This window comes from Aeromonas crassostreae, assembly GCF_054052445.1.
On sequence record NZ_JBSTYM010000007.1, the window covers coordinates 56,875 to 112,348 of the forward strand.

Sequence of the window (55,474 nt, forward strand, 5' to 3'; positions counted from 1 at the left end):
GGACAGCCGGATCATGGCGGCCAGGCCACCGAGCTGGTTGTGGGTCAGGGCCGCATCGGCGGTCTCGAGCGCCACGTCGGTGCCGCCTCCCATGGCGATGCCGATGCTGGCTCGCTTCATGGCGGGGGCGTCGTTGATGCCATCTCCTATCATGGCCACCTTCTGCTGTTCGGCCAGCTTGGCAATCTCTTCCACCTTGCCCTCAGGCAGCAGGCCGGCGCGCCACTCCATGCCGAGCTCGTTGGCGATCGCCTCGGCGGCGTTGGGGTTGTCCCCGGTCAGCATGATGCTGCTCAGTCCCAGCCCCTTGAGCTCCGCCAAGGCGGCTGCCGCTTCGGGCCGGATCTGATCCCGCAGGGCCAGCAGGGCAGCCGGCGCTGCGCACGGCTGACCGAGCACCACCACCGTCTTGCCCTGGCGCTCCAGGGTGGCGACCTGGGCCCGTGTTGCGTCATCCAGAGTGGTGACCCGGCTCGGGGCCAGCAGTTGCCAGAGGGCGCCGTCGATGTGCCCCTCCACCCCCATGCCGGGCAGGGCGCGCAGATCCCGGGCGTTGGCCAGGGTCAGCCCCTGCTCGCTCGCGGCAGCCACCACGGCGCGGGCCAGGGGGTGGTGGGAGCCCTGTTCTATGGCGGCTGCCAGGGCCAGCAGCGTGTCCTGTGGCCGGCCATCCAGGCTTGTCAGCTCGGTCAGTTGCGGTTGGCCCAGGGTCAGGGTGCCTGTCTTGTCAAAGGCGACGGTATCGATGTGGGCGAGGCGCTCCAGCGCGGCGCCCCCCTTGATCAATGCCCCTTGCCGGGTGGCCGCCGCCAGCGCCGAGGTGACCGCCGCCGGGGTAGAGATCACCAGGGCGCAGGGGCAACCGATGAGCAGCAGCGCCAGGGCCCGGTAGATCCACTCGTCCCAGCCCTGGCCGAAGGCGAGCGGGGGCACCAGCATCACCAGCAGGGCGACCAGCATCATGGCCGGGGTGTACCAGCGGCTGAAGCGGTCGATGAAGCGCTCTATGGGGGCGCGCTGGCTCTCGGCCTCCTCGATGAGGTGCAGGATGCGGTCGATGGCATTGTTGCCGGGCTCTGAGACCACCTCGAGGCGCAGCACCCGATCCGCCGCCAGACTGCCGGCGGGCACCTTGTCACCCTGGCGGCGCTCCACCGGGATGGACTCGCCGGTCAGGGCGCTCTCGTCAAAGGCCCCGAGGGGGTCGAGCAGACGGGCGTCGGCTGGCAGACGGGCGCCGGGGGCGATTTCGATGATGTCGCCCGGGCGCAGCGCGTCGGCGGCCACCTCTTCCCGTATTTCACCTTCTGCGGTGGTACGAATGCGCAGCGCCTTGTCGGGCACCAGGGCCATCAGGGCGGTGACCCCGGCGCGGGCACGGCCGGCGGCGTAGGCCTCCAGTTGTTCCCCCAGCATGAAGAGCAGCAGCACCATGGCCGCCTCGGCGGTCTCCCCGAGGAAGAGGGCGCCGAGCGCCGCCACCGTCATCAGGGTCTCGATGGCGAAGGGGGAGCCGCTTCTGGTCAATGCCCAGGCCTTGCGGGCGACGGGCCAGAGCCCCCAGAGGGTGGCCAGGGTAAAGAGCGGCTGGCCTAGCTGGCTCGGCAGCAGGGCGGCCACCAACATCAGGGCGGCGAGCGACAGGGGTTGCCCATACTTGCCAAACAGGTTGCCCAGTGTCGTCAGCCAGGGGATGCGATGCTTGTCATCGGCGGCCTTGGCACTGGCCTCGCCCTTGAGCCGGAAGCCAGCGGCCAGCACGGCGGCGGTGACGGGGTCGGGGGAGAGGCCGGGGGCGAGATCCACCACCAGCTTCTCGGTGGCAAACAGCACCCGCGCCTGGGTGACGCCCTCCACCCGGCTGACGGCCGTCTCTATCTTGCGGGCGCAGCTGGGGCAATCCATCCCCAGCACCTGCCAGCTGTGGCGGCGGCTGTCCCGGGTCGGGGAGGGCAGGGGACCGTCGGCCGCCTTTCCATGGGGGTGATGGTCATGGCCGTGAGGGTGAGCCGGCTCGGCGTCACGACCCCTGGGGGGGTCTTCATCCCGGGAGCCCTCGTCGCCCCCCTGCGCCTGGTGATCCTGGGGCGCCGGGCTGGCACAGTCACTGGCCTGGGCCTTGTTGTCACAGCAGTGGCTGTCGTGCTCGTGCCGATGGGGGGCGGCCTTGTCGATGGCCTTGATGGGGGCGGCATGGGAATGGCTGCAGCAGGATTTGCTCATGATGAGTCCCTCTTGAGTGGATCCCGCCCCTGCGGGATCGCCTATGTCTGAGGCCAGTGTAAACCTTGGTGTTAAGTCCAAGGTCAAGCCCCTCTTTGCACCATCTCAGCGGGACGGGCGAGACAGGGCGGCAACAAATCCCTCTTGTTAGCGGGTGTTTGTCCCCCGCCGCTGGGCCTATACTGGGAACCCTGGATCCCCCATCGATAATCAAGGACCTAACATGAGCAATACCGTCACCCTGCAAGGCAACCCCGTCTCCGTCTCCGGCCACTTCCCCGTTGCCGGTGAGCAGGCCAAGCCCTTCTCCCTGGTTGCTGGCGATCTGTCCGATGCGACCCTGGCGACCTTCGCCGGCAAGCGCAAGATCCTGAACATCTTCCCGAGCGTCGATACCCCGACCTGCGCCACCTCCGTGCGCAAGTTCAACGAGCAGGCCAGCGCCCTGAACAACACTGTGGTGCTGTGCATCTCCGCCGATCTGCCGTTCGCCCAGGCCCGCTTCTGCGGCGCCGAAGGCCTGGACAAGGTGGTGAACCTCTCCACCCTGCGTGGCGTCTCCTTCCTGCAGGACTACGGCGTGGCCTTCTCCTCCGGTCCCCTGGTGGGCCTGGCTGCCCGTGCCATCGTGGTGCTGGATGAAAACGACAAGGTGCTGCACAGCGAGCTGGTGGCCGAAGTGGCCGACGAGCCGAACTACGCCGCCGCCCTGGCCGCCCTGTAAGTTTCGTCTTGCCCTGATTGCCGACGGCCTGCCGATGCAGGCCGTTTTTATTTCAGGCGCCGCGGCCTTTTACTTATGGGGTGGCGCTGGCTAGACTTCGCCTCCCACTTCTTCTTGCCGCGTAGCACCATGACCTTTGACGAACTCTCCCTGGCTCCCGCCCTGCTGGTCGCCTTGCCGGCCGAACTGCACACCCCGACCCGCATCCAGCAGCTGGCCATTCCGGCGGCGCTGACGGGCCAGGATCTGCTGGCCCTGGCCCAGACCGGCAGCGGCAAGACACTGGCCTTCGGCCTGCCGCTGTTGCAGGGGCTGGATGGGGCCTCCGACCGGGTGCAGGGGCTGGTGTTGGTGCCGACCCGGGAGCTGGCGACCCAGGTGAGCGCCGCGCTGCTGGGCGGTGCCGAGGCGCTGGGGCTGCGTCTCCTGACCCTGTGCGGCGGCGTGCCCCAGGTGCAGCAAGAGGCAGAGCTGGCCCTGGGGCCCCAGCTGCTGGTGGCGACCCCGGGGCGGCTGCGGGACCTGCTGGCCCAGCGGCTGCTGGGACTGAGCCACCTGCGCGCCCTGGTGCTGGATGAGGCGGATCGCCTGCTGGAGATGGGCTTCTGGCCCGATATCCAGTGGCTGTTGAACGCCATGCCGACCGAGCGGCAGACCCTGCTGTTCTCCGCCACCCTGCCAACCGAGCTCGAGACCCTGGCCACCGAGCTGCTGAAGGATCCGGTGCGCATCGAGGCAAATCCCCTCAACAGCCTGGTGAGCGAGATCGAGGAGCGGCTCCATCTGGTCAACAAGAGCAGCAAGGTGCCGGCGCTCATCAGCCTGCTCAAGGCGCAGGCCTGGCCCCAGGTGCTGGTGTTTATCAGCGCCAGGGACGATGCCGACGCCGTGGCCAGAAAGCTCGCCAAGGCGGGCATAGCGGTGGCGGCCCTGCACGGCGAGAAGGAACAAGGGGTGCGGGAGCAGGCGCTTGCCGATTTCAAGGCGGGCAAGGTGCGGGTGCTGGTGGCCACGGATCTGATGGCGCGCGGCATCCACGTGGAGGCGCTGCCCGTGGTGATCAACCTGGACTTGCCCGCCAATGCCCCCGTCTATGTGCATCGCATCGGCCGCACCGCCCGCGCCGGGCAGAGAGGCCTCGCCCTCTCCCTGGTCTGCCATGGGGAGGCCGAGACCCTCGCCGCCATCCGCACCCTGACCGGTCGCGCCCTGCCTCTGGCCGAGCTTGAAGGCTTCCCGGTCACCGACCAGCCTGCGAGCGGGGAGGGCAAGCGCCCCCCGCGGGACAAGCAGGCGAATCGCCGCACCCAGGCCAAGCGCAGCGTCAAGCAGTTCAAGGGCAAGTAACCCAGGGTACTCCAAGCAGGTTTGCTCGGTGACCCGTCAGGCTGCGCGCGCCGCAGCCAGGCCAAGGGCCGCGTCATAGGGAGCAGGGGTCGCCATCAAGACAGGGGCAGAGGGCGCCGGGGATCAGCGGTTGGCCAGGGGGTAGGTGAACAGGGCCAGGTGGGCGAAGTTGAACAGGAAATGGAGGACGATGGCGACGGCGAGGCGGCCACTCAGCTGGAACGCCAGACCGTAGCAGGCCCCCGCCAGGGCGGCAAACAGCATCAGCAGCGGGCCACCGGCCAAGTGCGCGGCGCCAAACAGCAGGCTGGCGACCAGCACGCCGAGCCAAACCCGGCTGCGTGCCGCTATCCCCTGCTGGATCAGGCCGCGAAACAGCGCCTCTTCCGCCACGCAGGTGAACAGCAGGTTGTTGAACGCGAACAGCCACCACCAGTGGGGCAGCCCCACTTCGGGCTTGAGGGCCCCCAGTTGCCAGGCGGTGATCAGCAGGGCCGCCAGCGGCAGGGCGAGCAGAGTCAGGGGACGCCAGCGAACCGCGCCGCCCGGGCCGAGCAGGCCGGGGAAGGCCAGCAGCAGGGCGAAGAAGATGAGCGGCTTGTCCAGATTGAGGTAGAGGGTGAAGGGGACGCTGGCGGGGCCGGCCAGTACTCGATCCAGCACCTTGAGATTGGCAAAGCCGGGCACCAGATGCAGCATCAGGGCCAGGGACCAGGCCACGACCAGTGCCAGTGCAGGGCCGCGCCAGGGGGAGGGTAGGGCAGGGGTGCGCCAGGCCAGCACCAGGCCCGCCAGGGTAAACAGCAGGGCCGGGGGCGTGATGTGTTCCAGCCAGAGGGCCAGCAGCAGCGATACCCCCAGCAGCATGAGGCCGGGCAGGCGCTGGCGGACGAGGCAGAGCAGCACGGCCAGCCCCAGGGCGCCCCAGATGAGAGTGTCAGGTAGTGGCAGCATTGAGTCTCCTTGTGCGAGGGGCGCACCTTAGCGATCCTTCGCCCCCGGCACAAGGCGGGAGGAACTGGTCGGATCCCTTTTCGCCTCTCGTCTGCTCCCGGCGGCGCGCGCCGGGCAATAAAAAGCCGGAGCTGAGGCTCCGGCTTTGGGATCGGGTCTGGCTCGCGAGGAGCCTGGCGATGGTATCGGCCCGCCCGGAGGCTTATCGGCCGGACTCGGCGATGACCCGGGCGATGGTATCGATGCGCTTGCAGGCTACCGGTTCGTCCAGGTGCTTATGGCCCGGAGGCTTATCGGCCGGACTCGGCGATGACCCGGGCGATGATGTCGGCACGCTTGCTGGCTTCCAGCTCCCCCAGGGCGATGAGGCCGGCCTTGAAGATGACGTTCTTCGGCAGGCTGACATCGTCCAGGGTGGTGATGGCTTCGACGTGCAGGCCGTTGAGGCGGCTGGCATCGCGCGGGCTCAGGTTCACCTGGGTGTTCATCACCTGCTTGCCCTTCTTCTTGGCAGGCACGGCGGCTTTCTGGCTGGATTCCTGTTCTTCGTCTTCCGGCAGTTCGTCGTCAAAATCGTAAATGGACATGGTCAATCCTGTTGGTTGCGATGGGCACTGGGCCCGAAATGTGTCAGCCCATATCCTCGTTGCGGATAAAGGCACGCCAGGAGGTCAGTACCTGGGCAAAGTCTTCCAGCCCGCACATGGCCAGCTGTTCATCATCGTAGTAGGCGAGATCGTCGAGATCCTCATCCAACGCTATGTTGAGCACGTTGGCCTTGACCTCGGCCTCTTCTACCGTCAGCAGCAGCGAATAGTCGCCCCCCAGCAGCCTGTACTCCGCCAGGCTGCGATTGGATAGCTGGTCGATGACACCGAACAGCTCGTCGAGCTTCTCCTCGTCCTTGCCCACCTCGTCGATCAGCCACTGGCCGATGGCCTCATGGCCCATGGAGAAGCGGGCGCGATAGCCACCGAAGGGATCGCGGCGAAATTCATAATCCATAGAGGTGTTCTCGCGGCTGGATGCCCGCTCGACAGGAGCGGGCTCCCCAGGGGACGGCGCGGATACCGATTCCGGCGTCACTTGGAGTAAAGTGGCCTATTCTAGCGATCCCCTCCTCGCTTGTCTTGATGATGTGACGCTCAGTGTGGCGAGGCGAACAGGGGACGCGTCACAGGAGTCCAATGTGCAGCTCAATGAACAGCTCGCCAGGCAGATAGTGAACCGGGCGATGAAGATACTGTCGTTCTCGGTGAACGTCATGGACGAACGGGGGCTTATCATCGCCTCCGGCAACCCGGAGCGGCTCCATCAGCGCCATGAGGGGGCCGTGCTGGCCCTGACCGAGAACCGGGTGGTGGAGATAAGCGAGGCCACCGCCCGGGAGCTCAAGGGGGTGAGGCCCGGCATCAACCTGCCCATCGCCTATCAGGGGGATCTGCTCGGGGTCATCGGCATCTCGGGGGATCCGGACATAGTGCGTGCCTACGCCGAGCTGGTGCGGATGACTGCCGAGCTCATCCTGGAGCAGGCGGCGCTCACCGAGCAGCTGCAATGGGACAAGCGCCACAAGGAGGAGCTGGTGTTGCAGCTCATCCGCGGCGAGGGGCGGGTGGATCGGCTGCAACAGGCGGCCCGCTTCCTCGGGCTGGACCTCGCCCAGCCCAGGGTGGTGGCCGTGCTGGCGCTGGAGGAGGCCGAGCCCGCCCGCCTGCGGGAGCTGGTGGAGCTGCTGGAAAATCCGCAGCGGGACAACCTGGTGGCCATCAACGGCCTGGACGAGATAGTGGTGCTCAAGCCGGCCCAGCTGGAGCAGGGAGTCTGGCAATCGTCCCAGGAGCGCAGCCGCATCCGGCAGCTGCTGGCCCGCATCCCCCACTTCAAGGTGCGTATCGGGGTGGGTGATTACTTCGCCGGGATCGAAGGGCTGGCGCTCTCCTACCAGACGGCGCGGGATACCCTGCGCCGTGGCATGGGCCAGGCGCCGCGCAAGCAGGTCTACTTCTTCGAGGATTACCGTCTGCCGGTGCTGCTCGGCAGCCTGGCGGACTCCTGGCAGGCGGATCAGCTGCGGGCGCCGCTGCAAAAACTGGCGCAGGCGGACAGCAAGGGGGTGCTGCAAAAGACGCTGCGCCACTATTTCTTGCAAGATTGTGATCTGCATCCCTGCGCCGAGGCGCTCTTCATCCACCCCAATACCCTGCGCTATCGACTGAGCCGGATAGAACAGATAACTGGGTTGTATTTCAACAAGTTAGACGACAAGTTCCTGCTCTATCTCGGGCTCAATCTCGGCGACTGACTTGTCTGTTCAGACAAAAAACCATCCTTTCACAGCTGGTTTTTTTGGCATTTATTACAAAGCTTTCCCGCGCCGGATCCCGATAATGGCGACCATCTTCACAGCTCAAGGTGCTCGTCATGATCCCGGTTACCGCCCTTGGTGCCCTCGCGGCACTCTCCATCGCCATCTTCCTCATCCTGAAGAAGGTCCCACCCGCCTACGGCATGATAGTCGGCGCCCTGGCCGGCGGCCTGATCGGCGGCGCCGATCTGACCCAGACCGTCGCCCTGATGATCGGCGGCGCCCAGGGGATCACCACGGCGGTGATGAGGATCCTGGCGGCCGGGGTGCTGGCGGGCGTCTTGATTGAATCGGGTGCCGCCACCACCATCGCCGAGACCATAGTCCGCAAACTCGGTGAGACCCGGGCCCTGCTGGCCCTGGCCCTGGCCACCCTGATCCTGACCGCGGTTGGCGTCTTCGTGGACGTGGCCGTCATCACGGTCGCCCCCATCGCGCTCGCCATCGCCCGGCGCGCCGATCTCTCCAAACCGGCCATATTGCTGGCCATGATTGGGGGCGGCAAGGCGGGCAACGTCATGTCGCCCAATCCCAACGCCATCGCGGCGGCGGATGCCTTCCACCTGCCCCTCACCTCGGTGATGGCGGCCGGCATCATCCCGGGTCTGTTCGGGCTGGTGATGGCCTACTGGCTCGCCAAGCGCCTCAACAGCCGGGGCAGCAAGGTGGCCGCCGACGAGGTGGTGAGCTTCAATGGCAGCAAGCTGCCGGGCTTTGCCGCCGCCATCAGCGCCCCCCTGGTGGCCATACTGCTGCTGGCCCTGCGCCCGGTGGCTGGCATAGTGGTGGACCCGCTCATCGCCCTGCCCCTCGGCGGCCTGGTCGGCGCCCTGATGATGGGCAAGTTTCGCAAGGTGAACCAGTTTGCGGTATCGGGTCTGGCCCGCATGGCGCCGGTTGCCATCATGCTGCTGGGGACGGGTACCCTGGCGGGCATCATCGCCAACTCGGGCCTGAAGGATGTGCTCATCAGCGGCCTGACCGCTTCCGGTCTGCCCTCCTACCTGCTGGCCCCCATCTCGGGCGCCCTGATGTCGCTGGCCACCGCCTCGACCACGGCCGGTACCGTGGTGGCGTCCAACGTCTTCAGCACTACCCTGATGGAGCTGGGGGTGAGCGGTCTGGCGGGGGCCGCCATGATCCATGCCGGTGCCACCGTGTTCGACCACATGCCCCACGGCTCCTTCTTCCACGCCACCGGGGGCAGCGTCCACATGGGGGTGGGCGAGCGCCTCAAGCTCATTCCCTACGAAACCGCGGTCGGTCTGACCATTGCCGCCGTCTCCACCCTGATGTTTGGCGTGTTTGGTCTCGCCTGAGGAACGGATATGAACATTGTGATCGCCCCGGATTCATTCAAGGAGAGCCTGAGCGCCATGGCGGTGGCCGATGCCATCGAGGCCGGTTTCAGGCAGGTATTTCCCCATGCCACCTACGTCAAGCTGCCCATGGCCGATGGCGGCGAGGGGACGGTGCAGTCCCTGGTGGACGCCACCGGGGGACGCATCGTCACCGTCGAAGTGACGGCGCCCCTGGGGGAGCGGGTTGAGGGGTTCCTCGGCCTGCTGGGGGATGGCAAGCGCGCCGTCATCGAGATGGCGGCCGCCTCCGGCCTGCATCTGGTGGCGCCCGAGCGGCGCAATCCGCGGCTCACTTCCAGCATCGGCACCGGGGAGCTGATCTTGGCGGCCCTGGATCTGGGGGTGAACCACCTCATCCTCGGCATCGGCGGCAGCGCCACCAATGACGGCGGCGCCGGCATGATCCAGGCCCTCGGCGGCAAGCTCCTGCAAGCAGATGGTACCCCCATAGCACCGGGCGGCGCCGGTCTCGGCGAGCTCGCCACCATAGACCTGAGCGGGCTGGACACCCGTCTGGCCGGGCTCACCATAGAGGTGGCCTGCGACGTGGACAACCCGCTGTGCGGCCCGAAAGGCGCCTCCGCCGTGTTCGGTCCCCAGAAGGGGGCGACTCCCGAGATGGTGGCCGAGCTGGATGCCAATCTGGCCCGCTACGCGGATTGCATCGAGCAGGCCCTGGGCCGCCAGGTGAAGGAGATCCCGGGCACCGGGGCCGCCGGTGGCATGGGGGCCGCTCTGGTGGGCCTGCTCGGCGCCGAACTCAAACCCGGCATCCAGATCGTCATCGAGGCGCTGAAGCTGGCCGAGGCGGTGGCCGGGGCGGATCTGGTGATTACCGGCGAGGGGCGCATCGACAGCCAGACCATCCACGGCAAGACCCCCATAGGGGTGGCCCGCTGCGCCAAGCGGTTTGGCAAGCCGGTGATCGGCATCGCCGGTTGCCTCACCGACGACTGCGGCCTGGTCCATGAGCACGGCATCGATGCGGTGTTCGCCGTGGTCAACCGGGCCATGTCCCTGCCCGAGGCCCTGGCCACCGCCAGCACCAATGTGCAACTCACGGCCCGCAATGTGGCAGCCCTCTACCGACTGGGCCTCTGATCCCGTCGTCACCCCGTGTGGCGTTTGCCAATACCGGCCCCTGGCCGGTATTTTTTTCACCTCTGTTCTGCCCAGCGAGCCCAGTGGTTTCTGTAGGCCAGCGGGGCCGTTTGCGTCATAGTGATGGCCTGACGACGAGGAGGTGACCATGTTGATGCTGATCCTGGGAGTGCTGCTGTTCACGCTGGTACACCTCTACCCCTGCTTCGCCCGGGCCCATCGCGCCAGGCTCAGGGCGCGGCTGGGGGAGAACCGCTACAAGGGCTGTTTCTCCCTGCTGCTGCTGGTGGCCATCGCCCTCATCATCGCCGGCTGGCGCAGCCTCTATCCCATGCCGCTCTACTTCCTGCCCGCCTGGGGCCCCATGGCCGCCCAGGGCTTGATGCCGCTGGCCCTGATCCTCTTCTTCGCCGGCCAGGGGCCGAACCATTTTCGGCGCTGGTTGCGCCACCCCCAGCTGCTTGGGGTGCTGATCTGGAGTGGTGCCCACCTGCTGGTCAATGCCGAGGCCCGCTCCCTGGTGCTGTTCGGCGGCCTGGGCACCTGGGCGCTGGTGAGCATCATCTGGATATCGCTTCGTGACTGGGGCCAGGTAGCCATACCCGAGGCGAACTGGCAGGGTACCTTGGTGACGCTGGCCCTGGGATTGGCGGCCAGCGCCCTGCTCATCTTCTGGGGCCATGGCTGGCTGACCGGCATTGCGCTTTATTGAGAGTGAACCCGGCGGGCGGGCGCCGCGTATGACGGATAAACCGATAGAGGAGTGCTGGCGATGAAATGGAGTGCCCTGTGGTTGCTGTTGGGGAGCGGGATGGCATCCGCCGCCTGCCCCGACTATTTCAATGTGGAGATGCGGGAGCTCAACGGCACCCAGCGCCACAACCTCTGCCAGCTGACCGGCGGCAAGGTGGTGCTGGTGGTCAATACCGCGTCCTATTGTGGCTACAGCGGCCAGTTCCGGGATCTGGAGCGGCTCTATCAGGATCACAAGGCGGAGGGGTTGATGGTGCTGGGCTTCCCCTCCAACGACTTCTGGCAGGAGGCCGATGACGAGAACAAGACCGCCGAGGTGTGTCGCCGGGATTACGGGGTCAGCTTCCCCATGTTCAACCGGGTGGCGGTACGTGGCGCCGATGCGGCGCCCCTGTTCAAGGGGCTGGCCGCCGCGGCCGACGGGGATGCCCCCAACTGGAACTTTCACAAGTACCTGGTGGGCCGTGATGGCGAGTTGATTGGCAGCTATGGCGCCAGACAGAGCCCGGCGGCCGATCCCTTGCTGCGGGAGCTCAAGGGGGCCCTCGGCCGCTAGCCATCAGGGTCGATGGCAGGGCGTCCCGACCCTTCGCCATCACGGCTCAGGGTGCCTGGCACTGAGTCCTCGGTGGTTAACCATGGCGGCATGGGGCAGGGCGCCCGCCCGCAAGGGGGACGCGGCCCTACCCCCGACCGGGCGGCTCTGGAATAATGGAGGCCCGCCCCCCAACCTGGTGACCCCGTGCTGCACCGATTGCCGCAAATGTTGATCTTCGATGCCCTGGTCCGCGAGCAGGGCATCTCCGCCGCCGCCAGGCGCCTTGGCGTCTCCAAGTCCCATATCAGCAAGCAGCTGGCCCAGCTCGAGGCCGATCTCGGTGCCCAGCTGGTGCAGCGCACCACCCGCCGCTTCGCCCTGACCGAGCTGGGCCAGGAGTATGCCCGCCACTGCCGGACCCTGGTGGCGGTGGCCCTGGAGGCAGAATCCATGGTGGCGGACAGGCGCGGCAAGGTGAGCGGCGTGCTCCACCTCGGGGTAGGCCAGTCCTTTGGCCGCCTGCACGTGATCCCGCGGCTCAAGGCGTTTCAGCAGCGCTACCCCGAGCTGGAGCTGGAGGTCTCCCTGTTCGACCACAGGACCAACCTGGTGGATGAGGGGCTGGATCTCTGGATCACCACCTATGAGGACAAGCCAGAGGGGCTGATAGGGCAGCGCCTGGCCGACATCGGCTTCGTGCTGGTGGCCTCGCCCGATTATCTGCTCGGCCACGGCACCCCGCTGACCCCCAAGGATCTGCTTCACCACAACTGCATCACCTATCAGAGCCGGGAGCGGCGCTATCACGAGTGGCACTTTCGCAAGGGAAAGGAGCGCCAGAGCGTGCAGGTGGCGGGCAACTATCGGGTCGATCTGGCGGAAGCGGTACGCGACGCCGCCCTGGCCGGACTGGGGGTGGCCTATATCGCCAACTACCTGCTGGACAAGGAGCTGCAATCGGGCGCCCTGATCCCCCTGCTGCCGGACTGGCGCCCGAGCCAGAAGATGGCGGTGCACGCCGTCTATGCCAGGCGCGAACACCTGGATCCCAAGATCCGTCTGTTCATCGATTTTCTCAAGGAGGGGTTCGGCCAGGAGCCCTATTGGGCGCGGCGGCTCGCCCCCTGGGTCGGGGGGAAATTGTCCGGTGTGGAGGAATAATTGTTTCCATCAAGAAACACTGGCTTTCGCCTGATACCAAAATCGAGCCAAATCAGGCAGTTGGCGAAACCCGCGTGGAGCAAACGTTTTTGCTAACAGGGCTGTAACGCAGGTGCACTTGCCGGGCCGGGCAGGGGCGCGCAGAATCCGCGCCCATCGAAAATCCCTGATGGAGTCCCCCATGATCGCCCTGCTCGGCATGCTCTGTATCCTGGCGCTCGCCGCCCTCTGCTCCGATAACCGTCGTCGTATTCCCTTGAGAACAGTGGGCGGCGCCCTCTGCCTGCAGGTGATTTTTGCCGCCCTGGTGCTCTGGTTGCCGGCCGGGCAGCGGGTGCTCAACGCCGTCAGCGAGAGCGTGAGCAATGTCATCGGTTACGGTCAGGAGGGGATCGCCTTCCTGTTCGGGGATCTCGCCAAGTTCAAGCTGGGCTTCATCTTTGCGTTCAACGTGCTGCCCGTCATCATCTTCTTCTCCGCCGTCATCGCCATCCTCTACCACATCGGTCTGATGCCGCGGATCATCGCCCTGCTGGGCGGCGGCCTGCAACGGTTGCTGGGAACGGGCCGGGCCGAGAGCCTCTCCGCCACCGCCAACATCTTCGTCGGCATGGTGGAGGCCCCCCTGGTGGTCAAACCCTATCTCGCCAAGATGTCCGACTCCCAGTTCTTCGCGGTGATGAGCTGCGGCCTGGCCTCGGTCGCCGGTGGCACCCTGGTGGGCTACGCCAGCCTGGGGGTGGAGCTGAAATACCTGATCGCCGCAGCCTTCATGTCGGCGCCTGCGGGTCTGGCCATGGCCAAGATCCTGGTGCCCCCGGCCGAGCATGAGCAGGATCACCATCAGGACGTGGAGATCCCCCGTGCCACCAACGTGATCGAGGCGGCGGCCGACGGCGCCATGGCCGGTCTCAATATCGCGGTCGCCGTGGGGGCCACCCTGCTGGCCTTCGTCGGGGTGATCGCCCTGCTCAACGGCCTGCTCGGCTGGGGTGGCGCTCTGTTTGGCTGGGAACTGAGTTTCCAGATCATCCTGGGCTGGCTGTTTGCCCCCGTCTCCTGGCTCATCGGTGTGCCCTGGGATCAGGCCCAGGCGGCTGGCGCCCTGATCGGCACCAAGGTGGTCATCAACGAATTCGTCGCCTTCATCGCCCTGGTGCAGGATCAGACCCTGAGCGCCTCGAGCAAGGCCATCGTCACCTTCGCCCTGTGCGGCTTTGCCAACATCTCCTCCATGGCGATCCTGATCGGCGGCCTGGGCGCCATGGTGCCGGAACGCAAGGCCTTCATCTCTCGCTACGGCATGCGAGCCATCTTGGCAGGGGTGCTCGCCAACCTGATGAGCGCCGCGCTGGCAGGCTTGTTCCTCGCCCTCTGATTGACCCCTGAAGCTAGCACCTTCCGGTCATGGCCCGCCTCGGCGGGCCTTTTTTATGGCCGCCTCCCGGGGCGCTGGCGGCGGACACAAAAAAAGCGCCTCTGGGGAGGCGCGGGAAAACAGATCGGAAGCGTCACATGGGTGCACCTGCATGGTGGTACGCCACCAGGTACGTCCGCATCATGCCAGCGGCTTCCTGAAGCCCTTCTGAGAAGCCCCTTCATCCTGTGTTCATTCTCCCTGCTCTTGTCATGGGTACCCGGCCTCGGGCCGAACCGCCTCACTCCAGGTTTATCTTGCCGCGCCCGGACTTGATGTCCCCCTTGCGTTTCTTGGCTTCGACCCGTCTGCGCTGGGAGCCCTTGGTCGGCTTGGTGGGGCGCCGCGTCTTGGGGCGCCATGCCGCCTTGGTCAGCAGTTCGACCAGCCGGTTCATGGCCTCCTTGCGGTTCATGTCCTGGCTGCGATGGGTCTCGACCCGGATCAGGATGAAGCCGTCGTGGACCCGGCTGTCGCTGAGCTTGTCCAGGCCCTCCTTGTAGAGGTCCGGCAGGCTGGGGGAGTGGCGGTAATCGAAGCGCAGCCAGACGGCGGAATCCGTCTTGTTGACATGCTGCCCCCCGGCGCCCTGGGCGCGCATGGCCTGGAATTGCAGCTCGTGCCAGGGCAGGGTCACGCTGTTGGAGATGACTAGCATGGGGTCACTGAACCAAGTTGGTGCATTTTTTAACCTTGTTTAAGGATGGTGCCTCGTTGTGGGGCACGCTGCTCTCCCTTGGGGAGCCTGGCCGGAGGCTGTGGCAGGGAAAAGAGTTATCTGTCTGAAAAATAACAACATAAATTATTGGCACAAGAATTGATTGCTCTATATCGACACACCATGGATTGGGAGCAACCAGATGAAACTGATTACTGCGATTATCAAGCCCTTCAAGTTGGACGATGTTCGTGAAGCCATTGCCAACCTCGGGGTCGAGGGGTTGACCGTCTCCGAGGTCAAGGGGTTTGGCCGTCAGAAGGGACACACCGAATTGTACCGTGGCGCCGAGTATCAGGTCGACTTTCTGCCCAAGGTCAAGCTGGAGATAGCCACCATAGCCGACAACGTGGAGAGCGTGATCGAAGCAATCTGCAAGGCCGCCTACACCGGCAAGATAGGTGACGGCAAAATTTTCGTATACGACCTGCAGCAGGCGGTGCGGATCCGTACCGGTGAAACCGACGCCGAAGCGCTGTAAGCAACCAAGATAGAGAGCTGGTAGGAGAGAATCATGGAAGAGTTAGCCAAGAGTGTCAGTGAGCTGCGGTTTGCGCTGGACACCTTTTATCTGTTGATGTCCGGTGTGCTGGTCATGTGGATGACCGCCGGTTTCGCCATGCTGGAAGCGGGTCTGGTGCGCGCCAAGAACACCACAGAGATCCTGACCAAGAACATTTTGCTGTATACCATCGCCTGCGTCATGTACCTGCTGATCGGCTACAACATCATGTACGTCGACAACGGCGCCGGCGGCTGGCTGCCCAGCTTCGGCACCCTGATCGGCACCCAGGCCGAAGATGCCAGCCACTCGCTCGAGTCTGACTTCTTCTTCCAGGTGGTGTTCGTGGCGACCGCGACCTCCATCGTCTCCGGCGCCGTCGCCGAGCGGATGAAGCTCTGGTCCTTCTTGCTGTTCTGCGTGGTGATGACGGGTGTCATCTACCCGGTCGAGGGTTACTGGACCTGGGGTGGCGGCTTCCTGAAAGAGGCGGGCTTCTCCGACTTCGCCGGCTCCGGCATAGTGCACCTCGCCGGTGCCGCCGCCGCCCTGGCCGCCGTGCTGATCCTGGGTGCGCGCCGTGGCAAATATGGCAAGAACGGCGAGATCTACCCGATCCCTGGCTCCAACCTGCCGCTCGCGACCCTGGGGACCCTGATCCTGTGGATGGGTTGGTTCGGCTTCAACGGCGGCTCTCAGCTGATGCTGTCCGATGCGGCCAACGCCACCGCCATCGGTGCCGTCTTCGTCAACACCAATGCCGCCGCCGCGACCGGCGCCCTCGGCGCCCTGCTGGTGACCAAGCTGACCTGGGGCAAGGCCGACCTGACCATGGTATTGAACGGCGCCCTGGCTGGCCTGGTGGCCATCACGGCCGACCCCGCCTCCCCGAGCCCGCTGTTCGCGAGCCTGATCGGTGTGCTGGCCGGCGTGCTGGTGGTCTATGCCATCGTCTGCTTCGACAAGGTCAAGATCGATGATCCGGTCGGTGCCCTCTCGGTACACGGTGTCTGCGGCTTCTTCGGCCTGATGGTCGTGCCCTTCAGCAACGAGGCGACCACCTTCGGAGCCCAGCTGCTCGGCGCCGCGGTTATCTTCGGTTGGGTCTTCCTTGCCTCCCTGCTGGTGTGGGCAGTGCTGAAGGCGACCCTGGGTGTCCGGGTGAGCGAAGAGGAAGAGATGATGGGTGTGGACATGCACGAATGCGGTGTGGATGCCTACCCCGAATTCGTGACGGTCAAAGCTAGCCACTGATAACGAAGGCTGTCATGCAGGGCCGGATGGGATTCCATCCGGCCCTTTTTATTCATCGTGGAGTAAATATGTGAGCCAGCGCAAGGGATCGTCTTGCGATGGGGCAAGCTGCTGGGGCAGAATGCAAACAACAATAGTTCTCACTCTATCCACCCAAGGGATTGACTCCATGATGAAGAAGACTCTGTTGGCCATGGCCTTTACCGCCATCTCCACGCCGGCTGCCCTGGCCGCACAGCAGGTGAATGTTTACTCGAGCCGTCAGGATGAGCTGATCAAACCCATCATCCAGCAGTTCGAGCAGGAGTCGGGGATCAAGGTCAACGTGGTGTTCGCCAAAGAGGGCCTCAACGAGCGGCTGGAGCGCGAGGGCAAACTCTCACCGGCCGACCTGATGCTGACCGTCGACATCAGCCGCCTGACCGATCTGGTCGACAAGGGCCTGGTGCAGCCTGTGGACAGCAAGCTGCTGCAGGAGAACATCCCGGCCGCCTACCGTGATCCGGACAACCAGTGGTTCGCCCTGACCACCCGGGTGCGCGCCATCTACTCCAGCAAGGAGCGTCTGGGCAAGCTCGACACCATCAGCTACGAAGATCTGGTCAAGCCTGAATTCAAAGGGAAAATTTGTACACGCAGCGGCAAGCACGAGTACAATGTCGCCCTGGTCTCCTCCATGATCGCCCATCACGGCATGGCGGACGCCAAGACCTGGCTGGAAGGGGTCAAGGTCAACCTGGCGCGCAAGCCCCAGGGTAACGATCGGGATCAGGTCAAGGCGATCAAGGATGGCATCTGCGACATCTCCCTGGGCAACAGCTACTACCTGGGCGCCATGTTGAAGGATCCGGCGCAGCAGTCCTGGGCCGACGCGGTCGAGATCAACTTCCCGAACCAGACCAATCGCGGCGCCCATGTCAACGTGAGCGGCGTGGCCATGACCAAGTACGCCAAGAACAAGGTAGAAGCCCAGAAGCTGATGGAGTTCCTGGCCGGCGACAAGGCGCAGCACATGTACGCGGACGTGAATGCCGAGTACCCGGTCAAGCCCGGCGTTGAACCGTCCGCCATGGTCAAGTCCTGGGGCGATTTCAAGGTCGATGCCCTGCCGGTCAGCGATTATGCCAAGCACCGCAAGGATGCCCTGGCGCTGCTCGACGAAGTCCAGTTCGATCTGTAATCCGATGGGGCCAGGTGCCCCATCCATTTTTGTGGACTCATGAAACGATTTGGTTGGATAGCCAGCGGTTGGGCCTGCGCCCTGCTGCTGGTTTTGCCCGTTCTGGCACTGCTGTTTTCCGCGCTCTCGGCGGATGGGGATCTGTTCGCCCATCTGGCCGATACCGTGCTCTCCACCTACTTCATCAATACCCTGTTGCTGGTGCTGGGGGTCGTCCTGCTCAGCCTGCTGTTCGGGGTGCCCACCGCCTGGCTGGTCGCCATGTGCCAGGTGCCGGGTCGCCGCGCCCTGCAGTGGGCGCTGATGCTGCCCATGGCCATGCCCTCCTACATAGTGGCCTATGTCTACACCGACTTGTTTGATTACTCAGGCCCGGTGCAGGCCAGCCTGCGAGCCCTGCTTGACTGGCAGAGCCCGGCGGATTACTGGTTCCCGGCCATCCGCTCCCTCGGCGGCGCCGCCTGGGTATTGGCCCTGGTGCTGTTTCCCTATGTCTACCTGTTGGCGCGGGCCTCCTTCCTGGAGCAGTCGGTCAGCCTGATCCAGTCGAGCCGCCTGCTGGGGTGCACTCCCTGGCAGAGTTTTCGCCGCCTCAGCCTGCCCCTGGCTCGCCCCGCCATCATGGTCGGCGTCTCCCTGGTAGCCATGGAGACGCTGGCGGATTTTGCGACCGTGCACTTCTTTGCCATCAACACCCTGACCACCGCCGTCTATGACACCTGGCTCGGCTATGGCAGCCTGGCCACGGCGGCCAAGCTCTCCTGTCTGATGCTGCTGGCGGTGGTCTTGCTGATCGCGCTGGAGCGGCGCTCCCGGGCCCGTCAGCAGGTGTTCCAGAAGTCCATGGGCTTCGAGCAGCCGCTGCGTTATCCCCTCGGGGGCATGGGGCGTTGGCTGGCCGGGTGCTGGTGCTGGGGCCTGGTCGTGGCGGGCTTCATACTGCCGTTCGCCATCCTGCTCGATTACGGGGTGCGCTATTTCGCCCTCTCATGGACGCCGGAATTTGTCCGCTTCGCCGGCAACAGCCTGATCATCGCCACCCTGACAGCCCTGCTGGCCATGGGGGTGGCCCTGCTGCTCGGCTTCTTCCGCCGTCTCGATGGCGGGATCAAGAGCCTGATCCCCCTGCGCCTGGCCGCCCTGGGTTATGCCATGCCGGGCACCGTGCTCGCCATCGGCGTGCTGGTGCCGCTCACGGCCCTCGACTTTGCCATCAATGATCTGGCCGAGTGGCTGGGGAGGCAGGGGCCCGGCCTGCTGCTGACCGGCACCCTCACCGCCATCGTCTTCGGCTATCTGGTACGCTTCGTGGCGATCGCCATCGGCTCGGTGGAGAGCAGCCTTGGCAAGATCTCCCCCAGCCTCGACATGGCGGCCCGCTCCCTGGGGCAGGGGGCGGGTGGCATGCTCAGGCGGGTGCACCTGCCCCTGGTGCGGCGCGGCCTGTTCGCCGGCGCCATGCTGGTGTTCATCGAATCCATGAAGGAGTTGCCCGCCGCCCTGCTGCTGCGGCCATTCAACTTCGAGACCCTGGCCACCCATGTCTACCAGTTCGTGTCGGACGAGATGCTCGAACGGGGCGCCCTCGGCGCCATCGTCATCGTGCTGGTCGGTCTGGTGCCCCTGATCTGGGTCAACCGCAGCCTGGATGGCAAGGGCCACTGAGCCCGCTTTACATCTGGTGGCCCGGCCCAGGCCCGGCACCAAGGAACGAGAGGATATGAGCCGTGTCTTGTTTGCAGATTGAGGGCGTCAGTTGCCGTTACAACGGGCGCAATGTGCTGGAGCAGCTCTCCCTGTCGGTGGCCGACAACGAGATCGTCTGCCTGCTGGGGGCGAGCGGCTGCGGCAAGACCACGCTGCTCAAGGCCATCGCCGGCTTGCTGCCTCTGGCAGAGGGTCGCATTCTGCTCGGCGATCAGCTGCTCGACGGCCCCGGGGTGACCATGGCGCCGGAGGCCAGGGGCATTGGCATGATCTTCCAGGACTATGCCCTCTTCCCCCATCTGACGGTGGCCGAGAACATCGGCTTTGGCCTGGAGGGGCAGGGCCGGCGCGAGCGCCGCGAGGCGGTGGAGGCGTCCCTCAACCTGGTCAACCTGCAGGGGCTGGGGGATCGCTATCCTCATCAGCTCTCCGGTGGCCAGCAGCAACGGGTCGCCATCGCCCGCGCCCTGGTGTGCAAGCCCAGGTTGATGCTGCTGGACGAACCCTTCTCCAATATCGATACCCAGGTGAGGATGAAGCTCATCCTGGAGATCCGCACCCTGCTCAAGGGGCAGGGGATAGGGGCCGTCTTCGTCAGCCACAGCAAGGAGGAGGCATTTGCCTTCGCCGATCGGCTGGCGCTGTTTCGTGCCGGCCAGATCGAGCAGGTGGGGGAGCCGGAGCGTCTCTATCGCCGTCCCGAGAACCGCTTCGTGGCCGAGTTCCTCGGTGGGGTCAACTATCTGGACGCCGAGGTGGTGGACGCGTGGAGCCTGACCACGGCCATCGGTACCATACGTGGCAGCGAGCCCCATGGCCGCCCCCTGGGCGCCCGCCTGCAGCTGATGCTCAGGCCCCAGCAGTTGCAGCTCAGTGGGGACGAGGCGGGGCCGCTCACCCTGGTGGAGCAGCAGTTCCTCGGCCATCACTGCCGGGTGCAGCTGGCCTGTGGCGCACAGCTCCTGGAGGCCAGCATCAGCGAGCCCCTGACCCGGGGGCGCGCCCGGGTGCAGGTGGAGCCGCATCCTCTGGTGCTGTTCGACCCCTTATGAGGGGCGGGCCCTGCGCCATGTCAAGGATCCAGCCAGTCATTGCTTTATAATCGGGCGACTCTATGATCGACCGATGCTCACACATGGGAGAGATGAATGAACGCCCAAGCCGGGATCTGCGCAGAGCCTAACCTGCATGCCCTCTATCTGATGTTCAACCGGGTCGGCGACCGCGCCGAGCTGGTCCGCCGCCTCGCCAAGGTGCCTACCCTGTGGCAGTCCGTCAGCGCCGATTTTCCCGACGCAGGCTTCTCCGGCCTGCTGGCGGTCGGCTCCGAAGCCTGGGACAGCCTCTACCCGCTGGCGCGTCCGCCCCAGTTTCGCAGCTTCATGGCCCAGGAGGCCAATGGCCAGCAGGCGCCCCACACCCCCTTCGATCTGTTCGTGCAGCTGCGGGCCGATCGGGTCGACGTACTGCACCATGCCGGCCAGCGGCTGATGGCCCTGCTCGGCGGTCTGGTGGAGCTGGCGGAGGAGATGCGCGGTTTTCGCAACCAGGATTGCCGGGATCTGACCGGCTTCGTCGACGGCACCGAGAATCCCCAGGGTGAACACAGGGCCGAGGTGGCGCTGGTGGATGGCGGTGAGTTTGCGGGGGGCTCCTACGTCCACGTCCAGCGCTGGGTGCATGCCATGAGCGAATGGGAGCGACTGGCGCAGAAGGAGCAGGAGGACATCATTGGTCGCACCAAGCAGGACAACATCGAGTACGAGTCCGCCGACAAGCCGCTGACCTCCCACATCAAGCGGGTCAATCTCAAGACCCCCAAGGGTGAGTCCATGGAGATACTGCGCCAGAGCATGCCCTGGGGCACCATGAAGGAGCAGGGGCTCTACTTCATCTCCTGCTGTCGCACCCAGGCGCACTTCAACGCCATGCTGACCAGCATGTACAAGGGGGAGGGCGGCCACTTCGACCACCTGCTGCGCTTCACCAAGGCGGTGACGGGCGCCGCTTTCTTCGCCCCCTCGACTGACTTCCTGCAACGCCAGGGGCAGTGAGGCATCGCCAAACAGGGGCGAGCAGGAGTGAAAACAAAGATCCCGGCCTAGGCCGGGATCTTTCGTTGGGGCCGCACCGCCGTGATGGCGGGGCCCGCTCAGGGAGTCTGTTCGAACAGCTCGAGGGCGGAGAGGTAGAGCTCTTCGATGTCGGTGTCGCTGGTCGGGGTGATGAAGATGGTGTCATCACCGGCGATGGTGCCGAGGATCCCTTCCGCCTTGCCGAGGGAGTCGAGCAGGCGGGCGATGAGCTGGGCCGCCCCCGGGCTGGTGTGGATCACCACCAGGGCGCCGTTGTGGTCCACATCCAGCACCAGGTTCTTGAGGGGGCTGGAGGTGGTGGGCACGCCCAGTTCCACCGGCAGGCAGTAGACCATCTCCATCTTGGCATTGCGGGTGCGAACGGCGCCGAAGCGGCTCAGCATGCGCGATACCTTGGACTGGTTGATGTTTTCGAAACCCATCTCTTGCAGGGCGGTGACTATCTCTGCCTGGGAGCCAAATCGTTCTTCTTTCAGCAAGGCTTTAAAGGCCTTCGCCAGTTTTTCTTGCTTGTCGTTATGCTTCATCTTGGACTCACGAATGAGGGAGGGTGGCGGCCTGTGTAGGGCAGGCGGCAGCTGGTTTCAGCACGGCCATTTTGCATTCATATGCCTTTTTTGGCAAGGAACTGCGGTTTGTACTGCATATCGATGCAAGTTTAGCTTGCATCGCCCCCTGTTGAGATTAAAATCAGGACGAAATTTTGAAAACTTATTCAATCAGGTTGTATGGGTATCGAATTAAAAGCTATCGACAAATCCTGGCATAAGCAGCCTGTCCTGCAACAGGTCTCCTTTCGCACCCATCCCGGCGAAACCCTGGTATTGCTGGGGCCGAGCGGAGCGGGCAAGAGCTCGCTGCTGCGGATGCTCAACCTGCTCGACACCCCGGATGCCGGCACCCTGCGCATCGGTCAGAGTGAATTTTCTTTCCCGTCGACCCTCTCCAAGGGGGAGTTCGCCCGGGAGGCCCAGGCCCTGCGCCGCAAGGTGGGCATGGTGTTCCAGCAGTACAATCTCTGGCCCCATCTGACTGTGTTGGAAAACCTCATCGAGGCGCCCATCAAGGTGCTCGGCATGGGCAGGCAGGCCGCCATCGACAAGGCCGGTTATCTGCTGGCCCAGCTGCAGCTCGCCGACAAGCGGGATGCCTGGCCTGCCCGGCTCTCCGGCGGCCAGCAGCAGCGGGTGGCCATCGCCCGTACCCTGATGATGGATCCCGAGGTCCTGCTGTTTGACGAGCCGACCGCGGCCCTGGATCCCGAGATAACCAAGGAGGTCGCCCAGATCATCCGCGGCCTCGGGGAGACGGGGATCACCCAGGTGGTGGTGACCCATGAGGTCGATTTCGCCCGCAAGGTCGCCAGCCAGGTGATCTACCTGGAGCGGGGCCAGATAGTGGAAGCGGGCTCCACCGAGATCTTCGCATCGCCCCAGACCCGTCGTTTTGCCGAGTTTCTGAATCACTGAATCACTTCATTTTGACAAGGATAAGCACATGAAAAAGATCGCATTGCTGGCCGTGGCCATGGGCGTATTGAGCACCTCCGCCCTGGCCAAAGAGATCAAGTTCGTCACCGAGGCGACCTATGCACCGTTCGAGTATCTGGATGACAAGAACGAGTTTCAGGGGTTCGATATCGATCTGGCCCGCGCCATCTGTGCCCAGGTCAAGCTGGAGTGCAGCTTCCACAACCAGGCCTTTGACAGCCTGATCCCCAGCCTCAAGTTCCGTCGTTTCGATGCCGCCATCGCCGCCATGGATGTGACCCCGGAGCGGGCCGCCCAGGTCGATTTCTCCGACATCTATTACGAGAACTCCGCCGTGTTCGTGGCCAAGAAGGATGCCTTCAAGGGTCCGGAAGCCCTGGTCGACAAGACGGTCGGTGTCCAGAATGGCAGCTCCCACCAGTCCTATCTGGTGGATAACTGGGTCAGCAAGGGGCTGCTCACCGTGCCTTATGCCAGCTATCAGAGCGCCTTCCTCGACATGATGAACGGCCGTACCGATGCCGTGTTTGCCGATACCGCCGTCGCCGCCGACTGGCTCAAGCAGCACAAGGAGTATGCCGTGATGGGCAGCCCGGTCACCGACGCCAAATACTTCGGTACCGGCTTTGGCATCGCCGTGGCCAAGGACAACAAGGAGTTGTTGACCCAGCTGAACAAGGGCCTGGCCGAGATCAAGGCCAACGGCACCTATCAGCAGATCTTCGACAAGTACTTCGCCCAGTAAGCCATGCTGAGTCTGCTGCTTGACGCGACCTGGATGACCCTGGGGTTGGCTTTGGCCTCCCTGGCCGGCGGCATGGTGCTGGCGCTGGCCTTCAGTGCCGCCGAGCTCAGTGGCAAGCCCTGGCTCGGCTGGCCCGTCGCCGCCTTCACCACCCTGGTGCGCGGCCTGCCCGAGCTGCTGGTGGTGCTGTTCATCTACTTCGGCTCGACCCAGGTGCTGTTCCTCATCACCGGCGAGTATGTGGAGTTCAGCCCGTTCGCCTGCGGCGTGCTGGCGCTCTCTCTGCTGTTTGCCAGCTATGCCTGTCAGACGCTGCGGGGTGCCCTCAATGCGGTACCGGCGGGGCAGCGTCAGGCGGCGCAGGCGCTGGGGCTCGGACGGGGACGAACCTTCTTTCGCATCGTCCTGCCCCAGGCCTGGCGTCACGCCCTGCCGGGGCTGGGCAATCAGTGGCTGGTGCTGCTCAAGGACACGGCCCTGGTCTCCCTCATCGGGGTCAACGAGATGATGCGTCAGGCCCAGATGGCGTCGGCCAGCACCTATCAGCCCTTCACTTGGTATGCCACCGCGGCCCTCATCTACCTGGTCATCAGCCTGGTGAGCGAGTTCGGCCTCAAGCAGGCATCCCGCTATACCCGCCGCTACGGAGGTTAGGGATGCAAGACTATCTGATGACCCTGCTTGGGGGATTGGCCACCACCCTGCAGCTCACCGCCTTGAGCCTGCTGCTCGGCGTTGCCATGGCGGCCCTGATGACCTGGGTGCTGGAGCGGCGCATCCCGCTGGCGACCCAGCTGGTGCAACTCTGGGTACTGGTCTTTACCGGCACGCCGCTGCTCATCCAGATCTTCCTCATCTATTACGGGCCCGGCCAGTTCGAGTGGCTTAAATCGGGGCCGCTCTGGCCCATGCTCAAGCAACCTTGGTTCTGCGCCGTGCTGGCACTGGGATTCAATACCGCCGCCTATTCGACCCGCCTGTTCAAGGGGGCGCTCGATGCCATCCCGGCCGGCGAGGTAGAGGCTTGCCGCGCGCTCGGCTTCACGCCGGGACAGACCCTGTGGATGAAGGTGCGTCATGCCGCGCGGCGGCTGGTGCCTGCCTACTCCAACGAGGTGATCCTGGTGCTCAAGGGGAGTTCGCTCGCCAGCACCATCACCATCATGGACATCATGGGGCTGGCCCAGCGCCTCAATGCCCAGACCTATGACACCCTGGCGGTGTTCACGGTGGCGGGCGCCCTCTATCTCACCATGAACGGTTTGTTAACAATTGGCTTTCGCTGGTGCGAACGGCGGGCGCTGGCCTTCCAGGGCTGAACGGCCGATACAGCCTGCCCGGTGGCAGGGAAACGCAGAAAATCTGTGCTTTCCCTCCAACTTTTCACATTTCTCCCTCCCTTTTGCTGCTGGCTGTTCCATAGCTCACAGAACCTGTTGTCACAACTGTTATCAGATTGTTTTTTCGGGGGGGATCCATTAAGGTTGGGCCCACAACAAGAAACAACCTTAAACCTACGCTTAAACATGGAGTTGATCATGAAAGTTGCCGTTCTGGGTGCCGCCGGTGGCATAGGCCAAGCCCTTGCCCTGTTGCTGAAGAATCGTCTGCCTGCTGGCTCCGAATTGAGCCTGTATGACATTGCCCCCGTGACCCCGGGTGTGGCCGTCGACCTGAGCCATATCCCGACTGACGTGAAAGTAAAAGGATTTTGCGGCGAAGACCCGAGCCCGGCTCTGGTCGGTGCCGATGTGGTGCTGATTTCCGCCGGTGTGGCGCGCAAGCCCGGCATGGATCGTTCCGATCTGTTCAACATCAACGCCGGCATCGTCAAAAACCTGGTGGAGAAGTGCGCCGCCAGCTGCCCGCAAGCGCTGATCGGCATTATCACCAACCCGGTCAACACCACTGTGGCCATCGCCGCCGAGGTGCTGAAGAAAGCCGGTGTCTATGACAAGCGTCGCCTGTTCGGCGTCACCACCCTGGACGTGATCCGCGCCGAGACCTTCGTGGCCGAGGCCAAGGGCCTGAACGTGGACAAGGTGCGTGTCAACGTGATCGGTGGTCACAGTGGCGTGACCATTCTGCCGCTGCTGTCCCAGATCGAAGGTGCCGATTTCTCCGCCGAGGAAGTGGCTGCCATGACCAAGCGGATCCAGAACGCCGGTACCGAAGTGGTGGAAGCCAAGGCCGGTGGCGGCTCGGCGACCCTCTCCATGGGTCAGGCGGCCTGCCGCTTCGGCCTCTCCCTCATCAAGGGTCTGCAGGGCGAAGCCAACGTCATCGAGTGTGCCTATGTGGAAGGCAATGGCGAGCACGCCAGCTTCTTCGCGCAGCCTATCCTGCTGGGCAAGCACGGTGTCGAGACCATACTGGACTACGGCAAGCTGAGCGCCTTCGAGCAGGACGCGATGGATGGCATGCTGGCCACCCTCAAGGCCGACATCCAACTGGGCGTCGACTTCGTCAAGTAAGCCGCAAGACGGCAGGAAAGGGGAGCTCAGGCTCCCCTTTTGTCATTGTGCGCCCGGCGAACCTGGTGCCAGGCCCCATCCGGGGTTAAGGGATGAACCCTCGCTGCCGATACAGAAAGGCAGCAGGAGAATCACCATGACGAAAGCCATCCCCCTCATTATCTTTGCATGCCTGTCGGCCGGAGCGCTCCGGGCCGAGCAGGAGGCCGTCGCGCCGAGCGAGCCCATGCTGGCGGCGGCCTCCCGCCCCGACTCTGCGCCTGCGACCGCCCTCGAGGGGGCGACGGTGCCAGGCGGTTCGGCCCCCCTGCCTGCCGCCCCGAGCGCGCCTCCCCCCGGGGCGGGCCTGCCCCAGTGGCCCCTTCCCGCCAGCGGGACTTCGGCGGCGACGGCCACCCTGGTGGAGGTGGCGGATCCCGCCGCCAAGCTGCCCCCCGTTTCGGTGGCGCCCCTGCAGGCGGTGCCGCTCTATCGGCAGGATGAACTGCTCGACTGGATCGAGCAGGGGCGTCACCTCAAGCAGGTCAGGCAGGACAGGTGCCAGCTGACCCAGGATATCGAGGCGCGGGCCAAGGTGATGAAGATCCCCTCCTACCAATTCCTGTGGGGAGACATGCTGGCCTGGGGGGTGTGCGTCAAACCCGATGCCGAGCAGGGGGTCAAGTATCTGTGGGCGGCGGCGGATCAGGGGTTGGCACCGGCACTGGAGCAGCTGGGTCGCTACTACTGGAAGGGGATCCTGGTGCAGAAGGATGCGCTGCGGGCCGAGACCCTGATGCGGGAGGCGGCCAGCCAGGGGCTGCTCAAGGCGCAGCTGGCGTGGGTGGAGATGCTGCTGGCGGGGCTCGGCAGCCCCCTCGACTATGAGGAGGCCTATCAGTGGCTGCACGGTGCTGTGATAGGCGACAAAGCGCTCCATGGCCGGGCCGCCAGCCTGCTCTCCCGCCTCGCCGCCCGCATGCCCGCCAATGCGGTGGCGCGGGCCAAGACGATGAGCTGATGGGGGCGTTGGTCCCGTGATGAAGGAGGGCCCCTGCTTGGGGCTGGGGCCCTCCTGTTATGGGGAGATCAGCCGCCGTGCCGTGCAGGCTGTTCCCCTTCCTTGATATGAATGTCCGGCCCTTACAGATCTTGATGGGGGCCAAATACTTCGTAATGCAGGCGATCGTCACTGACCCCGAGGGCCAGCAGCTGGCGTTTGATGCTGGCCATGAAGGGCAGGGGGCCGCAGCAGTAGTAGTGCGCATCGTCCGGCAGCAGTTCCTGCACCTGGGTCAGTGCCATGGTACCGCTGAAGTCATAATCCACCCCTTGCCGATCCTGATCCTGCGGGACGCGATACCAGACGCGGCTCAGCAGCCGTTCATGGCGATCGCACTTGTCCCGCACATCCTGTCTGAAGCCGTGCAAGCTTCCCTGCTCGCAGGCGTGCAGCCAGCGGATCTCGCCGTCATGACCCTTGGCCAGCAGCTGGTTGAGCATGCTGAGCATGGGCGTCAGGCCGACACCGGCCGAGATCAGCACCACGGCTTGGCCGGGCTCGGCGGCCAGCACGAAGTCCCCCGCCGGTGGCATCACCGCCAGTATGTCCCCGGGCACCAGCTTGTCATGGAGCAGGTTGGAGACCAGCCCCTCTGGCTCGCGCTTGACGCTGATGCGGTAGTCGCGGCCGTTGGGGGCATCGGACAGGGAATACTGGCGGATCTCCTGATGCATCAGGTCGGGGTGGGTCAGCTTGAGGCTGAGATACTGGCCGGGCTGGAAGTCGGGGACGGGCTGACCATCGACGGGGGCCAGGACGAAGGAGGTGATGACTTCGCTCTCGACCCCTTTGTGGGAGATGACGAAGGGGCGGGCGCCCTGCCAGCCACCGGGCTGCTCGGCCTGCTGGCGATAGAGCTCCCCCTCCCGGCCGATGAAGATGTCGGCCAGCACCCCATAGGCTTTGCCCCAGGCGGTCAGGACCTGCTCGGTGACCGCTTCTCCGCCCATTTCTTTGAGCGTGGCCAACAGATGACTACCCACAATGTGATATTGTTCCGGCTGGATCAGGAAACCAGTATGCTTGTGGGCGATGCGCTCGACCGCGCCGGCGAGGGCGCCCAGGTTGTCGATATGTCTGGCGTAAGCCGCGACGGCATTGAACAGGGCCAGGGGCTGGCCGCCACTGTGCTGATGGGCCAGGTTGAAGATGTCCTTGAGCTCGGGGTTGTGGCTGAACATGCGTCGATAGAAGTGCTGGGTGAGCGCAGGGCCCGCCGACTCGAGCAAGGGAATGGTGCTTTTGATGACGGCGATGGTGGCTTGATCTAACATAGGTCCTCTTAATTTGACATCTAGAATGACACTTTATAAGTGGCATCCTAGATGTTTATTTGATGAGGATCAATCCTCCCTCTTTCGCTTTGCGCTAAACAGGCACTATGAGACTGACAAGTTATACCGATTTTGGATTAAGAGCCCTCATCTATCTGGCGACCCTGCCGGAGGGGGAATTGTCGAGCGTCGCCAAGGTGTCCGCCTTGTACGGTGTCTCTCGCAACCACATGGTGAAGGTGGTCAACCAGCTGGTGAAGCTGGGCTATCTGCAGTCCCAGCGCGGCAAGCATGGCGGCATCCGGTTGGCCTGTGCCCCGGATGCCATCAATATCGGCCAGGTGATCCGCGAGCTGGAAGGCAATCTGGATGGCATCGACTGCCACTCTCCCGCCTGCCACATCATCTCGGTCTGCCTGCTCAAGGGGGCGCTGAAGGATGCGATGAATGCCTTCCTGACCGTGATGGACGGTTACAGCCTGCAAGACTTGCTGGCCAACCGGAGCGAGCTGGAACAGGTGTTCGGCCAGCTGATCCCGACCCTCACCATTCCCGCCGACGACAACGAGTTCTGAGGCGATCCCCCTCAACGCGAAGGGCTGCCCGTGGGCAGCCCTTCTTCATTGCGGTCATGGAGCCTGGGTCGGCATCAGTCGTCGTCCTCGTCTGATGCCGTGCTGCGATAAAACTGCGGCATGATGCGCGCCATGGTCACCATGTTCTGCTCGACCTCGAGGATCTCGATGGGATAGCCCGCCAGCCGGATGCTGATGTTGGGTTGGGGGATCTCCTCCAGGTACTCCAGGATGACGCCGTTGAGGGTGCGCGGGCCATCGGTGGGCAGATGCCAGTTCATCTCCTTGTTGAGTTCGCGGATGCTGACCGAGCCCTCGACCAGGAAGGAGCCGTCAGGCTGGGGATGGATCTCTTCGCTCGGGGTCGGGGTCATGGAGGTGGTGAAGTCACCGACTATCTCCTCGAGGATGTCGTCCAGGGTGATCAACCCCTGGATGTCGCCATACTCGTCGACGATGAGGCCGATCCGCTCCTTGTTGCGCTGGAACTTGGCGAGCTGGACATTGAGGGGCGTCCCCTCGGGGATGAAGTAGAGTTCCTTGACCGCGCGCAGCAGGCTGGACTTGCTGAACTGATCCCTGGCCATCAGCCGCAGGGCATCGCGGGCATGCAGGAAGCCGACCGCGTCGTCGATGTTGTCGCGATAGAGCAGGATCTTGGTGTGGGCGCAGTGCACCAGTTGGCGCAGTATGGTCTTCCAGTCGTCATTGATGTCGATGGCATAGATCTCGCTGCGCGGCACCATGATGTTTTCCACCGTCATCTTGTCCAGATCCAGGATGCTGAGCAGCATCTCCTGATGGCGCTGGGGGATCATGCTGCCCGCCTCGTTGACTATGGTGCGCAGCTCCTCGGTGTTGAGGGAGTCGCCCTGCTTGGGCGTGATCTTGAGCAGCTTGAGCAGGCTGCTGGTGATGCCGTTGATCAGCCAGACGAAGGGGTAGAGGGGTACCATCAACCCCTTGAGGATCCAGGAGGCGGGGTAGGCGATCTTCTCCGGGTACATGGCGGCCAGCGTCTTGGGGGTGACCTCGCCGAAGATGAGCACCACTATGGTCAGGCCGAAGGTGGCCACGGCCACCCCTATGTCGCCGAACAGCCGGATGCAGACGATGGTGGCGATGGCCGATGCCAGTATGTTGACCAGGTTGTTGCCGATGAGGATGAGGCCGATGAGGCGATCCGGGCGGGCAAGCAGGCGTTCCACCCGGCGGGCGGCCTTGTGTTTGGTCTGGGCGAGATGGCGCAACTTGTAGCGGTTGAGCGACATCAGGCCGGTTTCGGAGCTCGAGAAGAACGCGGAAAGGAAGATCAGAATAACGAGAACAATCAGTAATGTACTCGTTGATATGCTGTCCAAGAAGGGCTCCTGTTGGGGCTAAATAATGAATGTAGGGGGTGAGGTATCAGCTCAGCAGCACTTCTTTGACGAAGCGGCTGCCAAAATAGGCCAGGGTCAAGATGGCCGAGCCTATCAGGCTCAGGGTGATGACGCGGCGGCCGCGCCAGCCTCTGGCATGATGACCCCAGAGCAGAAAGGCGTAGACGCACCAGGCGAGAATGGAGAGCACCGCCTTGTGGGACTTGCCCTGGGCAAACATGTCTTCCAGGAAGAAGAGGCCGGAGGCGATGGAGAGCGTCAGCAGAAACAGGCCGGCGGAGATGAGCTGGAACAGCCGCTTCTCCACCGTCATCAGGGGCGGCATCGCGGGCAGTTGAATGATCTTGCGAGATTTTAACTGGCGGTCCAGGCAGGCGAGTTGCAGGGCGAACAGGCAGGCAATCATCAGCACCGAATAGGCCATCAGGGCCAGGCCTATGTGCAGCAGCAGCTGGGGATGGGCCTCCAGATGGGTGATGTAGCGGCTCGGGATCAGCGCGCTGGCGGTGAGCAGCAGGGCGGAAAACCCATAGACCACCGGCAGCAGGATCCAGCCGTTGAAACGGCGAGCGGCGCAGGTCATGAAGGTACTGATGATGAGGCTCACCAGGGAGGCCACGTTCAACATGCTGAGGTTCTGGCCTGAATTGGTCTGCATGACCTCGGCACCCAGGGTGATGGCGTGAGCGACCAGGGCGAACGCGACGCAGGCAAACAACTTGTGCTGTCCAGTTGGCTTGGCGCTCAGCAGCAGGTGCAGGGAGGCGATGATGGCCAGCAGATAAAACGCCAGGGCCAGAACAGAGATCACGATCATAACCAGGTCGTTGTCGAACAAGCAGTTAGATGAATAAGGGAGGCAGTATACCCTGCACCCGAGGTGCTCGCCAGTTGTGCAATCCGCAATCTGCCCATATATAGGGAGCAGGGCGCCGCAGCCGATGCGGCGAATAATCGTCCTCAGGCGATGGCTGAGGTATAATGCCGCCATTTACTACGCCAAGAACCGGAAAGCGTCATGTTTGAGAATTTGACAGAACGACTCTCGCGCACCCTGCGCAACGTCAGTGGCCGTGGGCGGCTGACCGAAGATAACATCAAGGAGACCCTGCGCGAGGTGCGCATGGCGCTGCTTGAGGCGGACGTGGCGCTGCCCGTGGTGCGTGACTTCGTGGCCCGCGTCAAGGAACGCGCCGTCGGCCAGGAAGTGGCCAAGTCCCTGAGCCCGGGTCAGGCCTTCATCAAGATAGTGCACGGCGAACTGGTCACCGTGATGGGAGAGGCCAACGAGCAGCTCAACCTGGCCGCCCAGCCGCCCGCCATTATTTTGATGGCCGGCCTGCAGGGTGCCGGTAAGACCACCACCGTCGGCAAGCTGGCCAAGCTGCTCAAGGAGCGCAGCAAGAAGAAGGTGCTGGTGGTCAGTGCCGACGTCTATCGCCCCGCCGCGATCAAGCAGCTCGAGACCCTGGCCGCGGACATCGGCGTCGACTTCTTCCCGAGCGAGGCGACCCAGAAGCCGCTGGCCATCGCCAATGCCGCCATCGATCAGGCGCGCAAGAAGTTCTATGACGTGGTGATCGTCGATACCGCAGGTCGTCTGCACGTCGATGGCGACATGATGGCGGAGATCCAGGATCTGCACGCCGCCATCAAGCCGGTGGAGACCTTGTTCGTGGTGGATGCCATGACGGGTCAGGATGCGGCCAACACCGCCAAGGCATTCAACGAGGCGCTGCCCCTCACCGGTGTCATCCTCACCAAGGCCGATGGCGATGCCCGCGGCGGTGCCGCCCTGTCGGTGCGCCACATCACCGGCAAGCCGGTCAAGTTCATCGGCATGGGGGAGAAAACCGACGCGCTGGAGCCGTTCCACCCCGACCGTCTGGCGTCGCGCATCCTCGGCATGGGGGACGTGCTGTCGCTTATCGAAGAAGTGGAGCGCAACGTCGACAAGGAGAAGGCGGCCAAGCTGGCCAGCAAGGTCAAGAGCGGCAAGGGCTTCGACCTGGAAGATTTTCGCGAGCAGCTGGTCCAGATGCGCAACATGGGCGGCATGATGGGCATGCTCGACAAGCTGCCAGGCATGTCCGGCCTGCCTGACAATGTGAAAGATCAGATGGATGACAAGCTCACCGTGCGCATGGAGGCCATCATCAGCTCCATGACGCCCAAGGAGCGCGCGCACCCCGATCTCATCAAGGGCTCCCGCAAGCGCCGCATCGCCGCGGGTTCCGGCATGCAGGTGCAGGACGTCAACAAGCTGCTCAAGCAGTTCACCGAGATGCAGCGCATGATGAAGAAGATGTCCGGCAAGGGCGGCATGCGCAAGATGATGGGCCAGATGAAAAACATGCTGCCGCCGGGCTTCGGTGGCGGTGGTCGCGGCCCCTTCTAAACGACCTCGCCTGTCATGGCGGCAGAGGCTCCCCAAAAGGGAGCCTCTTTTGTCTGCCGCCTGTGCAAAAATTGGCTGGCTCGGTTGCAATCAGCATGAATTCAAGTAGAATTATGCGGCTTATTTTAAGCTAGGGTCCGCGTGTTTGCGGGCCTTGTTCATTAGATGTTAATGAGGACGATATGGTAACCATTCGTTTACAACGTGGTGGCGCGAAAAAGCGTCCGTTTTACCAGGTAGTAGTTGCTGACAGCCGTAACGCCCGTGACGGTCGTTTCATCGAGCGCGTCGGTTTCTTCAACCCGGTTGCTTCTGGTTCCGCTGAGAAGCTGAACCTGGACCTGGCTCGCATCGAGCATTGGGTTGGTACTGGTGCCGCTGTCTCTGACCGCGTTGCCAAGCTGATCAAAGACGCTGCCAAAGCGGCTTAATCAGTTAAACGGTAGGGAGTTAAGGTGGATAAACCTATAGTTCTGGGCACCCTGGGTACCGTATACGGCATCAAGGGCTGGCTGAAAGTGAACTCCTTCACCGATGTTGCCGAAGCGATTTTCGATTACAAACCCTGGCTGATCAATCAGAACGGGGTGTGGCGTGAACTTCAGGTTTCATCCTGGAAGCGTCACAACAAGGGTCTGATCTGCAAGCTCGATGGTATCGACGTGCGCGAGGATGCCCTGGCATTGACCAATGTCGAGATTGGCGTTCACGCCGATCAGTTGCCGAGTCTGCCCGAGGGTGAGTTCTACTGGCGCGACCTGATTGGTTGCACCGTGTTGACCACCAAGGGATACGACCTTGGCAAGGTGACCGAATTGATGGAAACCGGCTCCAACGATGTGTTGGTGGTTGAGGCCAATGTAAAAGATGCCTTTGGCGCAAAGGAGCGGTTGATTCCGTTCCTGGAAGAGCAGGTGATCAAGCATATTGATCTGACTGCTCGCACAATCGAAGTTGATTGGGATCCTGGTTTCTAGTTTCCCGCGGTGTGCCGGAGGTTTCTTATGTGGATTGGGGTGATCAGCCTCTTCCCGGAAATGTTCCGAGCCATTACCGAGCACGGGGTAACGGGTCGGGCCGTCAAGAGTGGCCTGCTGCAGATTGAGTGCTGGAACCCCCGGGACTTTACCCACGACAAGCACCGTACGGTCGATGATCGTCCATATGGTGGTGGGCCCGGCATGTTGATGATGGTTCAGCCGCTGCGTGATGCGATTCATGCGGCCAAGCAAGCGGCGGGAGACGGGGCGAAAGTCATCTATCTCTCTCCTCAGGGACGCAAGCTGACACAGGCTGGCGTGACCGAGTTGGCGCAGGATCGAAAACTGATCCTGATTGCCGGTCGATACGAAGGTATCGACGAGCGCGTGATACAAACCGAGGTCGACGAAGAGTGGTCTATCGGGGATTACGTGCTAAGTGGTGGCGAGTTGCCTGCCATGACCCTGATCGATGCGGTTTCGCGTCTGGTACCAGGGGTATTGGGGGATCAGGCCAGTGCCGAGCAGGACTCCTTCACGGATGGCCTGCTGGATCATCCCCACTACACTCGACCTGAGCTGTTGGATGGATTGGCGGTGCCGGAGGCGCTGACGAGCGGCAATCACGAAGTGATTCGGCGCTGGCGGCTCAAGCAATCGCTCGGACGAACCTGGCAACGTAGGCCGGAACTTATTAACAACCTAGCTCTGACTGACGAGCAAGAATCACTTCTTGCCGAGTATGTCCGCGAAGTGCGTGACAGCGTTTAGTAGAGTTTTCAGTTTATCCTAGGTAAGGAAAGACAATGAGCAAGATTATTCAGCAGCTTGAACAAGAGCAACTGCGTACCGACATCCCGGCTTTCGCCCAGGGCGATACCGTACGTGTTCAAGTGCGTGTTAAAGAAGGTGGTAAAGAGCGTCTGCAGGCTTTCGAAGGCATCGTCATTGCCAAGCGTAACCGCGGTCTGCACTCTGCTTTCACCGTTCGCAAGATCTCCAACGGCGAAGGTGTTGAGCGTGTATTCCAGACTCACTCTCCGCTGATCCACAGTGTAGAACTGAAGCGTCGTGGTGATGTTCGCCGCGCCAAACTGTACTACCTGCGCAACCTGTCCGGCAAAGCTGCTCGTATCAAAGAGAAGCTCAACTAATTCGACTCGAATTGGTGTCGATTTATCGACGGATAGTGAAGAGGCTCGCCAATGGCGAGCCTTTTTTATGTCCGCTGCGAGGCTAGGGATTGACCCTGACCACCGAGTTGTCCCGCCCGAAGGGGCCGGGGACATAGTCGTCCGCCGCCCAGTCATTGTCGTAGCGACACTCGCCATCGGGCTGGATCAGCCGATAGCAATACTCGAAATGGCTGGGGCCGTCGGTGGGCAGGTTGAGAGTCGCCTTGAACTCACCGCTTTTCATGCGCTTGAGCGCGATCGGCTGCCACTGGTTGAACTCTCCCAGCAGCAGCACCTGCTCGGCCCCCTCTGCGGCGGCCTTCTCCACCTCGAAGGTGACTTTCACTTCCGGGCGGGACTTGAGGAACTGCTTGTTGATAGGCATGACGCCTCCTTGTCATTGGCTACGAAGAAACCGGATTGGTTATTTTTATACCAATTTATGACAGGGAGATAGATAACACCTCATTCGGGCAGGGCAAAGTGGCGCATGAGCAGGGCATGGGTGAAGGGGATCTTCAGATAAAAGCCCCTTGGCAGTGTCATGATGGGCTGACCGGCGCGGCCGATGGCCCGGGTCAGCGCCTTGTTGTTGGCGGCCTTGGGGCGCAGTTGCATCACCTGGCCATGGCGGGCACTGATCTGCTCCACTTCCCCCAGCACTATCATGTCCATCAGCTCCTCCCAATCCTGGCGCAGCAAGGCGTCCTCCTCCGGGCTCGGGCGCCACATCAGCGGCATGCCGACCCGGCGCTCGCCAACGGGGATCTCCCGGCTGCCCTCTACCGGGATCCAGAGCACCCGCGACAGCTTGTTGCGCACGTTGGACTCCTCCCAGCGCTGGCCGCTGATCCCGATCAGTGGCGCCACGCAGACGAAGGTGGTCTCCAGGGGCTTGCCTCTGGGATCCACCGGGATCGTCTTGAGTTCTATGCCGAGCTCGGGAAAATCCTGCTCCGGTCGGCTGCCGGCACTGGCGCCCAGATGCCATTCGATCAGTTGCCCGACCCAGCCCTTGTCCCGGCGCAGGTCCCGCGGCACCGCTATCCCTGCGTCGGTCGCCAGCTGGGCCAGGGTAAAGCCGGCGATGGCATGAGCACGATCCAGCAGCTCCTGTTCTGACTGGGGGGGGTGGGGCATAGGATCCTCCTGTGGATGAAAAGTCGCTACCTGTCCCCAAACCGGTTTCTGACGCTTTTATGACCAGTCTAGATGGCGGGACAGACGAATACCCTGACAGGGGTATTCTTTGCTTATGACTATGATTTTAAATGGTTTTGATAGAAAAGTCCGGCTTTGTTGCGCGCAGGATCCTGGGGGAAGGAACTTGTCCAAGGGTTTGTCCTGCTTGTTGCACACAGTTATCCACAGAAAACTTGGATAACTGATCAATGGTGGTCACCGTTGCCGTGGATGGAGAAAAAAAATGTGATCCATCCACTTTTTCGGCCCGGATCCTGATGAGAAAGGAGGCAAGGCTTGTGGATAAATTGCCCTTGGTGGATCTTTGAGCGCCGGAACTTGTTCACAATCAGGATCCGGGATCCTGTTCCGGATAAAGCATGGATTTTGATCCAGTTAAATGAAGTTAATATATTGTTTTTAATGAATTTAATGTCTTTGTTTTTCAGTGGGGTATGCCAGCATATTCATACGCACGGTAGCTGATATTCAACCGTATACCCGCTTGCCCACAGTGTTATACACAGAACGGGTGAGCAACTTGCCAGAGAGGATCCCGATGTTTGTTTATAACTTGGGTTGAAATCGAAAGTTATTCATGATTGCTGATCGACAACCGCTGTTTGCCGGCAAGGGGTGAATGTGGAACAATCTCTTTATAGATTCAGCCTTTATAAGGTGATCACGTGATAGATGGTGACGGGTTTCGTCCCAATGTCGGCATCGTGATCTGTAACCGCGAAGGACAAGTTCTGTGGGCTAAGCGCTATGGACAGCACTCCTGGCAGTTTCCCCAGGGGGGAGTGGATGAGGGTGAAACACCAGAGCAGGCCATGTATCGGGAGCTCTATGAGGAGATTGGCCTCAAGCCCGACGATGTGACCATACTGGCTATCAGCCGTAACTGGCTCAAGTACCGCTTACCCAAACGACTTGTCCGTTGGGACAGTTCACCGGTCTGTATTGGCCAAAAACAGAAATGGTTTCTGCTGCAGTTGAATCCAGGGAAAGAGTCGCACATTCAATTTGGCTGTTATGGTCATCCTGAGTTCGATGACTGGCGCTGGGTCAGCTTCTGGTATCCGGTTCGCCAGGTGGTCTCCTTCAAGCGGGAGGTGTATCGCCGGGTGATGAAGGAGTTTGCCCCGCTGGCCATGCCGGTGGTGCAGCAGGCAAGCAACAAGAGGGAAGGGCGGCGCCACCGCTCTCGTTAAGGAGCAGAGTATTTGCTGACGGAATTGAGACGCATCGTCGAGAGCATGGCCCAGGCCAATACCCTCGAGCAGGCACTGGAAGCATTGGTGGGCCAGACCCGGCTCGCCATGCAGGTCTCCTGCTGCTCCGTTTACGTCTCCGAGCCCGAGGCGCGTTGCTATCGACTGGCGGCCACCGACGGTCTGGCGCAATCTGCCGTCGGCAAGACCACCTTGCCGTTCGAGCAGGGCATCGTCGGTCTGGTGGGCCAGCGGGAAGAGCTGATCAACCTGGCCGATGCCCCCTCCCACCCCAGTTTCAAGTTCCTGCCCGATGTCGCGGAAGAGGCGTTTCGCTCCTTCCTCGGCGCCCCCATCATGCATCAGCGTCAGGTGGTCGGCATCCTGGTGGTGCAGCAGAAGGAGAGCCGCCGTTTCGATGAGGGGGAGGAGTCCTTCCTGGTCACCCTGGCAGCCCAGCTGGCCGCCCGCCTCGCCCATGCCCAGACCAAGGGCTGGCTGCAGAAGACCGACTGGAGCAAGCCGCTGCGCGGCATCGCCGGGGCAAGCGGCATCGCCATCGCCAAGGCCTGGGTATGGCGACCGCGCAAGGAGCTGGGCTCCATAGTCCCGCGCAAGGATGAGGATCACCATGCCCAGCTGGCCCGCCTCGAGGAGGCGGTCGAGGAGGTGCGTCACGATCTGGAGAGCCTGGCGCTGCGGTTTCGCGAGAGTTACAGCCAGGACTCGGTCGCCATCTTCGACATCTATCTGCACCTGCTGAACGATCCCGGTTATATCCGGCCGATCCGCAACAAGGTGAGCAAGGAACACTGGACCGCGGTCTCTGCGGTCAAGCTGGTGAGTGATCGGCTGATCGACCAGTTCAAGGGGATGAAGGATCCCTACCTGCAGGAGCGATCCACCGATGTGAAGGACATCGCCCAGCGGCTCATCAGCCGGCTGGTGCAAAATGAACCCGAACATTTCACCATAGGGGAACCCGTGGTGCTGGTGGCGGACGAAGTGACGGCCACCATACTGGCCGAGATCCCGCGCGAGTTTCTGAGCGGGGTGGTCTCCCTCAAGGGGGGCACCAACTCCCATGCCGCCATCCTGGCCCGCGCCATGGGCATCGCCGCCATCATGGGGGTGGATCTGCCCCTGGGGGACATCAGCGGACGGCCGCTGATCCTGGATGGCTACAGCGGCGATCTCTTCATCGAGCCCAGTGCGCTGCTGCTGGCCGAGTACCGGCAGCTGCTCGACGAGGAGCGGGCGCTGGATACCCTGGTGCGCTCGGTGGACAATCAGCCCTCCGAGACGGCCGACGGCGTCAAGGTGTCGCTGCTGCTCAACGCAGGTCTCAGTGCCGATACCGAGATCTCCCTCAGTCAGCTGGCGGATGGTGTGGGGCTCTATCGCACCGAGATCCCCTTCATGCTGCAAGACAGCTTCCCCTCCGAGCTGGAGCAGACCGCCCGCTATCGCGGCATTCTCGAGACCTATCGCGATCGCCCCGTCTGCATGCGTACCCTGGATGTGGGGGGGGACAAGCCGCTCCCCTATTTCCCCATCGTGGAGGAAAATCCCTTCCTTGGCTGGCGGGGGATCCGGCTCACCCTGGATCACCCCGAACTCTTCCTGGTGCAGCTCAAGGCCATGCTGCGCGCCAGCGAGGGGTTGGACAATCTCACCATCATGCTGCCGATGATCAGCAGCGTGGGGGAGATCAAGGCCTCCCGCCGCCTGCTGGATCAGGCCTGGCATGAGGTTTCGGAAGAGGCGGCCGTACGGGGCGTCTCCATCAACTACCCCAGCCTGGGGGCCATGATAGAGGTCCCCTCCGCGCTCTATATCCTGCCGGAGATGGCTCCCCTCATCGACTTCTGGTCGGTGGGCAGCAACGACCTGACCCAGTACCTGCTGGCGGTGGACCGCAACAATGCCCGGGTCGCCAACATCTATGATGCCTTCCATCCTGCGGTGATCCGCGCGCTGCAACTGCTGGTCGATGCCTCCCGGCGCTACCAGAAGCCGGTCTCCGTCTGCGGTGAGCTGGCCGGCGATCCGGTCGGCGTGCTGCTGCTGATGGCCATGGGCTATCGCCGCTTCAGCATGAACACCAACAACATTGCCCGCATCAAATACGTGCTGCGCCATGCCAGGCTGAGCGAGCTGACGGACCTGCTGGCGGAGGGGCTCAAGCATGATAACCCCCACGTGCTGCGCGGCCTGTTTGCCCGTTATCTGGAAGAGCATGGTTTGGGTGGCCTGCTGCGTGCCGGTCACAAGCCCTGATCCGATTAACATCAAACCTTGTCCCCTGTCGCGAATGATCGCAAAATGCGGCTTTTCGTTTGACTGAGACGCTTATGCAGCACGATGGATATTGGGTTTTCTCGCAGATAGATCCCGTCGCCTTCAGCCTGGGGCCACTATCGGTACGCTGGTACGGTCTCATGTACCTGTTCGGTTTTGCCTTCGCCATGTGGCTGGCGGGTCGACGTGCCGATGCGCCGAACAGCGGCTGGACCCGCAATGAGGTCTCCGACCTGCTGTTCTACGGCTTCCTCGGGGTGATCCTGGGGGGGCGATTCGGTTATGTGCTCTTCTACAACTTCGATCTTTTCCTGGCCGATCCCCTCTATCTGTTCAAGATCTGGACCGGCGGCATGTCGTTCCACGGCGGCCTGATCGGGGTCATCACCGCCATGATCTGGTTTGCCCACAAGACCAGGCGGCACTTTTTCACGGTCGCGGACTTTGTGGCCCCCCTCATCCCGTTTGGCCTCGGCGTGGGCCGGCTCGGCAACTTCATGAATGGCGAGCTGTGGGGCCGGGTGACCGATGTGCCCTGGGCCATCATCTTCCCGGAGGCGGGCCCTGAGCCCCGTCACCCCTCCCAGCTCTATCAGTTCGCCCTGGAAGGGGTGGTGCTCTTCATCATCCTGAATCTGTTCTGGCGCAAGCACCCGCCCCGTGGCGCCATCTCTGGCATGTTCCTGCTCTGTTATGGTCTGTTCCGCTTCCTGGTGGAGTTTGTGCGCCAGCCAGATGCCCAGCTTGGCCTCTACTTCCAGGAGATCAGCATGGGGCAGATCCTCTCGACCCCGATGATCATCATCGGCGCCCTGATGATCTGGGCCGCCTACAAGCGTCCGCAGCTGTTCGGCAACGCGGCTAAGGCTAAGGAGGTAAAGTCATGAGGGCTTATCTTGACCTGATGCAGAAGATCCTGGATGAGGGTACCGTCAAATCCGATCGCACCGGCACGGGAACCGTCTCCCTGTTCGGTCATCAGATGCGCTTCAACCTGGTCGATGGTTTCCCGCTGGTCACCACCAAGAAGTGCCACCTGAGATCCATCATTCACGAGCTGCTCTGGTTCCTCAATGGCGACACCAATACCGCCTATCTGAAAGAGCACGGCGTCAGCATCTGGGATGAGTGGGCCGATGAGAACGGCGATCTCGGCCCGGTCTACGGTGCCCAGTGGCGTTCCTGGCCGGCGGCCGACGGCTCAGTCATCGACCAGATCCAGAAGGCGGTGGATGACATCAAGCACAATCCGGATTCGCGCCGCATCATCGTCTCCGCCTGGAACGTGGGGGAGCTGGACAAGATGGCGCTGGCCCCCTGTCATGCCTTCTTCCAGTTCTACGTGGCAGACGGCAAGCTCTCCTGCCAGCTCTACCAGCGCAGCTGCGATGTGTTCCTCGGTCTGCCGTTCAACATCGCCAGTTACGCCCTGCTGACCCACATGATGGCCCAGCAGTGCGATCTGGCAGTGGGGGACTTTGTCTGGACCGGTGGCGACGTGCATCTCTACTCCAACCACATGGAGCAGACCGCGCTGCAACTCTCCCGTGAGCCGCGTCCCTTGCCGCAGCTGGTGATCAAGCGCAAGCCGGCCTCCATCTTCGATTACCGGTTCGAGGATTTCGAGATCCAGGGCTATGACCCCCATCCCGGTATCAAGGCGCCCGTCGCCATCTGAGCCAAAGGCGCCTGAGGGCGCCTTTTTCATTCCTGTTTATATGCCCTATAGTATTTTTTATTCCCATTTTACTCGTGGGAAAGAGGGGGCATCCCCTCTCATTAGGGTCGATAGTCAACCATGAAAGGGTCTTGGATTCGGTTTTGCCGTTGTTTTTGGCTGTAAGAAACGATTTTTCATTGCTCATATCCCTCTCTAGACTGAGTTCTGTATGTTTTTTGGGAGTAGCTTGAACATGAGTGAAGTATTGAAACGCTTTCTGAAGCTGGAGTCCGCCTCGGGGATTATTCTGATCCTGGCGGCGCTGGTCGCTCTCTTGCTCGCCAATTCCAATCTGGTCGATGCCTATCAGGCCTTCCTCAATACCCAGGTGCAGGTACGCATCTCGGCGCTGGACATCAACAAGCCGTTGCTGCTCTGGATCAATGATGGTTTCATGGCCATCTTCTTCCTGTTGGTGGGGTTGGAGGTGAAGCGGGAGATGATGGAGGGGGCGCTCTCCTCCCGGGAGCAGGCGACCTTCCCGGCCATCGCCGCCGTGGGGGGCATGCTGGCTCCGGCGCTGATCTACTCCTTCTTCAACTATGGCGATGAGGTGACGCGAGCGGGCTGGGCCATACCGGCGGCGACCGATATCGCCTTTGCCCTCGGCGTCATGGCGCTGCTCGGCAAGCGGGTGCCCACCAGTCTCAAGGTCTTCCTGCTGGCTCTCGCCATCATGGATGATCTCGGGGTCATCATCATCATCGCCCTCTTCTACACCCAGCAGCTGTCGCTGACGGCGTTGGCGGTTGGCCTGACCGCCACCCTGCTGCTGGTGTGGATGAATCGCCGCGGGGTGGATCGCATCTCCCTCTATATGCTGGTCGGGTTGGTGCTCTGGGTGGCGGTACTCAAGTCGGGGGTCCATGCGACCCTGGCGGGGGTGGTGGTCGGTTTCCTGATCCCGCTCAAGGGCGAGCGCCACGCCTCGCCACTCAAGCACCTGGAGCATCAACTGCACCCCTGGAGCGCCTATCTTATTCTGCCGCTGTTCGCGTTTGCCAACGCGGGGGTGTCCCTAGACGGAATAGGTCTCGACACCCTGCTCGGCCCCGTTCCTATGGGGATCATGTTGGGACTGTTCGTGGGCAAGCCGCTCGGTATCTTTACCATCAGCTGGCTGTCGGTGCGCCTGGGCATAGCACAGTTGCCGCCTGGCGTGAATTTTTACCAGATCTTCGCGGTCAGCATTCTGTGCGGCATAGGGTTTACCATGTCGATGTTCATCGCGTCTTTGGCGTTTGAACATGGCGGCATGGACTACGGCAGCTACTCGCGCCTCGGCATCCTGGTGGGTTCCACCCTGGCGGCCCTGGTGGGTTATGTCGCCATGCGTCTGGCCTTGCCCAAGGGGATCGCCGATCAGAGTACGGAGGGATTATGAAGAAGAGCTTGATGGTATTGATGTTGCTCGGGCCGACTGCGGTCTGGGCGAATGGATTGGAGCAATGCAAGCAGGATGCCGGATCGGCAGAGTGCGCCACCTATCTCAACGGGGTGGTCGATGGCGCCCTCGCCATGGGAGACCAGCAGGCGCGGGCCCGCTTCGGCGAGACTTTCCAGGAGCGCGCCCTGCGCAGCCGGGTGGGGGAGCGGCTCAAGCATGAGAACAAGCGCTATTGTGGTCAGCGCATGCCCGATGCGGCCAAGCTGAAGCAGACCCTGATCGACCAGTTCGCGGCGAACAAGGTTGACTCGGTCAGCGACATGTATGACATTCTGGCGGTTGAACTCAGCTGCTACCGGAGTCCGCGCACCGCGGGAACCCCATCGGATGTCACACCTTAACTACAACCATCTCTACTATTTTTGGATGACTCAGAAGAAGGGCTCCGTCACCCAGGCGGCAGAGGCCCTTTTTTTGACGCCGCAAACCGTCACCGGTCAGATCAAGTTGCTGGAGCAGCGTCTGGGGGGCAAATTGCTCAAGCGCAAGGGACGCTCACTCGAGGCGACGGAGTTGGGGCAGCTGGTGTTTCGTTACGCCGACAAGATGTTCAGCCTCTCTTACGAGATGCTGGACATCGTCAACTATCGCAAGGAGAGCCAGATCCTGTTCGATGTCGGCATCGCCGATGCGCTCTCCAAGCGGCTGGCGAGCCGGGTACTGCTCTCCGTCATTCCCAATGATGGCTCCATCCACCTGCGCTGCTTCGAGTCGACCCATGAGCTGCTGCTCGAACAGCTGAGCGAACACAAGCTCGACATGATCCTCTCCGACTGCCCGGTGGATTCGGGTCAGCATGCGGGTCTGCTCTCCAAACGACTCGGTGGCTGCGGGGTCAGCTTCTTCTGCAAGGCTCCCATGCCAGAGAAGCCGTTTCCCGCTTGTCTGGAGGAGCGCAAGTTGCTCGTGCCGGGCCGCCGCACCGCCATGGGGCGCCAGTTGACCCAGTGGCTGGAGCAGCAGGGCATCTCCCCCAGCATTCTGGGGGAGTTCGATGATGCGGCGCTGATGAAGGCCTTTGGTTTCTTCAATCAGGGCATCTTCATGGCACCCACCATCTACCGGGAAGAGATACTCGAGGGGGAGGGGGTCATGCTGCTGGGCGAGACCCAGGACCTGATGGAGGAGTACTACGTCATCTTCGCCGAACGGATGATCCAGCACCCGGCGGTGAAGCGGGTATGCGATAGCGACTTCTCATTCTTGTTCGCCGGCCAGGAGGACTTCGCCACCATACAGCCTGCGACCCTGTCGTTTTAAATTCAGGCCAATCAAGGTATTATCCCGACTTGCGTCAAGAGGAGAGCGGCATGGATCTGGAGGCGATGGAAGCGAATGCGGGGAGGGCTGTGGCCTTGCTCAAGGCGCTTGCCAACGAACGACGGCTGTTCATTCTCTGCCAGTTGCTGGACAGGGAGTTGTCGGTCGGTGAGTTGAATGCGGTGCTGGGGCTGAGTCAGTCGGCACTGTCACAGCATCTGGCGGTACTGCGCCGGGATGAACTGGTGGCGACGCGAAAAGAGGCTCAAACCGTCTATTATTCGCTGCGCAGCCTTGAGGTGCGCGAGATGATAGGACTGCTGCACAGGCTGTACTGCAGCTCACAGCAATAAAAAACCGGCACAATGGCCGGTTTTTTTAGCTTTATACAGCCGAAGCTGATTAAGCCATAGCTTTGATCTGGGCAGACAGGCGGCTCTTGTGACGAGCAGCTTTGTTCTTGTGGATCAGGCCTTTGGTAGCCATGCGATCCATGATCGGCTGAGCGGTAGCGAAAGCAGCAACGGCAGCAGCTTTGTCGCCAGAGGCGATGGCAGCAATTACTTTCTTCAGGTAGGTACGGGTCATGGAACGACGGCTGGCGTTGTGCTGACGACGTTTTTCTGCCTGAATCGCGCGCTTCTTAGCAGATTTGATGTTAGCCAAGGTAAAACTCCTAAAACTGTCTTAGCGAGTGTATTGAAAAGGCCGAGAAATATGCCTTCTCAACCACATATTGTCAAACGATTTGTGCAAATAAACACCGCCCCCCGGTGGTGTGGCAATAGGGAGACGGTTAAACTGTCGGCCGATTCTAACAGCATTCTTCCCGTTCTGACAGTTCCAGAGGCTTCGTCTTGAGTAAGAAATTGATCAAATCCGGCATGATAGTCTCCTCCATGACGCTGGTCTCCCGCGTCATGGGCCTGGTACGCGATGTGGTGATCGCCAACCTGCTCGGCGCCGGGGCGGCGGCCGACGTCTTCTTCTTCGCCAATCGCATCCCCAACTTCCTGCGCCGCCTGTTCGCCGAAGGGGCATTCAACCAGGCCTTCGTCCCGGTGATGACCGAATACAAGAAGAAGGGGGATGAGCGGGAGGTGCGCGAGCTGCTGGCCGCCGTGGCGGGCACCCTGGGGGGGATCGTCACCCTGGTGACCCTGCTGGGGGTGATTGGCTCCGGGGCCCTGACCGCCCTGTTCGGCTGGGGCTGGTTCTGGGACTGGCTGCACGGCGGCCCGGCGGCAGAGAAGTTCGAGCTGGCCAGCCTGATGCTCAAGATCACCTTCCCCTATCTCTGGTTCATCACCTTCACCGCCATGGCGGGGGCTATCCTCAACACCTTCGGTCGCTTCGCCGTCTCCTCCTTTACCCCGGTATTTCTCAATATCGCCATGATAGCGGCGGCCTGGTGGATAGCGCCCCTGCTGGAGAGGCCCGAGCTGTCCCTGGCGATAGGGGTCTTTTTGGGCGGTCTGGTGCAATTTCTGTTTCAGTATCCCTTTTTACGTCAGATCAACATGCTGGTCTGGCCAAAGTGGGGCTGGCACCACCCCGGGGTGGTGAAGATCCGCACCCTGATGATCCCGGCGCTGTTCGGGGTGTCGGTCAGCCAGATCAATTTGTTGATCAACACCATGCTGGCTTCCTTCCTCGCCACCGGCGCCATCAGCTACCTCTACTACTCGGATCGGCTGCTGGAGTTTCCCCTCGGCCTGTTTGCGGTAGCCATCAGTACCGTCATCCTGCCCTCGCTGGCCAAGACCCATGTGGACTCAGATCCCGCCGATTTCTCCCGCACCATGGATTGGGGGGTGCGCATGGTGATGCTGCTGGGGCTGCCCGCCATGATAGGGATCGCCGTGCTGCGCGAGCCCATATTGCGGGTGCTCTTCATGCGCGGTGAGTTCGGCTTGCACGAGGTGAGCATGTCGGGGGCCAGCCTGCTGGCGTCCACCACGGGCCTGCTCTCTTTGATGTTGATCAAGGTGCTGGCACCCGGCTACTACGCCCGCCAGGACACCAGGACGCCGGTGCGCATCGGCATCATGGCCATGGTGGCCAACATGGTGTGCAACCTCGTCTTCATCTATCCCCTGGGGTATGTGGGACTGGCCCTGGCGACCGCCTGCTCAGGCACCCTGAATGCGGCCTTGTTGTTCAATGGTTTGTATCAGCAGGGGGTCTATCGTCCCTCGCGCCAGACCGGGGTCTTCTGCCTCAAGCTGCTGGCGGCGACCCTGGTCATGGGAGGTCTGATTGGCTACCTGTCGCCGGATCTCGCCCAGTGGGGGGCCTGGAGCATGACCAAGGCCAGCTGGGAGCTGGCTCTGCTGCTTTTGATGGGGGGCAGCGTCTACGGGATCTGTCTGCTCGCCTTCGGAATTCGGCCGCGTCATCTGAAATCCAGCCGGGAGGGCTGATCCAGACCGCCGCCTGAGATATAATCCGGCGATTTCGACAGCAGCAGAACACAAGGCACTGATGGAGCTTATCCGCGGTATCCACAATATCAAGCCCCGTCACCGGGGTTGCGTGTTGACCATAGGCAACTTTGATGGGGTCCATCAGGGTCATCACGCCGTGCTGGCGCGGCTGCAGGAGAAGGCCACCGCCCTTGGCTTGCCGGCTTGCGTCTTGCTGTTCGAGCCCCAGCCCCTTGAACTGTTTGCGGGGGCCGATGCCCCGGCACGCCTCTCCCGGCTGCGGGAGAAGGTGGAAGCCCTGGCGGCGCTGCATATCGATCGTCTGCTCTGCGTGCGATTTAGCCACGCCTTCGCCAGCCAGGCCGCCAATACCTTCATCGAGCAGCTCCTGGTCGACAAGCTGGGGGTGCGTTATCTGGTGGTGGGGGATGATTTTCGCTTCGGCAAGGGGCGGGAGGGGGACTTTCACCTGCTGGAGGCGGCGGGCCGCCGCTTCGGTTTCGAGGTGGTCAGCACCCAGAGCTTCGAGCTCGCCCGCCAGCGCGTCAGCAGCACCCTGGTGCGCGAGGCGCTCAAGGCGGGGCGCATGGCCGAGGTGGAGCTGATGCTGGGCCGTCCCTATGCCATCAGTGGCCGAGTGGCCCACGGTGACAAGCTGGGGCGCACCATAGGTTTTCCCACCGCCAATCTGGCCCTCAAGCGCCAGGTCATCCCGGTCGGTGGCGTGTTTGCGGTGGAAGTGTTATGTTCCGGCGAGATCTTCCCCGGTGTTGCCAACGTGGGCGTGAGGCCGACCTTGAACGGTACTCAAGCCAGATTGGAAGTACATTTATTTGATTTTTCTGGTGATCTATACGGTCAGCAGGTCAAGGTGCTGCTTCGCCACAAGCTGCGCGAGGAGCAAAAATTTGCCTCTTTCTCCGCCTTGAAAGAACAGATCGAACGAGATGCCCAGGCAGCCCGAGCCTGGTTTGGGCTGCCGTTATTCAATTTACCCAGCACTCTTTTAGAAAAGAAGGGAACCCAGGACTGATGAGCGACTATAAACACACCCTGAATCTTCCGGAAACCGAGTTCCCGATGCGTGGCGACCTGGCCAAGCGCGAACCCGGTATGCTCAAGCGTTGGTACGATCAGGATCTCTACGGAGCCATTCGCCGCGTCAAGGCGGGCAAGCCCTCCTTCATCCTGCATGACGGCCCTCCCTATGCGAACGGCAGCATTCACATCGGTCACTCGGTCAACAAGATCCTCAAAGACATCATCGTCAAGTCCAAGGGGCTGTCCGGTTTCGACTCCCCCTATGTACCGGGTTGGGATTGCCATGGCCTGCCCATCGAACTGAAGGTGGAAGGCAAGGTCGGCAAGCCGGGGGTCAAGATCTCCGCCGCCGAGTTCCGCGCCGAGTGCCGCAAGTATGCCAAGACCCAGATCGAGGCCCAGAAGAGCGACTTCATCCGCCTGGGGGTGCTGGGTGACTGGGAAAAGCCCTACCTGACCATGGATTTTGGCACCGAAGCCAACATCATCCGCTCCCTGGCCAAGATCGTGGACAATGGCCACCTGCACAAGGGCTCCAAGCCGGTGCACTGGTGTACCGACTGTGGCTCCGCCCTGGCCGAGGCCGAGGTGGAGTACTACGACAAGGATTCGCCCGCCATCGATGTGCGTTTCAAGGCCGTCGACGAGGCCGAGGTGGCTGGCAAGTTTGACTGTGCCGAGGGTCACTTCGGCCGCGGTCCGCTCTCCGTGGTGATCTGGACCACCACCCCCTGGACCCTGCCGGCCAACCGCGCCGTGGCCCTGCACGCCGACCTGGACTATGCCCTGGTGCAGGTGGAGGGTGAGCACCCGGAGCGCCTGATCCTGGCCGCCGACCTGGTCAAGGACGTGATGGACCGCGCTGGTATCGAGCAGTTCCATAACCTGGGTTATGCCAAGGGCGCCGCGCTGGATCTGCTGCGCTTCAAGCACCCCTTCTACAGCTTCGATGTGCCCATAGTGCTGGGTGATCACGTCACCCTGGACGCCGGTACCGGCGCCGTACACACCGCCCCTGGCCACGGCCAGGAAGACTTCGTGGTCGGTCAGAAGTACGGCCTGGAAGTAGCCAACCCCGTGGGCAGCAACGGCGTCTACCTGCCGGACACCCAGCTGTTCGCCGGTCAGCACGTGTTCAAGGCCAATACCGCCGTGGTCGAGGTGCTCAAGACCCATGGTGCCCTGCTCCATCACAAGGTGGTCAATCACTCCTACCCGCACTGCTGGCGCCACAAGACGCCGATCATCTTCCGTGCCACCCCCCAGTGGTTCATCAGCATGGAGCAGAAGGGATTGCGCAAGCAGGCCCTGACCGAGATCGACCGCATCGAGCAGGAGGGCATAGCCCAACAAGGCCAGAGCGGCTGGGTGCCCGCCTGGGGCAAGAACCGCATTCAGGCCATGGTGGAGAACCGCCCGGACTGGTGTATCTCCCGTCAGCGTACCTGGGGCGTGCCCATCTCCCTGTTCGTTCACAAAGAGACCCAGCAACTGCACCCTGAATCCGTGCGTCTGATGGAAGAGGTGGCCAAGCGGGTCGAACAGTCCGGCATCCAGGCCTGGTGGGATCTGGACAAGGCCGAGCTGCTGGGTGAGGACGCCGACAACTACGACAAGGTGCCCGACACCCTGGACGTCTGGTTCGACTCGGGTTCGACCCACTCCTCCGTGGTGGCGGCTCGTCCCGAGTTCAACGGCAACCCGGCCGACCTGTATCTGGAAGGCTCGGATCAGCACCGTGGCTGGTTCATGTCCTCGCTCATGATAGGCGTGGCCATGAACAACAAGGCCCCTTACAACCAGGTGCTGACCCATGGCTTCACCGTGGATGGCCAGGGCCGCAAGATGTCCAAGTCCATCGGCAACGTGGTCAGCCCGCAAGACGTCATGAACAAGCTGGGGGCCGACATCCTGCGTCTGTGGGTCGCGAGCACCGACTACACCGGCGAGATGACCGTCTCCGACGAGATCCTCAAACGCAGTGCCGATGCCTATCGCCGCATCCGCAACACCGCCCGCTTCCTGCTGGCCAACCTCAACGGCTTCAACCCGGCGACCGACATGGTCGCGCCCGCCGACATGGTGGTGGTGGACCGTTGGGCGGTGGGCCGCGCCAAGGCGGTGCAGGCCGAGATAGTCGACGCCTATCAGGCCTACAACTTCCACGGCGTGACCCAGAAGCTGATGCAGTTCTGCTCCATCGAGATGGGTTCCTTCTATCTGGACGTCATCAAGGACAGGCAGTACACCGCCAAGGCCGATGGCCTGGCCCGTCGCTCCTGTCAGACCGCGCTCTATCACATCGCCGAGGCCATGGTGCGCTGGATGGCGCCCATCATGAGCTTCACCGCCGACGAGATCTGGGCCCTGCTGCCGGGCGAGCGTGGCGAGTTCGTGTTCACCGAGGAGTGGTATGACGGCCTGTATGGCCTGGCCGCCGGTGAGCAGATGGGCGATGCCTTCTGGGCCGAGATCCTGGCCGTGCGCGCCGAGGTGAACAAGGCCCTGGAAGCGGCCCGTGGCGAGAAGCGGATCGGCAGCTCCCTGCAGGCCGAGCTGACCCTGTTCGCCAAGGCTGAACTGGCCGAGCGCCTCAACGCCCTGAGCGACGAGCTGCGCTTCGTGCTGCTCACCTCCAAGGCCAGGGTCGTGGTGGTTGACGGCGCGCCGGAAGGCTCCGTTGCGACCGAGCGTGACGACCTGTGGCTGAGCGTGGCCCAGTCTGCCGCCGCCAAGTGCGACCGCTGCTGGCACCATGTGGAAGATGTGGGCACCCTTGCCGGTCACGAAGAGATCTGTGGCCGCTGCGTCAGCAACGTCGAGGGTGACGGCGAAGTTCGTCAATTTGCCTGATGAAGATGACTCACGACAAGAGTGGCCTGCGCTGGCTGTGGCTGGCGGCGATGGCCTTCATTCTCGACCAGGCGAGCAAGCTCGCCGTGGTCAAGATGCTGCCTTTTGGCTACCCGGGGGTGGAGATCGCCCCCTTCTTCAACCTGGTGCACGTCTATAACAAGGGGGCGGCGTTCAGCTTCCTGGCCGATCAGGGGGGCTGGCAGCGCTGGTTCTTCGCCGTGCTGGCCTTCGCCATCTGCGGCCTGCTGACCCACTGGCTGCGCAAGCAGCCGGCAAGCCTGCGCTGGAGCGGCATCGCCTACTCCCTCATCATCGGCGGTGCCCTCGGCAACGTGTTCGATCGCCTGGTGCTGGGTCACGTGGTCGATTTTCTCGACTTCTACTGGGGCCGTGCCCACTGGCCCGCCTTCAATCTGGCGGACAGCTTCATCTTCATCGGCGCCGCCATGATAGTGCTGGACGGCTTTCGCGGCGAAAAAGCCGTGAGCAAGCAAGGCAAGGAGTCGGCATGAGCACGTTTATCGGTCATGACAGCCGGGTGCTGTTTCACTTCACCATCAAGCTGGAGGATGGCTCCGTCGCCGACAGCACCCAGTTGCACGGCAAGCCGGCGCGACTGACCATGGGGGATGGCAGCCTGACGCCGCAGTTCGAGCAGTGCCTGCTGGGGCTGCAACAAGGGGAGGCCAAGAGCTTCACGCTGAGCCCGGAGCAGGCCTTTGGCCTCTCCAATCCCGACAACATCTACCATCTGGACCGCGCCAAGTTCGGCGCGGATGTGGAGCCCAAGGTGGGCGCCATCATCGTCTTCGATCAGCCCAATGGCGGCGAGCTGCCCGGCATAGTGCGGGCGGTGCAAGGCATGTCGGTGACGGTCGATTTCAACCATCCCCTGGCCGGCCATACCGTCACCTTCGAGGTGGAGATCCTGGGGGTTGATGACCAGGAGGAGCGGTTGTGATGACGGATATGCTGCCGGCGGCCACCCTTGGTCTTCCCGTGCCGGGGGAACGCACCCGCTCAGCGCAATTTGACGGGAAAGAGGTACTCTGATGGATATTTTGCTCGCCAACCCTCGTGGTTTCTGCGCCGGAGTCGATCGCGCCATCAGCATCGTCGAGAGCGCGCTGGAGAAGTTCGGTGCCCCCATCTATGTCCGCCATGAAGTGGTGCACAATCGCTATGTGGTGAACAAGCTGAAGGATGCGGGGGCCGTGTTCGTCGAGGAGCTCGACGAGGTGCCGGACGACAGCATCGTCATCTTCTCCGCCCACGGCGTTGCCAAGACGGTGCGCGAGATGGCCAAGTCCCGGGCCCTCAAGGTGTTCGATGCCACCTGTCCCCTGGTGACCAAGGTGCACATGGAGGTGCATCGCGCCAGTCGCAAGGGCGCCGAGGCCGTGCTCATCGGTCACGCCGGTCACCCCGAGGTGATCGGCACCATGGGGCAGTACGAGAACCCGGAAGGGGGCATGTATCTGGTGGAGACGCCACAGGACGTGGCCAGGCTCAAGGTGAAGAATCCGGACGATCTCTGCTTCGTCACCCAGACCACCCTCAGCGTGGACGAGACCTCGGATGTCATCGACGCCCTGCGCAAGCATTTCCCCAAAATCCAGGGGCCGCGCAAGGACGACATCTGTTACGCCACCCAGAACCGCCAGGATGCGGTGCGGGAGATGGCCGGGCTGGTGGACGCCATGCTGGTGGTGGGGTCGCGCAACTCGTCCAACTCCAATCGCCTGCGGGAGCTGGCAGAGAAGGTGGGCGCGCGCGCCTACCTGATCGACGATGCCTCCATGATAGAACCGACCTGGCTGGATGGTGTCAAGGCCATCGGCGTGACGGCAGGGGCTTCGGCGCCCGAGGTGCTGGTGCAGAACGTCATCGCCCGTCTGCGTGAACTGGGGGGCAAGGTGGTCGCCGAACACCCGGGGCGCGAAGAGAATGTGGTGTTCGAAGTGCCGCCGGAACTGCGCATCATCTGATGATAAAGCCCATCGCCAGATGGGCTTTTTCATCGCTGCAGCCAGATCATTTCCAGCACTCTGCCGGTGTCTTGGCATCGGCCTTGGTGAGGGTCAGGGTATTGCAGCTGGTCGCTCCGCTCTTGTCACCGCTCTGGGCCCCCTTGGCCGTGGCGATCAGGGTATAAGTGGTGGCCGTGGCACCCGATATGCTGAAGTTATAGTAGTCACTGGTGGGATCCCCCACCGCACTGGCTGTCGTGCTGTAACTGCTGTTGCTGATCCGGTACTCCTCCTGCCTGAGCTGCATGGTCAGCAAGCCTTTCACCCCCTCAGCCCGGCGCGATTTGCGTAACCCGTCGGTGAAACTGGGGTAAGCCACGGCGGCGATGATGGCGACAATGGCCACCGCTACCATGAGTTCAATCAATGTGATTCCTTTGGCGTGTTTTCTCATCGTCGACATGGTTCGGGAGAGGGATTGATACTATAGAGTAGTATTGACCGTTTCCTCCATGTGGATGAACACGCACAGACAGGGAGTCTGGAAGGCGATGGTAACGAAAGGGAAGGGATCCCGCGGTTTTACCCTGATTGAACTCATGGTGGCCACCTTGGTGGTGGCCTTGCTGCTGATGGTTGCCATCCCCAGCTATCAATCTTTGCGCCAGGAGCAGCTGGTCAGGGCGGCCACCCAGGCCATCTATACCGACGTCATGTTGCTCAAGTCTGAAGCCATCAAGCGCAACCAGATATTGAACTTGCTGATTTTCAATAGCGGTACCAGCAACTGGTGTTACCGGATCCATATTGACGGAACCTGTGCCAGTTGCGCTGATGCCTGCTCCACCATTGAAGGACGCAAAGGCGCCGATGCCGGTGAGTTTCCCGGCATCAGCCTGGTCGGTAGCTACAGTGAATCAGCCACCAATATCAGACCCCTCAATATATCCCCCCGGCGAGGCACCTTGACGGCTGGCAATATCGCCATCTCGTCGGGGAGTTATGTCATGCATGTGAAAACCAACAATGTCGGGCGGGTTCGTACCTGCGCTATCAGCAACGTGAGCGGGGTGCCTGCATGTTGAGACGTGTCGCTGGTTTCAGCCTGGTTGAGCTCATGGTGTCCATGGTCGCTGGGCTGATCCTGGTTGCCGCGGTAACGGCCCTGTTTGCCACCATTCTTAAGGCCAACAGCACGGCCATGAAGGTGAGTCGCCTCAACCAGGAGATACAGGCGATCACCGATATGATGGCCCGTGATATCCAGCGGGCCGGCTATGATGCCAGCGCGGCAGTACATACGCTGGTTTCTGGCGCGACATCCCCCTTCTATTTCGATTCGACCAAGCATTTGCTAAATAAATATTCGTCTTCGCCAGATAAGTTCCGCTGTATTGCACTGAAATACGATGAACGTGACACTGCCGCTCCAAGCCCCGGCCTGCCAGGAGCCAAGGAGGCTGTTGTATACAGTTATCGTTCCACGAGCACAGATAGCTCCATATGGCTGGATGATCTATCCGCTTCAGCAAATTTGGCGACGCTGAGTGCTGCTTGTGACAGTGGCGGAGAGCGAATTAGTGCTAATGGTTCGATCGACATTACCGACCTGACCTTTACCCTGCTGCCTAGCTCTGCTTCTTCAGGGGCTAGAACCATCAGACTCACTATCACGGGCAACGATATTAAATCCCCGGCCCTGGCGCTCACTCTGCAGCGGGATATCAAGCTGCGCAACGATGGGTTCTTGCCATGAAACGTCACGTCGGTTTCACCACCTTTACTGTCACCCTGTTGCTTATTCTCATCCTTGTCGGTGTTTCCCTGCTGGTGGGGAAATTGATGGTGGCCGACCGCAAGGTCAGCGTCAACGAGGTTCAATATCGGCAGGCTATCGCACTGGCTGAGTTGGGTATTGCCGATGGCCTGAGTCGATATGATGCAGGCATTGCCATCCCCAGCGGTGGCCTTTCCGTCAGTTCGGCACAAGGCACCTATGTGCTTACAGCCAAGGATGATGTGGTCCCGCCGATTATGGTAGGTACAGCGCCTAATCAGCTTAGTGTGACGCCGGTGGAGTTAATGTCCATAGCCACCTTGCCCAGCAATCTGGGAACTGCCACCGTGCGTGTGCAGGTAGCAGGTTATCATCTGCTTTCCGCAGCAAAAGCGGTACCGCTGATGGTCGCGGGAGGGGCCTCCATTGGAGGAACTTTCACTGTGGTCGCGAACCCAAACGGTGGGGGAGCGGGTGTGCCGCTGTCGGTTTGGTCTGATCAGGCAGTGGGGGGCAGTGGTTCCTGGCAGACTTGTCATCAGGGGGACTTTAGTGGGGGTAGTTGCAGCACCAATCTCAGTGATAAGAACAATATAGGGTCAGATATCAAGGCAAGTGATCCCGATTTCCCAGATGATCTGCTCTGGTATCTTTTCGGAGAGCCGGATACCGAGGCCGGTTGGGCCAATATGTTCAACAACGGGGCTATTTCTATCCCCAATTGCAACTCTCTCGGGGCGACATCGACCGGGATATTTATTGTCGATACCGGCGTCGATTGCGATTTTACCGCAAGTGCAATAGGAAGCGCGGGGGCTCCCGTGGTACTGATTGTCCGGGATGGTGACCTGACGATGAATGGCGGCTTGGAATTTAACGGTATTATCTTCGCGCATTCGGATGATCCGAGTAATCCTCCACGGGTGAAAGCAAATGGTACAGCAACGGTGAATGGCTCCTTGATTGCCAATGCCCCTATCGACATCACCAGTGGTACCTTCAATGTCAAATACGATCAGTCTGTGCTTGATGGTGTTCAACAGGGAGCAAGTTTTCAGACTACCAAGATGGTGCCTGGTAGTTGGCGGGATTGGTAGGGCGAGGAAAGCATATGAAAAAGCAGAAAGGATTCGGCCTGCTGGAGATCCTGATTACCCTAGTGCTGCTAGGGATGGGGGTGGCAGGGCTTGTCTCGCTGGCGAAGGGGATGCTGAGTGCGGCACAAGAGGGTGGGCGCTACGAGATAGCCATGCGATTAGCCGAGTCCAAGCTTGATGAGTTGCGCAACTTCAACGAAATACGCAATGCGACCCCACCACTCACGGCTTATAAAGATATTTC

58 protein-coding genes (2 of these 58 running past the window's edge) are annotated in these 55,474 nt (G+C 62.2%); 45 read left to right on the forward strand and 13 right to left on the reverse strand.

The window, feature by feature from the left end; genetic code table 11:
* Positions 1-2,223 carry the 5' portion of a zinc/cadmium/mercury/lead-transporting ATPase gene (locus ACW5W4_RS07485; protein ID WP_456688955.1) on the reverse strand. Its footprint begins 174 nt before the window's first position, so only the first 2,223 of its 2,397 coding nucleotides appear in the window; the start codon lies at positions 2,221-2,223; the stop codon falls past the left edge of the window.
* Between the two features lie 223 nt (positions 2,224-2,446).
* Here ACW5W4_RS07485 and tpx point away from each other — a divergent pair, with 223 nt between their 5' ends.
* Together tpx and ACW5W4_RS07495 are read left to right on the forward strand one after the other, a co-directional pair.
* Positions 2,447-2,947 carry a thiol peroxidase gene (gene tpx / locus ACW5W4_RS07490; protein WP_042044238.1) on the forward strand — a complete coding sequence of 167 codons (501 nt, stop codon included), beginning with the start codon at positions 2,447-2,449 and terminating at the stop codon, positions 2,945-2,947.
* A gap of 129 nt (positions 2,948-3,076) precedes the next feature.
* The gene (locus ACW5W4_RS07495) at positions 3,077-4,294 is read left to right on the forward strand and encodes a DEAD/DEAH box helicase (RefSeq protein ID WP_456688956.1); all 1,218 of its coding nucleotides are present in this window, start codon (positions 3,077-3,079) and stop codon (positions 4,292-4,294) included.
* 123 nt (positions 4,295-4,417) lie between these two features.
* Here the strand turns inward: ACW5W4_RS07495 and ACW5W4_RS07500 are convergent, their stop codons facing one another.
* From ACW5W4_RS07500 to ACW5W4_RS07510, 3 genes are all read right to left on the reverse strand, one after another.
* Positions 4,418-5,248 carry a CPBP family intramembrane glutamic endopeptidase gene (locus ACW5W4_RS07500; RefSeq protein ID WP_456688957.1) on the reverse strand — a complete coding sequence of 277 codons (831 nt, stop codon included), beginning with the start codon at positions 5,246-5,248 and terminating at the stop codon, positions 4,418-4,420.
* A gap of 290 nt (positions 5,249-5,538) precedes the next feature.
* Positions 5,539-5,835: a hypothetical protein gene (locus ACW5W4_RS07505; RefSeq protein WP_025325671.1), complete on the reverse strand. Its 297-nt coding sequence runs from the start codon at positions 5,833-5,835 to the stop codon at positions 5,539-5,541.
* Between the two features lie 43 nt (positions 5,836-5,878).
* The gene (locus ACW5W4_RS07510; RefSeq protein ID WP_408793628.1) at positions 5,879-6,253 is read right to left on the reverse strand and encodes a YacL family protein; all 375 of its coding nucleotides are present in this window, start codon (positions 6,251-6,253) and stop codon (positions 5,879-5,881) included.
* A 184-nt stretch (positions 6,254-6,437) separates the two neighbouring features.
* On the opposite strand from ACW5W4_RS07510, the gene ACW5W4_RS07515 reads away from it, so the two are divergent.
* From ACW5W4_RS07515 to ACW5W4_RS07545, 7 genes are all read left to right on the forward strand, one after another.
* Entirely contained in the window at positions 6,438-7,553 is a 1,116-nt protein-coding gene (locus ACW5W4_RS07515; RefSeq protein WP_456688958.1) for a sugar diacid recognition domain-containing protein, read from the forward strand.
* A gap of 119 nt (positions 7,554-7,672) precedes the next feature.
* Positions 7,673-8,935, forward strand: coding sequence for a GntP family permease (locus tag ACW5W4_RS07520; protein ID WP_427261919.1), 1,263 nt, complete (start codon positions 7,673-7,675; stop codon positions 8,933-8,935).
* A gap of 9 nt (positions 8,936-8,944) precedes the next feature.
* Complete coding sequence (locus ACW5W4_RS07525; RefSeq protein WP_456688959.1) at positions 8,945-10,078, forward strand: glycerate kinase; 1,134 nt, start codon at positions 8,945-8,947, stop codon at positions 10,076-10,078.
* Between the two features lie 148 nt (positions 10,079-10,226).
* A complete protein-coding gene (locus ACW5W4_RS07530; RefSeq protein ID WP_456688960.1) occupies positions 10,227-10,790 on the forward strand; it encodes an NnrU family protein in 564 nt (187 codons plus the stop codon).
* 60 nt (positions 10,791-10,850) lie between these two features.
* Positions 10,851-11,387 carry a glutathione peroxidase gene (locus ACW5W4_RS07535; protein ID WP_456688961.1) on the forward strand — a complete coding sequence of 179 codons (537 nt, stop codon included), beginning with the start codon at positions 10,851-10,853 and terminating at the stop codon, positions 11,385-11,387.
* 207 nt (positions 11,388-11,594) lie between these two features.
* Complete coding sequence (locus tag ACW5W4_RS07540; protein ID WP_456688962.1) at positions 11,595-12,530, forward strand: LysR family transcriptional regulator; 936 nt, start codon at positions 11,595-11,597, stop codon at positions 12,528-12,530.
* 181 nt (positions 12,531-12,711) lie between these two features.
* A complete protein-coding gene (locus ACW5W4_RS07545) occupies positions 12,712-13,908 on the forward strand; it encodes a NupC/NupG family nucleoside CNT transporter (protein ID WP_456688963.1) in 1,197 nt (398 codons plus the stop codon).
* Positions 13,909-14,188: 280 nt separating this feature from the next.
* On the opposite strand, the gene arfB is transcribed toward ACW5W4_RS07545, so the two are convergent.
* The gene (arfB, locus tag ACW5W4_RS07550) at positions 14,189-14,605 is read right to left on the reverse strand and encodes an alternative ribosome rescue aminoacyl-tRNA hydrolase ArfB (protein WP_408793644.1); all 417 of its coding nucleotides are present in this window, start codon (positions 14,603-14,605) and stop codon (positions 14,189-14,191) included.
* Between the two features lie 202 nt (positions 14,606-14,807).
* Between arfB and glnK the strand changes: the two genes are divergently transcribed.
* The 6 genes from glnK to ACW5W4_RS07580 all read left to right on the forward strand — a co-directional run bounded on the left by glnK (position 14,808) and on the right by ACW5W4_RS07580 (position 21,362).
* Positions 14,808-15,146 carry a P-II family nitrogen regulator gene (gene glnK / locus ACW5W4_RS07555; RefSeq protein ID WP_041995187.1) on the forward strand — a complete coding sequence of 113 codons (339 nt, stop codon included), beginning with the start codon at positions 14,808-14,810 and terminating at the stop codon, positions 15,144-15,146.
* 33 nt (positions 15,147-15,179) lie between these two features.
* Positions 15,180-16,421, forward strand: a complete 1,242-nt coding sequence (locus ACW5W4_RS07560; RefSeq protein ID WP_041995185.1) for an ammonium transporter — start codon at positions 15,180-15,182, stop codon at positions 16,419-16,421.
* A 172-nt stretch (positions 16,422-16,593) separates the two neighbouring features.
* Positions 16,594-17,601 (forward strand): Fe(3+) ABC transporter substrate-binding protein, encoded by a 1,008-nt coding sequence (locus tag ACW5W4_RS07565; protein ID WP_456689015.1) that lies wholly within the window; start codon positions 16,594-16,596, stop codon positions 17,599-17,601.
* A gap of 39 nt (positions 17,602-17,640) precedes the next feature.
* Positions 17,641-19,266: an ABC transporter permease gene (locus ACW5W4_RS07570; protein WP_456688964.1), complete on the forward strand. Its 1,626-nt coding sequence runs from the start codon at positions 17,641-17,643 to the stop codon at positions 19,264-19,266.
* Between the two features lie 62 nt (positions 19,267-19,328).
* Entirely contained in the window at positions 19,329-20,360 is a 1,032-nt protein-coding gene (locus ACW5W4_RS07575; protein WP_456688965.1) for an ABC transporter ATP-binding protein, read from the forward strand.
* 96 nt (positions 20,361-20,456) lie between these two features.
* Positions 20,457-21,362 (forward strand): Dyp-type peroxidase, encoded by a 906-nt coding sequence (locus ACW5W4_RS07580; RefSeq protein ID WP_456688966.1) that lies wholly within the window; start codon positions 20,457-20,459, stop codon positions 21,360-21,362.
* 98 nt (positions 21,363-21,460) lie between these two features.
* On the opposite strand, the gene argR is transcribed toward ACW5W4_RS07580, so the two are convergent.
* Complete coding sequence (gene argR, locus ACW5W4_RS07585) at positions 21,461-21,931, reverse strand: transcriptional regulator ArgR (protein WP_005308670.1); 471 nt, start codon at positions 21,929-21,931, stop codon at positions 21,461-21,463.
* A gap of 201 nt (positions 21,932-22,132) precedes the next feature.
* On the opposite strand from argR, the gene ACW5W4_RS07590 reads away from it, so the two are divergent.
* The 6 genes from ACW5W4_RS07590 (at position 22,133) to ACW5W4_RS07615 (ending at position 27,113) form a co-directional block, all read left to right on the forward strand.
* On the forward strand, positions 22,133-22,873 hold the full coding sequence (locus tag ACW5W4_RS07590; protein ID WP_456688967.1) for an ATP-binding cassette domain-containing protein: 741 nt from the start codon (positions 22,133-22,135) through the stop codon (positions 22,871-22,873).
* A gap of 28 nt (positions 22,874-22,901) precedes the next feature.
* Positions 22,902-23,639 (forward strand): transporter substrate-binding domain-containing protein, encoded by a 738-nt coding sequence (locus ACW5W4_RS07595; RefSeq protein ID WP_427262076.1) that lies wholly within the window; start codon positions 22,902-22,904, stop codon positions 23,637-23,639.
* A gap of 3 nt (positions 23,640-23,642) precedes the next feature.
* Entirely contained in the window at positions 23,643-24,293 is a 651-nt protein-coding gene (artQ, locus tag ACW5W4_RS07600; RefSeq protein WP_456688968.1) for an arginine ABC transporter permease ArtQ, read from the forward strand.
* 2 nt (positions 24,294-24,295) lie between these two features.
* Complete coding sequence (artM, locus tag ACW5W4_RS07605; RefSeq protein WP_456688969.1) at positions 24,296-24,958, forward strand: arginine ABC transporter permease ArtM; 663 nt, start codon at positions 24,296-24,298, stop codon at positions 24,956-24,958.
* A gap of 219 nt (positions 24,959-25,177) precedes the next feature.
* Positions 25,178-26,113, forward strand: a complete 936-nt coding sequence (gene mdh / locus ACW5W4_RS07610) for a malate dehydrogenase (RefSeq protein ID WP_427262079.1) — start codon at positions 25,178-25,180, stop codon at positions 26,111-26,113.
* 136 nt (positions 26,114-26,249) lie between these two features.
* Positions 26,250-27,113 carry a tetratricopeptide repeat protein gene (locus ACW5W4_RS07615; RefSeq protein WP_456688970.1) on the forward strand — a complete coding sequence of 288 codons (864 nt, stop codon included), beginning with the start codon at positions 26,250-26,252 and terminating at the stop codon, positions 27,111-27,113.
* Between the two features lie 122 nt (positions 27,114-27,235).
* Here the strand turns inward: ACW5W4_RS07615 and hmpA are convergent, their stop codons facing one another.
* A complete protein-coding gene (hmpA, locus tag ACW5W4_RS07620; protein WP_456688971.1) occupies positions 27,236-28,429 on the reverse strand; it encodes an NO-inducible flavohemoprotein in 1,194 nt (397 codons plus the stop codon).
* A 107-nt stretch (positions 28,430-28,536) separates the two neighbouring features.
* Between hmpA and ACW5W4_RS07625 the strand changes: the two genes are divergently transcribed.
* The gene (locus ACW5W4_RS07625) at positions 28,537-29,004 is read left to right on the forward strand and encodes an Rrf2 family transcriptional regulator (protein WP_456688972.1); all 468 of its coding nucleotides are present in this window, start codon (positions 28,537-28,539) and stop codon (positions 29,002-29,004) included.
* Positions 29,005-29,078: 74 nt separating this feature from the next.
* Here ACW5W4_RS07625 and ACW5W4_RS07630 read toward each other — a convergent pair whose 3' ends face one another.
* Positions 29,079-30,365, reverse strand: coding sequence for an HlyC/CorC family transporter (locus ACW5W4_RS07630; RefSeq protein WP_041995160.1), 1,287 nt, complete (start codon positions 30,363-30,365; stop codon positions 29,079-29,081).
* A 46-nt stretch (positions 30,366-30,411) separates the two neighbouring features.
* Positions 30,412-31,203, reverse strand: coding sequence for a cytochrome C assembly family protein (locus ACW5W4_RS07635; RefSeq protein WP_408793667.1), 792 nt, complete (start codon positions 31,201-31,203; stop codon positions 30,412-30,414).
* Positions 31,204-31,404: 201 nt separating this feature from the next.
* Between ACW5W4_RS07635 and ffh the strand changes: the two genes are divergently transcribed.
* The 5 genes from ffh to rplS all read left to right on the forward strand — a co-directional run bounded on the left by ffh (position 31,405) and on the right by rplS (position 34,918).
* Positions 31,405-32,784: a signal recognition particle protein gene (ffh, locus tag ACW5W4_RS07640; protein ID WP_427262084.1), complete on the forward strand. Its 1,380-nt coding sequence runs from the start codon at positions 31,405-31,407 to the stop codon at positions 32,782-32,784.
* 182 nt (positions 32,785-32,966) lie between these two features.
* On the forward strand, positions 32,967-33,215 hold the full coding sequence (gene rpsP, locus ACW5W4_RS07645; RefSeq protein ID WP_041995155.1) for a 30S ribosomal protein S16: 249 nt from the start codon (positions 32,967-32,969) through the stop codon (positions 33,213-33,215).
* Between the two features lie 24 nt (positions 33,216-33,239).
* Positions 33,240-33,761 (forward strand): ribosome maturation factor RimM, encoded by a 522-nt coding sequence (gene rimM / locus ACW5W4_RS07650; RefSeq protein ID WP_041995153.1) that lies wholly within the window; start codon positions 33,240-33,242, stop codon positions 33,759-33,761.
* A gap of 27 nt (positions 33,762-33,788) precedes the next feature.
* Entirely contained in the window at positions 33,789-34,535 is a 747-nt protein-coding gene (gene trmD / locus ACW5W4_RS07655) for a tRNA (guanosine(37)-N1)-methyltransferase TrmD (protein ID WP_111874750.1), read from the forward strand.
* 35 nt (positions 34,536-34,570) lie between these two features.
* The gene (rplS, locus tag ACW5W4_RS07660) at positions 34,571-34,918 is read left to right on the forward strand and encodes a 50S ribosomal protein L19 (protein ID WP_005313505.1); all 348 of its coding nucleotides are present in this window, start codon (positions 34,571-34,573) and stop codon (positions 34,916-34,918) included.
* An 82-nt stretch (positions 34,919-35,000) separates the two neighbouring features.
* On the opposite strand, the gene ACW5W4_RS07665 is transcribed toward rplS, so the two are convergent.
* On the reverse strand, positions 35,001-35,324 hold the full coding sequence (locus ACW5W4_RS07665) for an isoamylase early set domain-containing protein (RefSeq protein WP_408793672.1): 324 nt from the start codon (positions 35,322-35,324) through the stop codon (positions 35,001-35,003).
* 80 nt (positions 35,325-35,404) lie between these two features.
* Complete coding sequence (mutH, locus tag ACW5W4_RS07670; protein WP_456688973.1) at positions 35,405-36,079, reverse strand: DNA mismatch repair endonuclease MutH; 675 nt, start codon at positions 36,077-36,079, stop codon at positions 35,405-35,407.
* Between the two features lie 728 nt (positions 36,080-36,807).
* Here mutH and rppH point away from each other — a divergent pair.
* The 8 genes from rppH (at position 36,808) to ACW5W4_RS07710 (ending at position 44,416) form a co-directional block, all read left to right on the forward strand.
* Complete coding sequence (gene rppH, locus ACW5W4_RS07675) at positions 36,808-37,335, forward strand: RNA pyrophosphohydrolase (protein WP_084205309.1); 528 nt, start codon at positions 36,808-36,810, stop codon at positions 37,333-37,335.
* Positions 37,336-37,347: 12 nt separating this feature from the next.
* A complete protein-coding gene (gene ptsP, locus ACW5W4_RS07680) occupies positions 37,348-39,615 on the forward strand; it encodes a phosphoenolpyruvate--protein phosphotransferase (protein WP_427262087.1) in 2,268 nt (755 codons plus the stop codon).
* Positions 39,616-39,689: 74 nt separating this feature from the next.
* Positions 39,690-40,523, forward strand: coding sequence for a prolipoprotein diacylglyceryl transferase (lgt, locus tag ACW5W4_RS07685; protein ID WP_427262088.1), 834 nt, complete (start codon positions 39,690-39,692; stop codon positions 40,521-40,523).
* Entirely contained in the window at positions 40,520-41,314 is a 795-nt protein-coding gene (gene thyA / locus ACW5W4_RS07690) for a thymidylate synthase (RefSeq protein ID WP_456688974.1), read from the forward strand. Before lgt ends, thyA begins: the two co-directional genes overlap by 4 nt.
* 235 nt (positions 41,315-41,549) lie before the next feature.
* Positions 41,550-42,740, forward strand: coding sequence for a Na+/H+ antiporter NhaA (gene nhaA, locus ACW5W4_RS07695; RefSeq protein WP_456688975.1), 1,191 nt, complete (start codon positions 41,550-41,552; stop codon positions 42,738-42,740).
* A 20-nt stretch (positions 42,741-42,760) separates the two neighbouring features.
* A complete protein-coding gene (locus tag ACW5W4_RS07700; protein ID WP_374704033.1) occupies positions 42,761-43,144 on the forward strand; it encodes a hypothetical protein in 384 nt (127 codons plus the stop codon).
* Positions 43,131-44,063 (forward strand): transcriptional activator NhaR, encoded by a 933-nt coding sequence (gene nhaR / locus ACW5W4_RS07705; protein ID WP_041995135.1) that lies wholly within the window; start codon positions 43,131-43,133, stop codon positions 44,061-44,063. Before ACW5W4_RS07700 ends, nhaR begins: the two co-directional genes overlap by 14 nt.
* 50 nt (positions 44,064-44,113) lie before the next feature.
* Complete coding sequence (locus ACW5W4_RS07710) at positions 44,114-44,416, forward strand: ArsR/SmtB family transcription factor (RefSeq protein ID WP_456688976.1); 303 nt, start codon at positions 44,114-44,116, stop codon at positions 44,414-44,416.
* A 49-nt stretch (positions 44,417-44,465) separates the two neighbouring features.
* Here the strand turns inward: ACW5W4_RS07710 and rpsT are convergent, their stop codons facing one another.
* Positions 44,466-44,729 (reverse strand): 30S ribosomal protein S20, encoded by a 264-nt coding sequence (gene rpsT, locus ACW5W4_RS07715; RefSeq protein ID WP_041995129.1) that lies wholly within the window; start codon positions 44,727-44,729, stop codon positions 44,466-44,468.
* A 191-nt stretch (positions 44,730-44,920) separates the two neighbouring features.
* On the opposite strand from rpsT, the gene murJ reads away from it, so the two are divergent.
* From murJ to ispH, 6 genes are all read left to right on the forward strand, one after another.
* The gene (gene murJ / locus ACW5W4_RS07720; protein ID WP_456688977.1) at positions 44,921-46,486 is read left to right on the forward strand and encodes a murein biosynthesis integral membrane protein MurJ; all 1,566 of its coding nucleotides are present in this window, start codon (positions 44,921-44,923) and stop codon (positions 46,484-46,486) included.
* Positions 46,487-46,547: 61 nt separating this feature from the next.
* Positions 46,548-47,522 (forward strand): bifunctional riboflavin kinase/FAD synthetase, encoded by a 975-nt coding sequence (gene ribF, locus ACW5W4_RS07725; protein ID WP_456688978.1) that lies wholly within the window; start codon positions 46,548-46,550, stop codon positions 47,520-47,522.
* Positions 47,522-50,383, forward strand: coding sequence for an isoleucine--tRNA ligase (ileS, locus tag ACW5W4_RS07730; RefSeq protein WP_456688979.1), 2,862 nt, complete (start codon positions 47,522-47,524; stop codon positions 50,381-50,383). The genes ribF and ileS overlap by 1 nt, the downstream gene beginning before the upstream one ends.
* Complete coding sequence (lspA, locus tag ACW5W4_RS07735) at positions 50,383-50,898, forward strand: signal peptidase II (RefSeq protein ID WP_408793686.1); 516 nt, start codon at positions 50,383-50,385, stop codon at positions 50,896-50,898. The genes ileS and lspA overlap by 1 nt, the downstream gene beginning before the upstream one ends.
* A complete protein-coding gene (gene fkpB / locus ACW5W4_RS07740) occupies positions 50,895-51,347 on the forward strand; it encodes an FKBP-type peptidyl-prolyl cis-trans isomerase (protein WP_456688980.1) in 453 nt (150 codons plus the stop codon). Before lspA ends, fkpB begins: the two co-directional genes overlap by 4 nt.
* A gap of 91 nt (positions 51,348-51,438) precedes the next feature.
* Entirely contained in the window at positions 51,439-52,374 is a 936-nt protein-coding gene (ispH, locus tag ACW5W4_RS07745; RefSeq protein ID WP_408793690.1) for a 4-hydroxy-3-methylbut-2-enyl diphosphate reductase, read from the forward strand.
* A 46-nt stretch (positions 52,375-52,420) separates the two neighbouring features.
* Here ispH and ACW5W4_RS07750 read toward each other — a convergent pair whose 3' ends face one another.
* Positions 52,421-52,810 carry a type IV pilin protein gene (locus tag ACW5W4_RS07750; RefSeq protein WP_427262094.1) on the reverse strand — a complete coding sequence of 130 codons (390 nt, stop codon included), beginning with the start codon at positions 52,808-52,810 and terminating at the stop codon, positions 52,421-52,423.
* A gap of 97 nt (positions 52,811-52,907) precedes the next feature.
* On the opposite strand from ACW5W4_RS07750, the gene ACW5W4_RS07755 reads away from it, so the two are divergent.
* The 4 genes in view from ACW5W4_RS07755 to ACW5W4_RS07770 are tightly spaced (at most 14 nt apart) and all read left to right on the forward strand, a layout consistent with a single transcriptional unit that may run on beyond the window.
* Positions 52,908-53,441: a GspH/FimT family pseudopilin gene (locus tag ACW5W4_RS07755; protein ID WP_456689016.1), complete on the forward strand. Its 534-nt coding sequence runs from the start codon at positions 52,908-52,910 to the stop codon at positions 53,439-53,441.
* Complete coding sequence (locus ACW5W4_RS07760) at positions 53,435-54,112, forward strand: prepilin-type N-terminal cleavage/methylation domain-containing protein (RefSeq protein WP_456688981.1); 678 nt, start codon at positions 53,435-53,437, stop codon at positions 54,110-54,112. The genes ACW5W4_RS07755 and ACW5W4_RS07760 overlap by 7 nt, the downstream gene beginning before the upstream one ends.
* Positions 54,109-55,230, forward strand: coding sequence for a hypothetical protein (locus ACW5W4_RS07765; protein WP_456688982.1), 1,122 nt, complete (start codon positions 54,109-54,111; stop codon positions 55,228-55,230). Before ACW5W4_RS07760 ends, ACW5W4_RS07765 begins: the two co-directional genes overlap by 4 nt.
* 14 nt (positions 55,231-55,244) lie before the next feature.
* Positions 55,245-55,474: the 5' end (the start) of a type IV pilus modification PilV family protein gene (locus ACW5W4_RS07770; protein WP_456688983.1), read on the forward strand. The gene runs 1,879 nt beyond the window's last position; only the first 230 of its 2,109 coding nucleotides appear in the window; its start codon is at positions 55,245-55,247; the stop codon falls past the right edge of the window.

Coding starts and splice junctions, on each gene's coding strand:
- ACW5W4_RS07495 (WP_456688956.1), top strand. CDS start 3,077: ATGACCTTTGACGAACTCTCCCTGGCTCCCGCCCTGCTGGTCGCCTTG.
- ACW5W4_RS07760 (WP_456688981.1), top strand. CDS start 53,435: ATGTTGAGACGTGTCGCTGGTTTCAGCCTGGTTGAGCTCATGGTGTCC.
- rplS (WP_005313505.1), top strand. CDS start 34,571: ATGAGCAAGATTATTCAGCAGCTTGAACAAGAGCAACTGCGTACCGAC.
- artQ (WP_456688968.1), top strand. CDS start 23,643: ATGCTGAGTCTGCTGCTTGACGCGACCTGGATGACCCTGGGGTTGGCT.
- ACW5W4_RS07510 (WP_408793628.1), bottom strand. CDS start 6,253: ATGGATTATGAATTTCGCCGCGATCCCTTCGGTGGCTATCGCGCCCGC.
- argR (WP_005308670.1), bottom strand. CDS start 21,931: ATGAAGCATAACGACAAGCAAGAAAAACTGGCGAAGGCCTTTAAAGCC.
- ACW5W4_RS07500 (WP_456688957.1), bottom strand. CDS start 5,248: ATGCTGCCACTACCTGACACTCTCATCTGGGGCGCCCTGGGGCTGGCC.
- mdh (WP_427262079.1), top strand. CDS start 25,178: ATGAAAGTTGCCGTTCTGGGTGCCGCCGGTGGCATAGGCCAAGCCCTT.
- ACW5W4_RS07525 (WP_456688959.1), top strand. CDS start 8,945: ATGAACATTGTGATCGCCCCGGATTCATTCAAGGAGAGCCTGAGCGCC.
- ACW5W4_RS07560 (WP_041995185.1), top strand. CDS start 15,180: ATGGAAGAGTTAGCCAAGAGTGTCAGTGAGCTGCGGTTTGCGCTGGAC.
- ACW5W4_RS07505 (WP_025325671.1), bottom strand. CDS start 5,835: ATGTCCATTTACGATTTTGACGACGAACTGCCGGAAGACGAAGAACAG.
- ACW5W4_RS07545 (WP_456688963.1), top strand. CDS start 12,712: ATGATCGCCCTGCTCGGCATGCTCTGTATCCTGGCGCTCGCCGCCCTC.
- ACW5W4_RS07750 (WP_427262094.1), bottom strand. CDS start 52,810: ATGAGAAAACACGCCAAAGGAATCACATTGATTGAACTCATGGTAGCG.
- rpsP (WP_041995155.1), top strand. CDS start 32,967: ATGGTAACCATTCGTTTACAACGTGGTGGCGCGAAAAAGCGTCCGTTT.
- arfB (WP_408793644.1), bottom strand. CDS start 14,605: ATGCTAGTCATCTCCAACAGCGTGACCCTGCCCTGGCACGAGCTGCAA.
- ACW5W4_RS07625 (WP_456688972.1), top strand. CDS start 28,537: ATGAGACTGACAAGTTATACCGATTTTGGATTAAGAGCCCTCATCTAT.
- ribF (WP_456688978.1), top strand. CDS start 46,548: ATGGAGCTTATCCGCGGTATCCACAATATCAAGCCCCGTCACCGGGGT.
- ACW5W4_RS07635 (WP_408793667.1), bottom strand. CDS start 31,203: ATGATCGTGATCTCTGTTCTGGCCCTGGCGTTTTATCTGCTGGCCATC.
- nhaR (WP_041995135.1), top strand. CDS start 43,131: ATGTCACACCTTAACTACAACCATCTCTACTATTTTTGGATGACTCAG.
- ACW5W4_RS07530 (WP_456688960.1), top strand. CDS start 10,227: ATGTTGATGCTGATCCTGGGAGTGCTGCTGTTCACGCTGGTACACCTC.
- ACW5W4_RS07595 (WP_427262076.1), top strand. CDS start 22,902: ATGAAAAAGATCGCATTGCTGGCCGTGGCCATGGGCGTATTGAGCACC.
- ileS (WP_456688979.1), top strand. CDS start 47,522: ATGAGCGACTATAAACACACCCTGAATCTTCCGGAAACCGAGTTCCCG.
- ffh (WP_427262084.1), top strand. CDS start 31,405: ATGTTTGAGAATTTGACAGAACGACTCTCGCGCACCCTGCGCAACGTC.
- ACW5W4_RS07540 (WP_456688962.1), top strand. CDS start 11,595: ATGTTGATCTTCGATGCCCTGGTCCGCGAGCAGGGCATCTCCGCCGCC.
- fkpB (WP_456688980.1), top strand. CDS start 50,895: ATGAGCACGTTTATCGGTCATGACAGCCGGGTGCTGTTTCACTTCACC.
- ACW5W4_RS07570 (WP_456688964.1), top strand. CDS start 17,641: ATGAAACGATTTGGTTGGATAGCCAGCGGTTGGGCCTGCGCCCTGCTG.
- ACW5W4_RS07765 (WP_456688982.1), top strand. CDS start 54,109: ATGAAACGTCACGTCGGTTTCACCACCTTTACTGTCACCCTGTTGCTT.
- hmpA (WP_456688971.1), bottom strand. CDS start 28,429: ATGTTAGATCAAGCCACCATCGCCGTCATCAAAAGCACCATTCCCTTG.
- mutH (WP_456688973.1), bottom strand. CDS start 36,079: ATGCCCCACCCCCCCCAGTCAGAACAGGAGCTGCTGGATCGTGCTCAT.
- tpx (WP_042044238.1), top strand. CDS start 2,447: ATGAGCAATACCGTCACCCTGCAAGGCAACCCCGTCTCCGTCTCCGGC.
- ACW5W4_RS07755 (WP_456689016.1), top strand. CDS start 52,908: ATGGTAACGAAAGGGAAGGGATCCCGCGGTTTTACCCTGATTGAACTC.
- glnK (WP_041995187.1), top strand. CDS start 14,808: ATGAAACTGATTACTGCGATTATCAAGCCCTTCAAGTTGGACGATGTT.
- lspA (WP_408793686.1), top strand. CDS start 50,383: ATGAAGATGACTCACGACAAGAGTGGCCTGCGCTGGCTGTGGCTGGCG.
- ACW5W4_RS07590 (WP_456688967.1), top strand. CDS start 22,133: ATGGGTATCGAATTAAAAGCTATCGACAAATCCTGGCATAAGCAGCCT.
- ACW5W4_RS07700 (WP_374704033.1), top strand. CDS start 42,761: ATGTTGCTCGGGCCGACTGCGGTCTGGGCGAATGGATTGGAGCAATGC.
- ACW5W4_RS07710 (WP_456688976.1), top strand. CDS start 44,114: ATGGATCTGGAGGCGATGGAAGCGAATGCGGGGAGGGCTGTGGCCTTG.
- thyA (WP_456688974.1), top strand. CDS start 40,520: ATGAGGGCTTATCTTGACCTGATGCAGAAGATCCTGGATGAGGGTACC.
- ACW5W4_RS07520 (WP_427261919.1), top strand. CDS start 7,673: ATGATCCCGGTTACCGCCCTTGGTGCCCTCGCGGCACTCTCCATCGCC.
- trmD (WP_111874750.1), top strand. CDS start 33,789: ATGTGGATTGGGGTGATCAGCCTCTTCCCGGAAATGTTCCGAGCCATT.
- nhaA (WP_456688975.1), top strand. CDS start 41,550: ATGAGTGAAGTATTGAAACGCTTTCTGAAGCTGGAGTCCGCCTCGGGG.
- ispH (WP_408793690.1), top strand. CDS start 51,439: ATGGATATTTTGCTCGCCAACCCTCGTGGTTTCTGCGCCGGAGTCGAT.
- ACW5W4_RS07615 (WP_456688970.1), top strand. CDS start 26,250: ATGACGAAAGCCATCCCCCTCATTATCTTTGCATGCCTGTCGGCCGGA.
- ACW5W4_RS07580 (WP_456688966.1), top strand. CDS start 20,457: ATGAACGCCCAAGCCGGGATCTGCGCAGAGCCTAACCTGCATGCCCTC.
- lgt (WP_427262088.1), top strand. CDS start 39,690: ATGCAGCACGATGGATATTGGGTTTTCTCGCAGATAGATCCCGTCGCC.
- ACW5W4_RS07535 (WP_456688961.1), top strand. CDS start 10,851: ATGAAATGGAGTGCCCTGTGGTTGCTGTTGGGGAGCGGGATGGCATCC.
- artM (WP_456688969.1), top strand. CDS start 24,296: ATGCAAGACTATCTGATGACCCTGCTTGGGGGATTGGCCACCACCCTG.
- ACW5W4_RS07665 (WP_408793672.1), bottom strand. CDS start 35,324: ATGCCTATCAACAAGCAGTTCCTCAAGTCCCGCCCGGAAGTGAAAGTC.
- ACW5W4_RS07565 (WP_456689015.1), top strand. CDS start 16,594: ATGAAGAAGACTCTGTTGGCCATGGCCTTTACCGCCATCTCCACGCCG.